54 protein-coding genes (2 of these 54 only partly in view) are annotated in these 55,163 nt (G+C 64.7%); 27 read left to right on the top strand and 27 right to left on the bottom strand.

The window, feature by feature from the left end:
• On the bottom strand, positions 1-319 hold the 5' portion of the coding sequence (locus tag ACO2Q9_RS14365; protein ID WP_423312464.1) for a hypothetical protein. Its footprint begins 35 nt before the window's first position; only the first 319 of its 354 coding nucleotides appear in the window; the start codon lies at positions 317-319; its stop codon lies beyond the left edge, outside the window.
• A 139-nt stretch (positions 320-458) separates the two neighbouring features.
• On the opposite strand from ACO2Q9_RS14365, the gene ACO2Q9_RS14360 reads away from it, so the two are divergent.
• A complete protein-coding gene (locus ACO2Q9_RS14360; protein ID WP_423312463.1) occupies positions 459-1,433 on the top strand; it encodes a Bug family tripartite tricarboxylate transporter substrate binding protein in 975 nt (324 codons plus the stop codon).
• A 5-nt stretch (positions 1,434-1,438) separates the two neighbouring features.
• Here the strand turns inward: ACO2Q9_RS14360 and ACO2Q9_RS14355 are convergent, their stop codons facing one another.
• From ACO2Q9_RS14355 to ACO2Q9_RS14335, 5 genes are all read right to left on the bottom strand, one after another.
• The gene (locus ACO2Q9_RS14355) at positions 1,439-2,155 is read right to left on the bottom strand and encodes an ABC transporter ATP-binding protein (RefSeq protein ID WP_423312462.1); all 717 of its coding nucleotides are present in this window, start codon (positions 2,153-2,155) and stop codon (positions 1,439-1,441) included.
• A 2-nt stretch (positions 2,156-2,157) separates the two neighbouring features.
• Positions 2,158-2,928, bottom strand: coding sequence for an ABC transporter ATP-binding protein (locus ACO2Q9_RS14350; protein ID WP_423312461.1), 771 nt, complete (start codon positions 2,926-2,928; stop codon positions 2,158-2,160).
• Between the two features lie 10 nt (positions 2,929-2,938).
• The gene (locus tag ACO2Q9_RS14345; RefSeq protein WP_423312460.1) at positions 2,939-4,048 is read right to left on the bottom strand and encodes an ABC transporter permease subunit; all 1,110 of its coding nucleotides are present in this window, start codon (positions 4,046-4,048) and stop codon (positions 2,939-2,941) included.
• Between the two features lie 15 nt (positions 4,049-4,063).
• Positions 4,064-4,993 carry a branched-chain amino acid ABC transporter permease gene (locus ACO2Q9_RS14340; protein WP_423312459.1) on the bottom strand — a complete coding sequence of 310 codons (930 nt, stop codon included), beginning with the start codon at positions 4,991-4,993 and terminating at the stop codon, positions 4,064-4,066.
• Positions 4,994-5,200: 207 nt separating this feature from the next.
• On the bottom strand, positions 5,201-6,517 hold the full coding sequence (locus tag ACO2Q9_RS14335) for a replication-associated recombination protein A (RefSeq protein ID WP_423312458.1): 1,317 nt from the start codon (positions 6,515-6,517) through the stop codon (positions 5,201-5,203).
• A gap of 177 nt (positions 6,518-6,694) precedes the next feature.
• On the opposite strand from ACO2Q9_RS14335, the gene ACO2Q9_RS14330 reads away from it, so the two are divergent.
• Entirely contained in the window at positions 6,695-7,321 is a 627-nt protein-coding gene (locus ACO2Q9_RS14330; protein WP_423312457.1) for an N-methyl-D-aspartate receptor NMDAR2C subunit, read from the top strand.
• Between the two features lie 8 nt (positions 7,322-7,329).
• Here the strand turns inward: ACO2Q9_RS14330 and lolA are convergent, their stop codons facing one another.
• The 3 genes from lolA to ACO2Q9_RS14315 all read right to left on the bottom strand — a co-directional run bounded on the left by lolA (position 7,330) and on the right by ACO2Q9_RS14315 (position 11,125).
• Positions 7,330-7,983, bottom strand: coding sequence for an outer membrane lipoprotein chaperone LolA (gene lolA / locus ACO2Q9_RS14325; protein ID WP_423312456.1), 654 nt, complete (start codon positions 7,981-7,983; stop codon positions 7,330-7,332).
• 72 nt (positions 7,984-8,055) lie between these two features.
• Positions 8,056-10,401 carry a DNA translocase FtsK gene (locus ACO2Q9_RS14320; protein WP_423312455.1) on the bottom strand — a complete coding sequence of 782 codons (2,346 nt, stop codon included), beginning with the start codon at positions 10,399-10,401 and terminating at the stop codon, positions 8,056-8,058.
• Between the two features lie 49 nt (positions 10,402-10,450).
• Positions 10,451-11,125, bottom strand: a complete 675-nt coding sequence (locus ACO2Q9_RS14315; RefSeq protein WP_423312454.1) for a Crp/Fnr family transcriptional regulator — start codon at positions 11,123-11,125, stop codon at positions 10,451-10,453.
• A 151-nt stretch (positions 11,126-11,276) separates the two neighbouring features.
• Here ACO2Q9_RS14315 and trxB point away from each other — a divergent pair, with 151 nt between their 5' ends.
• The 3 genes from trxB (at position 11,277) to rpmG (ending at position 12,826) form a co-directional block, all read left to right on the top strand.
• Entirely contained in the window at positions 11,277-12,227 is a 951-nt protein-coding gene (gene trxB / locus ACO2Q9_RS14310; protein ID WP_423312453.1) for a thioredoxin-disulfide reductase, read from the top strand.
• A 183-nt stretch (positions 12,228-12,410) separates the two neighbouring features.
• A complete protein-coding gene (rpmB, locus tag ACO2Q9_RS14305) occupies positions 12,411-12,644 on the top strand; it encodes a 50S ribosomal protein L28 (RefSeq protein ID WP_093381525.1) in 234 nt (77 codons plus the stop codon).
• Between the two features lie 11 nt (positions 12,645-12,655).
• Complete coding sequence (gene rpmG, locus ACO2Q9_RS14300) at positions 12,656-12,826, top strand: 50S ribosomal protein L33 (protein WP_019425810.1); 171 nt, start codon at positions 12,656-12,658, stop codon at positions 12,824-12,826.
• Between the two features lie 91 nt (positions 12,827-12,917).
• Here rpmG and ACO2Q9_RS14295 read toward each other — a convergent pair whose 3' ends face one another.
• Positions 12,918-14,132 (bottom strand): DesA family fatty acid desaturase, encoded by a 1,215-nt coding sequence (locus tag ACO2Q9_RS14295; RefSeq protein WP_423312452.1) that lies wholly within the window; start codon positions 14,130-14,132, stop codon positions 12,918-12,920.
• Between the two features lie 162 nt (positions 14,133-14,294).
• Entirely contained in the window at positions 14,295-15,569 is a 1,275-nt protein-coding gene (locus ACO2Q9_RS14290; RefSeq protein WP_423312451.1) for an RsmB/NOP family class I SAM-dependent RNA methyltransferase, read from the bottom strand.
• A gap of 26 nt (positions 15,570-15,595) precedes the next feature.
• Between ACO2Q9_RS14290 and ACO2Q9_RS14285 the strand changes: the two genes are divergently transcribed.
• Entirely contained in the window at positions 15,596-15,874 is a 279-nt protein-coding gene (locus ACO2Q9_RS14285; protein WP_423312450.1) for a DUF1653 domain-containing protein, read from the top strand.
• Here ACO2Q9_RS14285 and purN read toward each other — a convergent pair.
• A complete protein-coding gene (gene purN, locus ACO2Q9_RS14280; RefSeq protein WP_423312449.1) occupies positions 15,835-16,419 on the bottom strand; it encodes a phosphoribosylglycinamide formyltransferase in 585 nt (194 codons plus the stop codon). The genes ACO2Q9_RS14285 and purN overlap by 40 nt on opposite strands.
• Before the next feature lie 104 nt (positions 16,420-16,523).
• Here purN and ACO2Q9_RS14275 point away from each other — a divergent pair, with 104 nt between their 5' ends.
• A complete protein-coding gene (locus ACO2Q9_RS14275; protein WP_423312448.1) occupies positions 16,524-17,714 on the top strand; it encodes an acyl-CoA dehydrogenase family protein in 1,191 nt (396 codons plus the stop codon).
• A gap of 17 nt (positions 17,715-17,731) precedes the next feature.
• Positions 17,732-18,847, top strand: coding sequence for an acyl-CoA dehydrogenase family protein (locus tag ACO2Q9_RS14270; RefSeq protein WP_423312447.1), 1,116 nt, complete (start codon positions 17,732-17,734; stop codon positions 18,845-18,847).
• A gap of 90 nt (positions 18,848-18,937) precedes the next feature.
• Here ACO2Q9_RS14270 and purU read toward each other — a convergent pair whose 3' ends face one another.
• Positions 18,938-19,822, bottom strand: a complete 885-nt coding sequence (purU, locus tag ACO2Q9_RS14265) for a formyltetrahydrofolate deformylase (protein WP_423312446.1) — start codon at positions 19,820-19,822, stop codon at positions 18,938-18,940.
• Between the two features lie 56 nt (positions 19,823-19,878).
• On the opposite strand from purU, the gene metC reads away from it, so the two are divergent.
• Genes metC through ACO2Q9_RS14235 form a run of 6 tightly spaced genes read left to right on the top strand, consistent with a single transcriptional unit; the run spans position 19,879 to position 26,924 of the window.
• Positions 19,879-21,078 carry a cystathionine beta-lyase gene (gene metC / locus ACO2Q9_RS14260; protein ID WP_423312445.1) on the top strand — a complete coding sequence of 400 codons (1,200 nt, stop codon included), beginning with the start codon at positions 19,879-19,881 and terminating at the stop codon, positions 21,076-21,078.
• The gene (locus ACO2Q9_RS14255; protein ID WP_423312444.1) at positions 21,075-22,346 is read left to right on the top strand and encodes a sarcosine oxidase subunit beta family protein; all 1,272 of its coding nucleotides are present in this window, start codon (positions 21,075-21,077) and stop codon (positions 22,344-22,346) included. Before metC ends, ACO2Q9_RS14255 begins: the two co-directional genes overlap by 4 nt.
• A 13-nt stretch (positions 22,347-22,359) precedes the next feature.
• Entirely contained in the window at positions 22,360-22,635 is a 276-nt protein-coding gene (locus ACO2Q9_RS14250) for a sarcosine oxidase subunit delta (RefSeq protein WP_423312443.1), read from the top strand.
• Positions 22,632-25,634, top strand: coding sequence for a sarcosine oxidase subunit alpha family protein (locus ACO2Q9_RS14245; RefSeq protein ID WP_423312442.1), 3,003 nt, complete (start codon positions 22,632-22,634; stop codon positions 25,632-25,634). The genes ACO2Q9_RS14250 and ACO2Q9_RS14245 overlap by 4 nt, the downstream gene beginning before the upstream one ends.
• A complete protein-coding gene (locus ACO2Q9_RS14240; RefSeq protein WP_423312441.1) occupies positions 25,627-26,139 on the top strand; it encodes a hypothetical protein in 513 nt (170 codons plus the stop codon). Before ACO2Q9_RS14245 ends, ACO2Q9_RS14240 begins: the two co-directional genes overlap by 8 nt.
• Positions 26,136-26,924: a polysaccharide deacetylase family protein gene (locus ACO2Q9_RS14235; RefSeq protein ID WP_423312440.1), complete on the top strand. Its 789-nt coding sequence runs from the start codon at positions 26,136-26,138 to the stop codon at positions 26,922-26,924. Before ACO2Q9_RS14240 ends, ACO2Q9_RS14235 begins: the two co-directional genes overlap by 4 nt.
• A 6-nt stretch (positions 26,925-26,930) precedes the next feature.
• Here the strand turns inward: ACO2Q9_RS14235 and ACO2Q9_RS14230 are convergent, their stop codons facing one another.
• Positions 26,931-27,758 carry an IclR family transcriptional regulator domain-containing protein gene (locus ACO2Q9_RS14230; RefSeq protein ID WP_423312439.1) on the bottom strand — a complete coding sequence of 276 codons (828 nt, stop codon included), beginning with the start codon at positions 27,756-27,758 and terminating at the stop codon, positions 26,931-26,933.
• A gap of 299 nt (positions 27,759-28,057) precedes the next feature.
• On the opposite strand from ACO2Q9_RS14230, the gene ACO2Q9_RS14225 reads away from it, so the two are divergent.
• The 4 genes from ACO2Q9_RS14225 to ACO2Q9_RS14210 all read left to right on the top strand — a co-directional run bounded on the left by ACO2Q9_RS14225 (position 28,058) and on the right by ACO2Q9_RS14210 (position 31,891).
• Positions 28,058-28,987 (top strand): dipeptidase, encoded by a 930-nt coding sequence (locus ACO2Q9_RS14225; protein WP_423312438.1) that lies wholly within the window; start codon positions 28,058-28,060, stop codon positions 28,985-28,987.
• A gap of 45 nt (positions 28,988-29,032) precedes the next feature.
• Positions 29,033-30,007, top strand: coding sequence for a Bug family tripartite tricarboxylate transporter substrate binding protein (locus ACO2Q9_RS14220; protein ID WP_423312437.1), 975 nt, complete (start codon positions 29,033-29,035; stop codon positions 30,005-30,007).
• Positions 30,008-30,121: 114 nt separating this feature from the next.
• Positions 30,122-31,090, top strand: a complete 969-nt coding sequence (locus tag ACO2Q9_RS14215; RefSeq protein WP_423312436.1) for a Bug family tripartite tricarboxylate transporter substrate binding protein — start codon at positions 30,122-30,124, stop codon at positions 31,088-31,090.
• A gap of 24 nt (positions 31,091-31,114) precedes the next feature.
• Positions 31,115-31,891 (top strand): class II aldolase/adducin family protein, encoded by a 777-nt coding sequence (locus tag ACO2Q9_RS14210; protein ID WP_423312435.1) that lies wholly within the window; start codon positions 31,115-31,117, stop codon positions 31,889-31,891.
• Here ACO2Q9_RS14210 and ACO2Q9_RS14205 read toward each other — a convergent pair whose 3' ends face one another.
• Complete coding sequence (locus ACO2Q9_RS14205; RefSeq protein ID WP_423312434.1) at positions 31,892-32,449, bottom strand: HNH endonuclease; 558 nt, start codon at positions 32,447-32,449, stop codon at positions 31,892-31,894.
• Positions 32,450-32,609: 160 nt separating this feature from the next.
• On the opposite strand from ACO2Q9_RS14205, the gene ACO2Q9_RS14200 reads away from it, so the two are divergent.
• The 4 genes from ACO2Q9_RS14200 (at position 32,610) to ACO2Q9_RS14185 (ending at position 38,764) form a co-directional block, all read left to right on the top strand.
• Entirely contained in the window at positions 32,610-33,620 is a 1,011-nt protein-coding gene (locus ACO2Q9_RS14200; protein WP_423312433.1) for a bifunctional riboflavin kinase/FAD synthetase, read from the top strand.
• Positions 33,621-33,720: 100 nt separating this feature from the next.
• Positions 33,721-36,555, top strand: coding sequence for an isoleucine--tRNA ligase (gene ileS, locus ACO2Q9_RS14195; protein ID WP_423312432.1), 2,835 nt, complete (start codon positions 33,721-33,723; stop codon positions 36,553-36,555).
• The gene (lspA, locus tag ACO2Q9_RS14190) at positions 36,555-37,052 is read left to right on the top strand and encodes a signal peptidase II (protein ID WP_423312431.1); all 498 of its coding nucleotides are present in this window, start codon (positions 36,555-36,557) and stop codon (positions 37,050-37,052) included. The genes ileS and lspA overlap by 1 nt, the downstream gene beginning before the upstream one ends.
• Positions 37,053-37,093: 41 nt before the next feature.
• Entirely contained in the window at positions 37,094-38,764 is a 1,671-nt protein-coding gene (locus tag ACO2Q9_RS14185) for a Na/Pi cotransporter family protein (RefSeq protein WP_423312430.1), read from the top strand.
• A 19-nt stretch (positions 38,765-38,783) separates the two neighbouring features.
• Here the strand turns inward: ACO2Q9_RS14185 and ACO2Q9_RS14180 are convergent, their stop codons facing one another.
• Together ACO2Q9_RS14180 and ACO2Q9_RS14175 are read right to left on the bottom strand one after the other, a co-directional pair.
• Positions 38,784-39,617, bottom strand: a complete 834-nt coding sequence (locus ACO2Q9_RS14180) for an NUDIX hydrolase (RefSeq protein WP_423312429.1) — start codon at positions 39,615-39,617, stop codon at positions 38,784-38,786.
• Positions 39,614-40,609: a quinone oxidoreductase family protein gene (locus ACO2Q9_RS14175; RefSeq protein WP_423312428.1), complete on the bottom strand. Its 996-nt coding sequence runs from the start codon at positions 40,607-40,609 to the stop codon at positions 39,614-39,616. The genes ACO2Q9_RS14180 and ACO2Q9_RS14175 overlap by 4 nt, the downstream gene beginning before the upstream one ends.
• Before the next feature lie 135 nt (positions 40,610-40,744).
• On the opposite strand from ACO2Q9_RS14175, the gene ACO2Q9_RS14170 reads away from it, so the two are divergent.
• Positions 40,745-41,650: a DMT family transporter gene (locus ACO2Q9_RS14170; protein WP_423312427.1), complete on the top strand. Its 906-nt coding sequence runs from the start codon at positions 40,745-40,747 to the stop codon at positions 41,648-41,650.
• A gap of 26 nt (positions 41,651-41,676) precedes the next feature.
• Here the strand turns inward: ACO2Q9_RS14170 and ACO2Q9_RS14165 are convergent, their stop codons facing one another.
• On the bottom strand, positions 41,677-42,750 hold the full coding sequence (locus ACO2Q9_RS14165; RefSeq protein ID WP_423312426.1) for a M48 family metalloprotease: 1,074 nt from the start codon (positions 42,748-42,750) through the stop codon (positions 41,677-41,679).
• Entirely contained in the window at positions 42,747-43,349 is a 603-nt protein-coding gene (locus ACO2Q9_RS14160; protein ID WP_423312425.1) for an SH3 domain-containing protein, read from the bottom strand. The genes ACO2Q9_RS14165 and ACO2Q9_RS14160 overlap by 4 nt, the downstream gene beginning before the upstream one ends.
• A gap of 52 nt (positions 43,350-43,401) precedes the next feature.
• On the opposite strand from ACO2Q9_RS14160, the gene ACO2Q9_RS14155 reads away from it, so the two are divergent.
• Positions 43,402-44,193 carry an SDR family oxidoreductase gene (locus ACO2Q9_RS14155; RefSeq protein ID WP_423312424.1) on the top strand — a complete coding sequence of 264 codons (792 nt, stop codon included), beginning with the start codon at positions 43,402-43,404 and terminating at the stop codon, positions 44,191-44,193.
• Here the strand turns inward: ACO2Q9_RS14155 and ACO2Q9_RS14150 are convergent.
• The 8 genes from ACO2Q9_RS14150 to ACO2Q9_RS14115 form a co-directional block, all read right to left on the bottom strand.
• The gene (locus ACO2Q9_RS14150; protein ID WP_423312423.1) at positions 44,187-45,134 is read right to left on the bottom strand and encodes a DMT family transporter; all 948 of its coding nucleotides are present in this window, start codon (positions 45,132-45,134) and stop codon (positions 44,187-44,189) included. The two genes, ACO2Q9_RS14155 and ACO2Q9_RS14150, sit on opposite strands and share 7 nt — an antisense overlap.
• On the bottom strand, positions 45,134-46,756 hold the full coding sequence (locus ACO2Q9_RS14145; protein WP_423312422.1) for a gamma-glutamyltransferase family protein: 1,623 nt from the start codon (positions 46,754-46,756) through the stop codon (positions 45,134-45,136). The genes ACO2Q9_RS14150 and ACO2Q9_RS14145 overlap by 1 nt, the downstream gene beginning before the upstream one ends.
• A 65-nt stretch (positions 46,757-46,821) precedes the next feature.
• On the bottom strand, positions 46,822-48,336 hold the full coding sequence (locus ACO2Q9_RS14140; protein ID WP_423312421.1) for a tripartite tricarboxylate transporter permease: 1,515 nt from the start codon (positions 48,334-48,336) through the stop codon (positions 46,822-46,824).
• Positions 48,337-48,349: 13 nt separating this feature from the next.
• Positions 48,350-48,838, bottom strand: coding sequence for a tripartite tricarboxylate transporter TctB family protein (locus ACO2Q9_RS14135; RefSeq protein ID WP_423312420.1), 489 nt, complete (start codon positions 48,836-48,838; stop codon positions 48,350-48,352).
• A 140-nt stretch (positions 48,839-48,978) separates the two neighbouring features.
• On the bottom strand, positions 48,979-50,769 hold the full coding sequence (locus ACO2Q9_RS14130; protein ID WP_423312419.1) for a GspE/PulE family protein: 1,791 nt from the start codon (positions 50,767-50,769) through the stop codon (positions 48,979-48,981).
• Complete coding sequence (locus tag ACO2Q9_RS14125; RefSeq protein WP_423312418.1) at positions 50,766-51,524, bottom strand: spermidine synthase; 759 nt, start codon at positions 51,522-51,524, stop codon at positions 50,766-50,768. The genes ACO2Q9_RS14130 and ACO2Q9_RS14125 overlap by 4 nt, the downstream gene beginning before the upstream one ends.
• A gap of 7 nt (positions 51,525-51,531) precedes the next feature.
• Complete coding sequence (locus tag ACO2Q9_RS14120) at positions 51,532-52,047, bottom strand: DNA-deoxyinosine glycosylase (RefSeq protein ID WP_423312417.1); 516 nt, start codon at positions 52,045-52,047, stop codon at positions 51,532-51,534.
• A complete protein-coding gene (locus tag ACO2Q9_RS14115; protein WP_423312416.1) occupies positions 52,044-52,889 on the bottom strand; it encodes a TatD family hydrolase in 846 nt (281 codons plus the stop codon). The genes ACO2Q9_RS14120 and ACO2Q9_RS14115 overlap by 4 nt, the downstream gene beginning before the upstream one ends.
• A gap of 103 nt (positions 52,890-52,992) precedes the next feature.
• Here ACO2Q9_RS14115 and ACO2Q9_RS14110 point away from each other — a divergent pair, with 103 nt between their 5' ends.
• The 3 genes in view from ACO2Q9_RS14110 to ACO2Q9_RS14100 are tightly spaced (at most 38 nt apart) and all read left to right on the top strand, a layout consistent with a single transcriptional unit that may run on beyond the window.
• A complete protein-coding gene (locus ACO2Q9_RS14110) occupies positions 52,993-54,045 on the top strand; it encodes a S1C family serine protease (RefSeq protein WP_423312415.1) in 1,053 nt (350 codons plus the stop codon).
• 38 nt (positions 54,046-54,083) lie between these two features.
• Positions 54,084-55,088, top strand: coding sequence for an AAA family ATPase (locus ACO2Q9_RS14105; protein ID WP_423312414.1), 1,005 nt, complete (start codon positions 54,084-54,086; stop codon positions 55,086-55,088).
• Positions 55,069-55,163: the beginning of a DUF58 domain-containing protein gene (locus ACO2Q9_RS14100; RefSeq protein ID WP_423312413.1), read on the top strand. 874 nt of this gene lie beyond the right edge of the window; only the first 95 of its 969 coding nucleotides appear in the window; its start codon is at positions 55,069-55,071; the stop codon falls past the right edge of the window. Before ACO2Q9_RS14105 ends, ACO2Q9_RS14100 begins: the two co-directional genes overlap by 20 nt.

The raw sequence follows: 55,163 nt of genomic DNA, 5'->3' as shown, positions 1-55,163 counted from the left end.
TCTGGATCTTGATGCGGCGGTTGGCCTGGTTCTGCTCGCGCGTGATGCGCGCGCGCTCCAGACGGGAAACCTGTCCGTCGGCCTTGGCGCGCGACTCCATGTTGTCGATGTGCGTCTGCTGGTGCTCCAGGCGGTTGGTTTCGCGGGCATTCAGCTGGCCGGAGGCCGTGCCGTTCTCGATGCGCGTGTCCTGGCGTTGCTCGCGCTGGTCGATGCGCGGGGTCGCCGGCTCGGCGGTTTGTGCAAATGCGGCGCCGGTGCTGGCGAGCACACAGGCGGCGGCGAGCATGCGGAGGGCGGAGGTGTGATGGAGGTTCATGGCATTTCCTTGGGTTTTCCCGGTAGTGGAGCCTGTTGAACGGTGGCTTGCCCGGGAATCCGTCGCTTTGCCGGACAGTTCGCAGTAAGGGAATGTCACAGCGCGGCCGACGGCCCTCTCGCGGCACAATCGACAGGCTATGACCCATCGCAGACAAATCCTCCAGGCTGGCGCCGCCGGTGCCGCCCTCGCAGCCGCCCCCTGGGCCTTCGCGCAACAGCGTGTCGTCCGACTCATCGTTCCGTATGCCCCGGGTGGCCCCATCGACGTGACGGCCCGCGTGCTGGCCGAACGCGTGAAGGACTCACTCGGCACGGTGATCATCGAAAACAAGCCAGGCGCCGGCGGCAATATCGGTGCGGACGCGGTGGCCAAAGCCGCTCCGGATGGGCTGACCATCGGCATCTCCGCCACGGCCACGCATGCGGTGAATCCGTGGCTGTACAGCAAGATGCCCTATAACGCGGCAACCGACTTCGCGCCGATCACACAGATGCTGCGCGTGCCCAACGTGCTGGTGATGAACGCCGACACGGCGCAGCGCCTGAACATCCACTCCGTGGCCGATCTGATCGCCTACGCCAAGGCCAATCCCGCCAAACTCAACTACGGCAGTGGCGGCAACGGCAGCGCGGGCCACCTCGCAGGCGAGATGTTCAAGGCACAGGCCGGCATCTTCGCGGTGCACATTCCGTACAACGGCGGGAATCCGGCGCAACTGGCGCTGCTGGCCGGTCAGGTCGATTTCAACTTCGACAACCTGGCTACCGCTGCGCCCAACATCCGCTCGGGCAAACTGAAGGCCATTGCGGTGACCACGCTCAACAGGTCCCCAGCGCTGCCGGATGCGCCGCCCGTGGCCGACACGCTCAAGGGCTTCTCGATCGATACATGGTGGGGTCTGGTCGCACCGGCCGCGACACCGCGCGACGTGATCGCCCGCCTGAACCAGGCCTTCGTCGCGGCGCTCAACACGCCCGAAACGAAAACGCGCTTTGCCGGTCTGATGGCCGAGCCCGTGCCCACGACGCCCGAGGAATTCGGCGCGTTCATGAAAGGCGAACTCGCCAAGTACGAGAAGGTCGTGAAAGCGTCCGGCGCGAAGGTCGACTGAGTGATTTATTCGCCGAGGTAGGCTGCGCGGACCTTCGGGTCCTTCAGCATGTCCTGCGCATCGCCGGTCATGGAGATCAACCCCGACTCCATCACATAACCCCGGTTGGCGATGGACAGCGCGCGGCTGGCGTTCTGCTCGACCAGCAGGATGGTCACGCCCTGCGACGACACGTCTTTCACCACCTCGAAGATCTTGTCGACCATGATCGGCGACAGGCCCATCGACGGTTCGTCGAGCAGCAGCAGCTTCGGGCGGCTCATCAGCGCACGGCCCATGGCCAGCATCTGCTGCTCGCCGCCGGACATCGTGCCCGCAAGTTGCGCGGCGCGTTCCTTCAGGCGCGGGAAGGTGGTGAACACGCGGTCGATGTCGGCCGCGATCTCCGCCTTGTCGCTGCGGATGTAGGCGCCCATCTGCAGGTTTTCGACGATGGTCATGCGCGTGAAGACGCCGCGGCCTTCGGGCACCATGGCGAGACCGCCACGCACCAGGTCCCACGCGCCCTTGCCCTTGATGGTCTGCCCGAGGTATTCGATGGTGCCCTCGGTGAACGGCAGCGTGCCGGTGATGGCCTTCATGGTGGTGGTCTTGCCGGCCCCGTTGGAGCCGATGAGCGAGACGAGTTCACCTTCGCGCACTTCGAAATCCACGCCCTTGACGGCCTGGATGCCGCCGTAGGCCACCTTCAGGCCGCTGACTTTCAGCAAAGTTTGAGACATGGTCAGTGACCTCCCGTGCCGAGGTAAGCCTCGATCACTTTTTCGTTTTTCTGCACGTCGGCGGGCGAGCCTGCCGCGATCTGCTTGCCATAGTCGAGCACCGTGACACGGTCGCACAGCCCCATCACCAGTTTCACGTCGTGCTCGATCAGCAGGATGGTGCGGTTGTCCTTGCGGATGCGGTCGATGAGTTCGCGCAGTTGCACTTTCTCGGTGGCGTTCATGCCGGCGGCCGGTTCGTCGAGCGCGATGAGTTGCGGGTCGGTGGCGAGCGCACGCGCGATCTCCAGGCGGCGCTGGTCGCCGTAGCTCAGCGTACGCGCCTTGTAGTCGGCGTACTTGCCGATGCCCACGTACTCGAGCAGTTCCTGCGCGCGCTTGGCGATCTCCGCTTCTTCCGCCTTGAACTTGGGGCTGCGGAGGATGGCACCGAACACGCCTGACTTCGTGCGGATGTGACGGCCGACCATCACGTTCTCCAGCGCCGTCATGTCGGCGAAGAGGCGGATGTTCTGGAAGGTACGCGCAATGCCGGCCTTGGCCACTTCGTGCACCGCGGTCGGCTTGTAGGGCTTGCCCGCCAGTTCGAAGGTGCCGCTGTCGGGCGTGTACAGCCCGGTGATGACGTTGAAGAACGTCGTCTTGCCGGCGCCGTTGGGACCGATCAGGCCATAGACCTGACCGCGTTCGATAGTGAGGCCCACGTCGCTCAGGGCCTGAAGACCACCGAAGCGCTTGGAGATGCCCGCGACGTTGAGGATGATGTCTGCCATGGCTGGGTCCTCAGGTCTTGGTGGTCAGGGACTTGCCATGGTCCGGCGCGGGCCAGAGACCGCGGGGCCGCAACAGCATGATGACGATCATGGCCAGGGCGATGAGCAGTTGGCGCAGGATGGACGCATCGAGACGGCCGTCCGTCATCTGCTGCAGCGGACCGGCGACATAGCGCAGCACCTCGGGCAACGCGGCAAGCAGCACGGCCCCGAGGATCACGCCCGGCAGGTGGCCCAGGCCACCCAGCACCACCATGGCGACGATCATCACCGACTCCATCAGGCTGAAGGACTCGGGTGACACGAAACCCTGGAAGGCTGCGAACATCGTGCCCGACACGCCGCCGAACGTCGCGCCCATGCCGAAGGCCAGCAGCTTCATGTTGCGGGTGTTGATGCCCATTGCCTTGGCGGCGATCTCGTCTTCGCGGATGGCCATCCAGGCGCGGCCGATGCGCGACACCTGCAGGCGGTAGCTGATCAGGATGGAGACCAGCACGATCGAGAGGAAGAGGTAGTAATACAGCGTGACCGACGACATGCGGAAACCCAGCACCTCGAGCGGCCGCCCGAGGTTGATGCCGGCAATGCCCAGCGACGGGAAGCTGAAGATGGTGATCGCATCGATCTGCCCCAGTCCCTTGGGGCCGTTGGTGATGTTGATCGGCGCGTCCAGGTTGTTCAGGAACACGCGGATGATTTCGCCGAAGCCCAGCGTCACGATGGCGAGGTAATCGCCACGCAGCTTGAGCGTCGGCGCGCCGAGCATCACGCCCAGCACTCCGGCGAACAGTGCGGCCATGGGGATCACGAACCACAGCGAGACGTGCACGCCATTCGGGAACGCGGCCTTGAATGCGGCAAACGTGTCCGAGAGGTGCGGCGATGCCATCAGGCCGAACAGATAGGCGCCCATGGCATAGAACGCCACGTAGCCCAGGTCCAGCAGGCCGGCGTAGCCGACCACGATGTTCAGGCCGATGGCGAGCAGCACATAGAGCAGCGCCAGGTCGACGATGCGCACCCACGCGTTGCCGAAGCCCTGCAGGATGATCGGCAGCACCAGCAGCGCAATACCACCGATGACCCAGCCGATGGTTTTCTTCATGTTGTCGGTCATGTCGTCGCTCCTCGGTCAGGCCCGGTCCGCCACGCGCTCACCCAGCAGCCCCGAAGGACGCAGCGTGAGCATGATGATCAGCACGACGAAGGCGAAGATGTCCGAATAGTGGCTGCCCAGGATGTCGCCCGTGAGCACGCCCAGATAACCGGAGCCGATGGCCTCGATCAGGCCCAGCAGCACACCGCCGACCACCGCACCCGCGAGGTTGCCGATGCCGCCGAACACGGCTGCCGTGAACGCCTTGAGCCCGGGCAGGAAGCCCATGGTGTGCTGGGCCGTGCCGTAGTTGGACGCGTACATCACACCGGCAATGGCGGCGAGCACTGCGCCGATGATGAAGGTGGCCGAGATGACCATGTCGGGCTTCACGCCCATGAGTGAAGCCACGCGCGGGTTCTCGGCGGTGGCGCGCATCGCGCGGCCGAGCTTGGTGTAGTTGACCAGCCACATCAGGATGGTGAGGGAGATCGCCGTCACGCTCAGGATCATGATCTGCGTGGGGGAGATGACCGCGCCGCCGATGTTGTAGGTTTCGCTGGACAGCAGCGTGGGGTAGGACTTGTAGTTCGGCTTCCAGATGATCATGGCCAGCGTCTGCAGCAGGATCGACATGCCGATGGCGGTGATCAACGGGGCCAGTTTGGGACTGTTCCGCAAGGGCCTGTAAGCCACCTTCTCGATCGTGAAGTTCAGCACCGCCGCCACCACGCAGGCGATCAGCGTGGCCAGGATCAGGATGATCCAGCCGGGCGTGCCGGGCATCGCGTCGCGCATGAGGCCGATGATCGACCAGCTGGTGAGCGCGCCCACCATGAGCACCTCGCCGTGCGCGAAATTGATGAGGTTGATGATGCCGTACACCATGGTGTAGCCCAACGCTACCAGGGCATACATGCTGCCGAGGACCAGGCCGTTGATGACCTGTTGCAGCAATATTTCCATAAAGACTCTCCGTTCTTGTGGGTCGGCCCAGCCAGGCATTGCCCGGCCTTTTGGGCCCCAGCCATGCAACTAGCAAAAAACCCGCCAACTGATGTCCGGGGCGGGTTTCGTGGACGCGATTGTAGCCAAGCCCGCCACTGCGTCTGCAGCGGGTTTCGACGGGGTTTTCCCTCTAGGAAAGGGGCTGCGAGCGGCTTTTGCGCAGCATTAGCCGTTCTGATCGTTCAATTTCCGCAGTTCGCGCAACTTATCCGCGATGCGGATTTCCAGACCCCGTTCCACGGGCTGGTAGAAACCGGGGGGATTCATGCCTTCGGGCAGGTAGTTCTCACCCGCTGCAAAACCGCCCTCTTCATCGTGGGCGTACCGGTAGTTCTTGCCGTAGTCGAGCTCTTTCATGAGCTTGGTCGGCGCATTGCGCAGGTGCATGGGCACGGGGCGTGTGCCGTCCTGCTTCACAAAGGTCTTGGCCTGGTTGAACGCCTTGTAGACGGCGTTCGATTTCGGCGCCACGGCCAGATAGACGATGCACTGGGCCAAGGCCAGCTCGCCCTCGGGCGTTCCCAGCCGCTCGTAGGTTTCGGCAGCATCCAGCGCAAGCCGCAGGGCACGCGGGTCGGCCAGGCCGATGTCCTCCGAGGCCATCCGGATCATTCGCCGCGCCATGTAACGCGGATCGGCGCCTCCGTCGAGCATGCGCACGAACCAGTACAAGGCAGCGTCGGGATCGCTGCCGCGCACGGATTTGTGCAGCGCAGAGATGGTGTCGTAGAACTGCTCGCCGCCCTTGTCGTAGCGGCGCATGCGCTCGCCCAGCACCTTGAGCAGCCATTCGTCGGTGATCTGCCCGAGCTTTTCGCGCGTCGCCGCGACAGCCAGCGTCTCGAGCGTGTTGAGCAGGCGGCGCGCATCACCGTCGGCATAGGCGATGAGGCGGTCGAGTGCAGCCTTCTCGATACCGGGAACCGCGCCGATGCCTTGCGCCTTGGAAACAAGCACGCGCAGGTCGTCATCGCCCAGTGGCTTCAATACGTAGACAGCGGCGCGCGACAGCAACGCGGAGTTGACCTCGAACGACGGGTTCTCCGTCGTCGCGCCGATGAAGGTGAACAGACCCGACTCGACGTGCGGCAGGAACGCGTCCTGCTGGGATTTGTTGAAGCGGTGCACTTCATCGACGAACACGATGGTGCGCTGCGCCTGCAGGCCGTCGCGCGCCTGCGTGGCCAGCTCCACGGCTTCGCGGATTTCCTTCACGCCGCCCAGCACCGCGGAAATGCTGATGAACTGGGCGTCGAACGAATCGGCCATGAGCCGCGCGATGGTGGTCTTGCCAGTACCGGGCGGCCCCCAGAGGATGCAACTGTGCGGCTGCCCCGATTCGAACGCGATACGCAGCGCCATGCCCTCGCCCAGCAGTTGCTGCTGGCCCACGACCTCGCCCAGCGTGCGCGGCCGCAGGCGCTCGGCGAGCGGCTGGTGCCGGGACGCAGGAGCTTGCGCGGGGGAACGGGGTGGCGTCATGAACTGGGGATGCTCGGGTTCGTATGGCTTCGTGTGGCCAATTGACGGCCCTCGCCAGCGAAGGTTAGCATGGCTGCATCCCTTCCGACGGGCTCCTGCCACAAGCGCGGGCCCGGAAACCAACGGCCTTTTCTCACCGACATGCACGAGAGCCATTCAGGTTTTGCTGCGACCGGCATGCCTACCGCCCACGAGCAGATGCACCTGTTCGACCGTTCATGGCAGCGCGCCTGGCGCACGCTGGGCTCGCGCCCTGCATCCGGACTTTTCGAGAAGCTACTCAGTGCCTACGACCAGCCCCATCGCAAGTACCACACGTTGCAGCATCTGGGCGAATGCATCGAGATACTGGAGCCCGTGCTGAACCTCTGCGAGCATGGGGGCGAAGTGGAGGCGGCGCTATGGTTCCATGACGCGGTGTACGAGCCACGACACGCCGGCAACGAACTGGAGAGCGCCGACTGGGCGGTGCGCGAGCTGAAATCCGCCGGTCTCTCGGGCAAGCCGCTGCAGCGTGTGCACGAACTCGTCATGGCCACGCAGCACGCGTCGATGCCGAAGACGCAGGATCAGCAGATCCTGGTGGACGTGGACCTGTCGATCCTGGCAGCTTCGCCCATGCGTTTCTCGGAGTACGAATCGCAGGTTCGCGAGGAGTACGGATGGGTGCCGGGCTGGCTGTTCAGGCACAAGCGGCGCGCGCTCTTGAAAGACTTCCTCTCACGGGACTACATCTACAGCACGGCCCACTTCCGTGAAATGAACGAATCCACGGCGCGGCGCAACCTGGCGCTTGCCATGTAGCACTGCACTCACTGGCGCAGCACGTCGGCACCCGTCGGCGTCTTGAAGTCGAAGGCACCCGCCGGAAGTTGCGGATTCAGTTCAACCTTGCTGAACGTGAGACGCGAACGCTGGCCGAAGCTGTCCAGGATGTCGAGCGCGGCGAGTTCCTTTCCGCGGAATCCGACCTTCACGCTTTGGACCTGTCCGTCCTTCGCCTTGGGCGTGGCCGTTGCCCACTGCAGGCCTTCCGCATCGGGCGCGGCAGTGAGCGTGAAGTCGGCCTGCAGGGCCTGGATGCTCGATGCAGAGGCCAGGATGGCAGCCGGCGTGGCGCCGAGCGCCTGGGCCTGCTGGCGCACGGTCACCTGGTTGAGGTCCACATCGTGCAGCCACAGCGTCTTGCCGTCAGCCACGATGACCTGTGCGAACGGCTTGCTGTATGCGAAACGGAAGCGCCCTGGCCGCTGGAATTCGAACGTGCCAGAGGAGGTTTTCGTACGGGCAGTCTGTCCGTCCTTCACCGGTGCCGTGACGACCTGCGTGAACTCCGCACGCCCCGTCTTCGCGCTGCGCAGGAATTCCTCGAGTACGTCCAGACCGTTTGCCCGCGCCGGCGATGAAGCCACGCCCAATGCCAGCGCAACGGTGAAAAAGGAAAGATAACCGGCTGCTGTCTTCATCTTGCTTGATGTGTTCGCTGTTTTTGAACGTCGATCGTGGCCCGAGTTCGGCCACAGCCCGTTTCAAATTGTTTACTCTGCCCGGGCAGGCACGAGGATTTCGCGCTGGCCGCTGCCGCTCATCGCGCTCACAAGCCCGGCCTTTTCCATGTCCTCGACGAGTCGCGCCGCACGGTTGTAGCCGATCTTCAGGTGGCGCTGCACCAGCGAAATGCTGGCCTTCCGGTTCTTGAGGACGACCTCCACGGCCTGGTCGTACATGGGGTCCTTCTCGCCACCGCTGCCACCGCCTTCGCCCAGCAGGTCGCCATCTTCTCCATCGACAGTGCCACCTTCGAGGACGCCTTCGATGTAGTTCGGCTCCCCCCCTTGTTCCTTCAGGTACGCGACGACACGATGGACCTCGTCGTCGCTGACGAAAGCACCGTGCACGCGGACCGGAAGGCCCGTGCCGCTGGCCATGTAGAGCATGTCGCCCATGCCGAGCAGCGCCTCGGCTCCCATCTGGTCGAGGATGGTGCGGCTGTCGATCTTGCTGCTCACCTGGAACGCGATGCGCGTCGGTATGTTGGCCTTGATGAGGCCGGTGATCACGTCCACGCTCGGGCGTTGCGTCGCCAGGATGAGATGGATGCCGGCCGCGCGCGCCTTCTGTGCGAGCCGGGCGATGAGCTCTTCGATCTTCTTGCCCACCACCATCATCAGGTCGGCCAGTTCATCGATGACGACGACGATGTGCGGCAGGCGCTCCAGCGGCTCGGGTGAGTCCGGCGTCAGGCTGAACGGGTTGTAGATGAACTCGCCCCTGGCTTTGGCGTCGTCGATCTTGTTGTTGTAGCCGCCGAGGTTGCGCACGCCCAGCTTGCTCATGAGCTTGTAGCGGCGCTCCATCTCGGCCACGCACCAGTTCAGGCCGTGCGCGGCCTGGCGCATGTCGGTGACCACAGGCGCCAGCAGGTGCGGGATGCCTTCATAGACCGACATTTCCAGCATCTTCGGATCGATCATCAACAGGCGCACGTCGCGGGCTTCAGCCTTGTAGAGCAGCGACAGGATCATCGCGTTGATACCCACCGACTTGCCCGAACCCGTGGTACCGGCCACCAGCACGTGCGGCATCTTGGCGAGATCGGCCACCACCGGGTTGCCCACGATGTCCTTGCCCAGGCCCATGGTCAACATCGATCTGGCTTCGTTGTAGACCTGTGAGCCCAGGATCTCGCTGAGCTTGATGGACTGGCGCTTGGCGTTCGGCAACTCGAGGGCCATGTAGTTCTTGCCGGGAATCGTCTCGATCACGCGGATGGACACCAGCGAGAGGGAACGCGCCAGGTCTTTCGCGAGGTTCACGATCTGCGAGCCCTTCACGCCAGTGGCCGGTTCGATCTCGTAGCGCGTGATCACCGGCCCGGGTGCCGCCGCCACCACGCGCACTTCGACACCGAAGTCCTTGAGCTTCTTCTCGATGAGGCGGCTGGTCATCTCCAGCGTCTCGGGCGACACCGTTTCCTGCCGCGCCTGCGCACCGTCGAGCAGATCGACCTGTGGCAGCTTGCTGTCGGGCAGCTCGGTGAACAGCGGCTTCTGGCGCTCCTTGGCCACGCGTTCGCTCTTGGGCACTTCGACGAGAACAGGCTCGATCAGCACCGGTGTGGGGTGATGCTCCTCGATCTCCACGCGTTCCACCAGCACGACCTCCTCGCGCTCGCGCGCAGCCTGCTTGCCGATGGCGATGTCCTCGGCCATCTCACGTCGGTCCCGGCGCGTCTCGATCAGCGAGTAAACCCAGCTACCCAGATGCTCCGCCACATGGCTCCAGGAAAAGCGGAACACGAGCGCCGCGCCGATCACGCCCAGCGCAATGCTCACGAGGCCCGCGCCGGTGAAGCCCAGCCACTTCACGGCGAACGGCCCCACCAGATAACCGAGTACCCCGCCGGCATGGCCGGGCAGACGCGGTTCCAGCCGGTAAAGGCGGGCCCACTCGAGTGCGCAACTGGCGGCAAGCAGCAGCGCCAGGCCCAGCCAGAAGCCCCAGCGGCTGGGTCTCTGCGGTGACGCCTGCGTGCGACCGTCGACTTGCACGACCGTGTCGCCACGCATCCAGTTGGCCAGGGCCGACAGCCACGCACGAAGCCCCGCTGCCAGACACCACCACGTCGAAAAGCCGAGAAGGTAGTAACTCGCGTCCGCCAGCCAGGCGCCGATGCGGCCACCCCAATTGCGCAATGCACTGCCACCACCGGAAGTGGAAAACGCAGCATCCGCCGCGGAATGGCTGACCATGGCCAGGAACCAGAAAACGAGAGCGACGAATCCCAGGATGAGACCGATTTCGCTGGCGAAGCGGACGGCGCCGGCACGCTGCGGCGCGGAAGAGGACGATGAGGAAGACAGGGTGTTCAGCGAATAAGTCATACAGAAACAGGTGCCCGCAGAACGACCCGGAGCAACCGGGCGATCACGATCAGCCCAAGGCGGACAGGCGCTCCTTCACCAGCAGCGCGCCATCGTCCCGATTCTCGATGAAACCGCGCTCCTCCAGGTCCTTCATGACGCGGCTTACCATTTCGCGAGAGGCCCCCACCATCTTGGCGATGTCCTGGCGGGAAATCTTGTCGCGGATGACGAGTTCGCCCTCGGCATCGGGCACGGCGAACTCGAGCAGCGCACGGGCGACGCGGCCGTACACGTCCATCAGCGCGAGCGATTCGATCTTGCGGTCGGCATGGCGCAGGCGCTGCACAAGTCCGCGCATCACGGCGTAGGCCATCGAGGTGTTTTCGGGGAGGCAGCGCGCGAATTCGGTGCGACCCAACGTCAACACATCGGTTTGCACTTCGGCACGGACGGTGGCGGAATGCGGCTCGTTGTCGATGAGGCTCATTTCGCCCACATGGTCACCGGGGTGCAGGGTCGCGAGGATCACTTCGCGACCGCGTGAATCGGACGTCATCACGCGGGCACGGCCCGTGAGGAGGATGAACAGCGCGTTGGACTTCTTGCCCTGTTCGACGATGAATTCGCCGCGCTTGAAGCGCCGCTTGACGATGGCACCTGCCACCGATTCGGCCTGCGCCGCCGTCAGCATCGAGAACAGCGGCACCCGTCGAATCAACTCCAGGTTGGACAACATCGACATCTCTTATCCCCCAGCGTGTATGTGTGGTGCGATGGCTTCTTACAATCGCACTGATTGATAAAGCAAACCTCCAGGCCCGGCCGCAAGGTTGATACTCCAGCTTCCATCCCAAAATGTACACGGAGCCAGCACTCGCCCTGGCATTTTTACCATGTCTGACAACAAACACGCCAAAGTCCTGATCCTCGGTTCCGGCCCCGCTGGCTACACGGCTGCCGTGTACGCGGCCCGTGCCAACCTCAACCCGGTGCTGATCACCGGCATTGCACAAGGTGGCCAGCTCATGACGACCACGGAAGTGGACAACTGGCCCGCAGACGTCCACGGCGTGCAGGGCCCTGAACTCATGCAGCGTTTTCTCGAGCATGCAGAGCGCTTCAAGACCGAGATCGTGTTCGACCACATCAACGAAGTCGACTTCAGCAAGCGTCCGTTCACGCTCAAGGGCGACAGCGGCACTTACACCTGCGACACGCTGATCCTGGCGACCGGTGCGTCTGCACAGTACCTGGGCCTGCCGTCCGAAACCGCGTTCATGGGCAAGGGCATCTCTGCCTGCGCCACCTGCGACGGGTTCTTCTACCGCGACCAGATCTGCAGCGTGGTCGGTGGCGGCAACACGGCCGTGGAAGAAGCGCTGTACCTCTCCAACATCGCCAGCAAGGTGTATCTGGTCCATCGCCGCGACAAGTTCAAGGCCGAGGCCATCCTGATCGACAAGGTCATGGACAAGGTCCGCGAAGGCAAGATCGCCCTGAAACTGGACGCCACGCTGGACGAGGTGCTGGGCGATCAGACCGGTGTGACGGGTATCCGCCTCAAGAGCACCAAGACCGGCGCCACTGAAGTGGTGGACGTGAAGGGTTGCTTCATCGCCATCGGCCATCGCCCCAACACCGAGATTTTCCAGGGCCAGCTGGACATGAAGGACGGTTACATCGTCACCCGCTCGGGTCTGCAGGGTTTCGCCACGATGACCAGCGTGCCGGGTGTTTTCGCCGCCGGCGACGTCCAGGATCACGTGTACCGCCAGGCCATCACCAGCGCCGGAACCGGCTGCATGGCGGCCCTCGATGCGCAGCGCTTCCTGGAAAACAACTGACTGGCTGACCTTTCCCGAGGCGACCATGGTCGCTTTTGCTGTGGTCTGGCTTTCGCGCTATAATCGACGGCTTTGCTGGGATTGCGCCAGCCGGTCACCGCCCCCGAAGTGGCGAGGTGAGGCCAGTCACTCGAGCGACCTGCAGTCGCGCCGGGAGACAGGCCGGTTTGAAGGAGTGCTGAAATGGCACGCGTCTGCGAAGTAACGGGCAAAGGCCCGATGGTCGGAAACAACGTTTCCCACGCCAACAACAAAACCAAGCGCCGGTTCATGCCGAACCTGCAATATCGCCGCTTCTGGGTCGAGACCGAAAACCGCTGGGTTCGCCTGCGTGTTTCGAGCGCTGCACTGCGCCTGATCGACAAGAATGGCATCGACGCCGTGCTCGCAGACCTGCGCGCACGCGGCCAAGCTTAAGGAGCACGAACATGGCAAGCAAAGGCGGACGCGAAAAGATCAAGCTGGAATCCACGGCCGGCACCGGTCACTTCTACACGACCAGCAAGAACAAGAAGACCATGCCCGAGAAGATGTCGATCATGAAGTTCGACCCCAAGGCTCGCAAGCATGTCGAATACAAGGAAATCAAGCTGAAGTAATTCGGCGGTTCCTTGAACAGAAAAGCCCCGCACTGCGGGGCTTTTTCATTGCCGGCCCTCAAGAAGAGGGGGCGGCCCAGTTCAGGCTTGATCAGGCATGCGCAGAACGCAGGCGCATGGAGAACTCCCGAAGCGCGGCAATGCCGCTTTCTTCGGCGCGATGACACCAGGCCTGCAGATCCGCAGCCAGTTGCTCGCGCGAGTGCGAGGTGTTCAGCCACATCTGGCGCAGTTCTTCGCGCATGGTCATCATCTTGTCCAGCACCGGATGGTCCGCACGGGCCTGTGCGAGGTGCGGACGGGCAGCTGCCGGCACCTTGTCGTCGTCACGGTGCATCCAGCGCCTGGCGGCCTTCAGCACCGACAAATCGGCGCCGCGCGCTTTCACCACGGCAATTTCGTCCTTGCAGGCACGGCGCATTTCGCGCGCATAGCCCGCCATGACCTCATAGCGGTTGGCGATCACTGCCTCGAGCGTCTTCTCGTCCGCCACGGGCTTGATATCCCCCAGTTGGAGCTTCGGGGGCGTCTTCTTGACCTTGGCCCAGCCCAGTTTCTGGAACAGACTGATGTAAGCCCAGCCGATGTCGAACTCGTACGGCTTGACCGAGAATTTGGCCGACGTCGGGTAGGTGTGGTGGTTGTTGTGCAGTTCTTCGCCGCCGATGATGAAACCGACGGGAGAAATGTTGGTGCTGGCGTCCGCCGCTTCGAAATTGCGATAGCCCCAGTAGTGGCCGATGCCGTTGATGATGCCGGCCGCGGTGATGGGAATCCAGAGCATCTGCACGGCCCACACCGCAGCGCCGACGGCGCCGAACAGTGCGAGATCAAGAATGAGCATCAGGCCGACACCCTGCCAGCCAAAGCGCGTATAGACGTTGCGCTCCATCCAGTCGTCAGGCGTCCCATGGCCGAACTTGACCATGGTTTCCTTGTTCTTGGCTTCCGCGCGATAAAGTTCCGCACCGCGCCACAGCACAGTGTCGATGCCCCGCGTCTGCGGGCTGTGCGGATCGTCCTCGGTCTCGCACTTGGCGTGGTGCTTGCGGTGGATGGCGACCCACTCCTTGGTCACCATGCCCGTGCCGACCCACAGCCAGAAGCGGAAGAAGTGTGACGGGATCGGGCCGAGGTCCATGGCGCGGTGTGCCTGGGTGCGGTGAAGGAAGATCGTGACCGCCGCGATGGTGACGTGCGTCGTCGCCAGCGTGTAGAGGACGATCTGCCACCACCGCAGGTCCCACAGACCATTGGCGAGCCAGTCGATTGCCGCGTTCAGCACGGCCCAGTCAGGTAGCAGCATAGGGTTCAGGTTTCCTCAACGACAGACAGGGTGATCTGGTGCTGTGTTCATGGTTTGCAAGCATTTTAGGTCTTTAGCCCCTGTAACAGGAGTATTTCCCCTCTAATTCGGGCCATTTCAGTGACCCGCCGCCTGCTGCCGCATCTTTCAACGGCCGCAGGACTACTTTCGTTGCCAGACTGCGGCAAAAAAACCGTCCGTCCCGTGCATATGGGGCCACAGGCGCAGATATTCGCCACCGCTCGACGGGCCCTTGCACAGGCCGGCCGCACCGTCCACCTTGAGATCGGACAACAGCGTGGCGGCGTCCATGGGTTCGAAATCGCGGTTCGCCTGCGTAAAAGCCTGGGCAATGGCTTCGTTTTCCTCCGGCAGGACGCTGCATGTGGCATAGACAAGCCGACCGCCCGGTTTCAGCAGGCGCGCCGCACTTTGCAGAATCGCCGTCTGCTTGGCAGTCATTTCCTGTATGGCCTGCGGTGACTGGCGCCACTTGAGGTCCGGGTTGCGGCGCAGCGTGCCGAGGCCGGAACAGGGCGCATCCACCAGCACACGGTCGATCTTGCCTGCCAGCCGCTTGATGCGGTCGTCCCGCTCATGCGCGATGGCGGCCGGATGAACGTTCGACAACTTGCTGCGTGCCAGGCGCGGCTTCAAGGCGTCCAGCCGGTGTGCGGACACGTCGAATGCATAGAGCCGCCCCGTGCTGCGCATGGATGCGCCAATCGCCAGCGTCTTGCCACCGGCACCGGCGCAGAAATCCACCACCATCTCGCCACGTCCGGCGTCCAGCAGAAGCGCCAGCAATTGCGAGCCTTCGTCCTGCACTTCGATGGCGCCACGGGCGAACGCATCGAGTTTCGTCAGCGCCGGTTTGCCATCGATACGCAGGCCCCAGGGCGAATGAGGCGTGAGGCTGGCCGGAATGCCCGCCAGCTTGAGTTCCTTCTGGACATCGGCGCGTTTGTCGGTGAGGGCATTGACGCGCAAGTCCAGCGCCGCGGGTTGCTCCAGGCTGGCCACCAGCGCCCAGAAGCCCTCGTCGCCCAGTTGCGCCTTCAGCGGACCCACCAGCCACTCGGGCAGGTTGTGCTGATGGCGCTCGAGCAGGTCTTTCACATTCACGGCATCGCACTGATCCAGCCAGTTCCGTTCCTGCTCTGTGAGCGCACTTTTCAGGTAATCGCGCGGGCCATGAAAACCCAGGATCGCCATGCGCCGTTGTTTCGGGCCGGTTCCGGAAGGGGAGAGATGATCGAAGAGCAACTTCTTGCGCAGGACTGTGTAGGCGGTCTCCGCCAGCGTGGCCCGCTCGCGCGGCCCCAGTTCGCGGTGGTCGCGGAAGAAGCGCGACACCACGGCGTCGGCAGGATGATCGAATTTCAGGACGAGGCCGACGAGATCGGAACACGCCTCCAGCAAGGCTTTAGGATGCATGGTCCCGATTGTCCCACCCCCTGACCATGAGCGAACCGCTGCCCGCCCTCATCGAAGTGCCGAAAGGTCTTTACCGCCACTACAAGGGCGGCATGTACGAAGTCATCGACACGGTACGGCACAGCGAATCGCTGGAGCCGATGACCTTGTATCGCGCGCTCTACGGGGACCGTGGCCTGTGGGTGCGGCCGGCGGGCATGTTCCTGGAAACCATCGTGCACGAAGGCGTGGAGCAGCCGCGCTTCTTGCGCATCGTCTCCGGAAATCAGGCACCTGCCAGCAGCCGCTCCACGGCGCGCGGATAGATGATGTGCTCCTGCGTGAGCACGCGTGCGGCCAATGTTCCGCCGGTGTCGCCGGCCAACACAGGCACGACGGCCTGCTCCAGGATCGGACCGTGGTCCAGATCGGCGGTGACACGGTGCACCGTCGCCCCGGCAAAACGACACCCGGCCTCGATGGCGCGCTCGTGCGTCTTCAGTCCGGGGAATGCCGGCAGCAGCGACGGATGGATGTTGACCAGCCGCCCCTCGTAGTGCGCAACGAAAGCAGGTGTGAGGATGCGCATGAAGCCAGCCAGCACCACGAGCGCGGGCGTGTGCCTGTCGATGGCTGCGATCAGCGCGGCATCGAATGCATCGCGCCCCTCATACGCCTTGTGATCGACGACCTCCGTCGCGATGCCCTCCCCGCGCGCACCCGCCAGCCCCGCGGCATCGGGGCGGTTGCTGATGACCGCGCAAACCTTCGCGCCGAAGCGCTCGGCCCAGCGGCCCCGCCGTGCGGCGCGCACGATGGCTTCCATGTTGGAGCCCGCGCCAGAGATGAGGATGACGATGTTCTTCTGCATGACTGGCGCGGATTATCCGTGCCAACCCGCGCGTCATGTCGCCCTTCGGACACACCGCAAACGCACGACCGTGCTAAAACCGCACTCCTCAGGAGACAAACCTCATGGACTTGGCTTTCACCCCCGAGGAACAGAAGTTCCGCGAAGACATCCGCGCATGGGTGCACGACAACCTGCCCAAGGACATCGCGCACAAAGTCCACAATGCCCTGCGCCTCTCGCGCGACGATCTCCAGCGCTGGGCCAAGATCCTCGGCAAGAAAGGCTGGCTCGGCTATGGCTGGCCGAAGCAGTTCGGCGGCCCGGGCTGGACCGCCGTGCAGAAGCACCTGTTCGAGGAAGAAACAGCGCTCGCCGGGGCGCCGCGCATCGTGCCTTTCGGGCCCGTCATGGTGGCGCCAGTCATCATGGCGTTCGGCTCGCCTGAACAACACCAACGCTTCCTGCCGGGCATCGCCAGCGGTGAGGTCTGGTGGAGCCAGGGCTACAGCGAACCGGGTTCGGGCTCCGATCTTGCATCGTTGAAGACGCGTGCCGAGCGAGTCAGTGACGGCAAGGGCGACAGGTTCATCGTCAATGGCCAGAAAACGTGGACCACGCTGGGCCAGTACGGTGACTGGATCTTCTGCCTCGTGCGCACCAGCACCGAAGGCAAGCCGCAGACAGGCATCAGCTTCCTGCTGATCGACATGAAGTCACCCGGCGTCACCGTGCGTCCGATCATCATGCTCGACGGCGAACATGAAGTGAACGAGGTGTTCTTCGACAACGTCGAAGTGCCTGCAGAAAACCTCATCGGCGAAGAGAACAAGGGCTGGACCTATGCCAAGCACCTGCTCAGCCACGAGCGCACCAACATTGCCGACGTGAACAGGGCCAAGCGCGAACTGGAGCACCTCAAGCGCATCGCGAAGTCCGAAGGTGTGCATGACGACCTCCGCTTCCGCGACGAGATCGCCAAGCTCGAGGTCGACGTCGTCGCGCTGGAAATGCTGGTGCTGCGTGTTCTCTCGGCCGAGAAGTCGGGCAAGAATTCGCTGGACATCGCCGGCTTGCTGAAGATCCGCGGCAGCGAAATCCAGCAACGCTACACCGAACTCATGATGCTGGCCTGCGGCCCCTACAGCCTGCCCTTCATCCAGGAAGCGATGGAAGCAGGCTGGCAAGGAGACCACGTGGGTGCCGCGTATTGCGCACCACTGGCCTCCACCTACTTCAACTATCGCAAGACCACGATTTACGGCGGCAGCAACGAAGTGCAGCGCAACATCGTCGCGCAAACGGTTCTGGGCTGACACGAGAGGAAGACACCATGGATTTCGATTTCTCCGACGACCAGGAACAGCTGCGCGACGCCGTGCGCAAGTGGGTGGACAAGGCGTACGACTTCGAGCGCCGGCGCGCAGCCGTGAAGGCAGGCGGCTTCGACAGGCGTACATGGGAAGAGATCGCGGGCCTCGGCCTTGCCGGTCTCTACATTGCCGAGGCCGACGGCGGCATGGGCATGGGTCCTGTCGAGGCCATGGTGGCCATGGAAGAACTGGGGCGCGGCATCGTGCTGGAGCCGCTGCCGCAGGCGCTCATATCGGGCGCCGTGATCTCTTCCTACGCCCCGCAGGACGTGAAGGATGCATGGCTCGGCCGTATCGCCAGCGGTGAGGCTATGGTGGTGCTGGCGCACCAGGAGCGACGCGCGCGCCATCGCCTCGACGTCTGCGACACGCGGGCTACGCAGAAGGATGGCGCATGGACCATCTCGGGCGCCAAGAGCATCGTGCCCGCCGGCGATCAGGCGGATGCATTCATCGTACCCGCCGTTGCAGGCGGCAAGCTCGCGCTGTTCCTCGTGGAACGCAGCGCTGTCGGTGTGACCACACGCGGCTACGTCACGCAGGACGGCAGCCGCGCGGCGGAAGTGTCCTTCAGCCAGACACCGGCGGTGCGCATCACCGAATCAGGACAGGCAGTGCTGGAACATGCGGTGGACATCGGTATCGCCGCGCTCTGCGCCGAAGCCGTGGGTACCATGGACAGGACGCTCGCGCTCACCGTTGAATACATGAACACGCGCAAGCAGTTCGGCGTGGTCATCGCGAGCTTCCAGGCGCTGCGCCACCGCGTGGCGGACATGAAGATGCAGCTCGAACTCGCGCGCTCCATGAGCTACTACGCGACGCTCAAACTCAACGCGCCGGCCGACGAACGCCGTCGCGCCATGGCGCGCGCCAAATACCAGCTCGGCGTTTCCATGCGTTTCGTGGGCCAGCAATCGGTGCAGCTGCATGGGGGCATCGGCGTGACGGACGAATACGTGGGCAGCCACTACTTCAAGCGCCTCACGCAGATGGAAATGACCTTCGGCGACACGCTGCATCATCTGGGCGAAGTGTCTGCCCGCATGCAGGACACGGCCGGCGTGTTCGCCTGACGCTGCGTGGACCGGACATCCAATCCTTTTTTGTTTCGCTCCGGCTGAAAAGCGAGGTCAGGCATCGATTGGGGATGACCTGCTTCAGCCTCAGCGGAACACCACTGTTCTGGTGTCGTTGCGGAGGATTCGGTGTTCCGCATGCCATCGGACGGCGCGCGCCAGCACGGCGCATTCGACATCGCGCCCCTGCGCGGTCAGCGCGTCCGCGTTCATGGTGTGGTCCACGCGCACGATGCCCTGTTCGATGATCGGGCCCTCGTCGAGATCGGCCGTCACATAGTGCGCGGTGGCGCCCACCAGCTTCACGCCGCGTTCATAGGCCTGCCGGTAGGGGCTTGCTCCTTTGAAGCTCGGAAGAAACGAATGGTGGATGTTGATCACACGCCCCTGCAACTGCGTGCACAGGTCCGCTGACAGGATCTGCATGTAGCGCGCCAGCACCATCAGCTCGATTCCTTCCTGCTTCACCACGTTCATCAGTTGTGTTTCCGCCAGCGCCTTGGTGCCTGGCGTGACCGCAATCAGGTGGAACGGAATGCCATACGACGCAGCCAGGCTCGCGTGGTCGTCATGGTTGGAGACGATGCCGCGGATATCTACCGGCAGCAAGCCACTCTTCCAGCGGAAGACCAGATCGTTGAGGCAGTGACCCAGCTTTGACACGAGGATCAGCGTGCGCATGCGATGCGCCGTGTCCGCCAGTTCCCAGGCCATGTCGAACTGCAGGGCCATGGTGGCCACAGCCAGGCGCAGTGCATTGGCATTGCCGGTGGTCCCGTCAGTCGCGTCGAACGCCACGCGCATGAAAAACCGACCAGACGTGCGGTCCGATGCTTGCGAGGCTTCGGTGATGTTGTACCCGTGCTGTACGAGCAGGGCAGAAACGGCGTGGACGATTCCGGGGCGGTCAGGGCAGGCAAGGGTGAGGATGAAGGCCATATCGAGCTTGTCACGGGATTGGGAACGTGACATACTATACCGAACAAATGTTCGTTAATCGAACAACTTGATTTTTTCAGACCCAAGCCATGCTCGAGAAATCCGGGGAATCAATGCATGCGGACACGCTCGCCGTGCACGCGGGCCGCAACCCGACCGCCCACGGCGGCACGGTGAACGTGCCGGTCTGGCGGGCCTCGACCATTTGCTTTCCGGACATGGCTTCGCTGCAGCATGCGCGGCAAAACCCCGATACGGAAATCAGCTATGGCATTTACGGCACGCCTACGGTGCGCGCGCTGCAGGATGCCGTGGCGCAAATGGAAGGCGGCCATCGCGCATTGGTGGCATCGTCAGGCCTTGCCGCCATCTCGGCCGCCATCCTCGCGTTCGCGTCGCCGGGCGACCACATCCTCATGGTCGACAGCGTGTATGGCCCGACCCGGCGCCTGTGCGACCAGGGGCTTTCGCGCCTGGGCATTTCGGTGACGTATTACGACCCCCTGGAGAGTGAGCCCGGTGGGTTGATCCGACCCGAGACGAAACTCATCTATGCCGAGTCGCCCGGATCACAAACCTTCGAAGTGCAGGACATCCCGGCGCTCGCCGCGGTGGCCCGGTCAGCCGGCATCCCGCTGCTGCTCGACAACTCATGGGGAACGCCCTATCACTTCGCATCTTTCCGGCACGGTGTGGACATCTCCATCCATGCGGCGACCAAATACATCGCGGGGCATTCGGATGTGATGCTCGGACTCGTGGTGGCCAACGAGCGCTGGTATCCGCAACTGCGCGAGCACATGGTGCTGCACGGCATGTGTGCTTCGCCTGACGACTGTTATCTGGCACTGCGTGGCCTGCGCACCATCGGTGCGCGACTCAAGCAACAGTCTGCCGCCGCGCTGCACATTGCACAGTGGCTGCAGCAGCAGCCGCAGGTGGCGTCCGTGCTGCATCCGGCCTTGCCGGGTTTTGCGGGGCACGCCCTGTGGAAGCGTGACTTCACAGGTGCTGCCAGCCTGTTCGCCGTCGAGCTGCGCACGCAGTCTGAAGCTGCGGTGCGCGCGATGGTAGAGGGCATGTCTCTGTTTGCCATCGGTGCGAGCTGGGGCGGGTTCGAGAGTCTCGTCTTTCCGGCTTATCCGGGCCCGGAGCGCGCGCTGCGACCGTGGACCGGCGGACAACTGGTTCGGCTGCACATCGGACTCGAAGAGCCGGGTGATCTCGTTGCCGACCTGGCTGCGGGCCTGGTCCGGGCGCAGGCCCATCCCGATTGGGCGACTGTATGACGGACCACAAGACCGACCGCTATTCACTGCTTAATCTCGCCCGCAAGGCGTTGCGCGGCCATGAAGACTGGAAGCCCGTGTGGCGCAACCCGGCGCCCAAGCCTCGGTACGACGTCGTCATCATCGGCGGTGGCGGGCACGGACTGGCCACGGCCTACTACCTCGCCAAAGTGCACGGCATCACCAACGTGGCAGTGCTCGAAAAGGGTTGGCTTGGCGGTGGCAACACCGGCCGCAACACCACCATCGTCCGATCCAACTACCTGCTACCGGCCAACACGCGCCTCTACGACTTCTCGCTCAAGCTATGGGAAGGCCTGAGCGAAGAGCTGAACTACAACGTCATGTTCAGCCAGCGCGGTGTGCTGACACTCACGCACGGCGTATCGGAGCTCACCGCGCAGATGCGACTGGGCAATGCGATGCGGCTGGCCGGCGTCGACGCGCGTGTGATGAACCTGGACGAGATCGCCCGCGAAGTGCCGCTGCTTGACTGCTCCGATCAGGTACGTTATCCCATCGTGGGCGGCATGCTGCAGGAACGCGGTGGCACGGCCCGCCACGATGCCGTGGCCTGGGGCTACGCACGCGCAGCGGATGCACGCGGCGTGGACATCATCCAGAACTGCGAGGTCACCGGCATACGTCGTGAAGACGGCAAAGTCACCGGTGTGGAGACCTCGCGCGGCTTCATCGCCGCGCCGAAGATCGGCATCTGCGTCGCCGGCAATTCCGGCGTGCTGGCCGAGATGGCCGGCCTGCGCCTGCCGATGGAAAGTCATGTTCTGCAGGCCATGGTGACCGAGCCGGTGAAGCCGGTGCTCGACAAGGTGATCATCTCGCGCGCCTGGCACTTCTACATCAGCCAGTCCGACAAGGGAGAGTTGGTGATGGGGGCCGATCTCGACGGCTACAACTCTTATGCACAGCGCGGCGGCCCCAACGTCATCGACCACGTGGTGCGAGGCTGCCTCGAACTGTTTCCGGCGTTCGGGCGACTGAAGATGATGCGCACCTGGGGCGGCATCATGGACATGACCATGGACGGCAGCCCGATCATCGGCAAGATGCCATTGGGCGGCCTCTACCTCAACGGCGGCTGGTGCTATGGAGGCTTCAAGGCGACACCGGGTGCGGCCTGGACGTTCGCCCACACCATTGCCAACGACGCACCGCACGAGATCAATGCGCCGTTCTCGCTGGACCGTTTTGCATCCGGCCGAACGCTGGATGAGCGAGGCTCCGGCCCGTTCCCGTGGCTTCACTGAAAGTACCTGCGCCGTGTTGATTCCCTGTCCCTGTTGCGGTGCCCGTGACGTCTCCGAATTCAGCTATGGTGGCGACGCACGCCAGCGCCAGTTGCCCGATGTCCGGACGCAGGAAGCGTGGACGGACCATGTTTACCTGCGGGCCAACCCGCGTGGGGTGCATGCCGAACTGTGGTTCCATGCGATGGGCTGCCAGCAATGGCTGCGGCTCGAGCGCAACACCACCGACAACACGTTGATGGCAGTGCGGCTGTGTGGCCTGGATGGCAGTGAAGGAGTGGCGCCATGACTTCGGCCCGCCTCGCCACCGGTGGACGCATCGACCGTTCACGCGTCATTCACTTCACATTCAACGGGCGGCGCTATCCGGGCCACCCTGGGGACACACTGGCCAGTGCGCTTATGGCCAACGGCGTGCTGCTGATGGCCCGCAGCTTCAAGTACCACCGACCGCGTGGCATGGCAGCCAACGGCGTGGACGAACCGAATGCTTTGGTGCAGGTCGGCACGGGCGCCGAGACCGAACCGAATGTCCGGGCCACTTCGCTGGCGCTCCACGATGGTCTCGTGGCGAATAGCCAGAACTGTTGGCCTTCGGTGCGCCTGGATGCGGCCAGCGTGCTCGGCTTGGCCTCGTCGATGATCCCGGCGGGCTTCTACTACAAGACGTTCATGTGGCCGCGTAGTGCGTGGCATTTCTACGAAAGCGTGATCCGGCGGGCAGCGGGTCTCGGCCGCGCGGCCAGGCAGCCCGACACGGGCGCGTACGAGCATGCGCATGCAACGGCCGATCTGCTTGTCGCCGGCGCCGGCGTGGCCGGCATTGCCGCGGCACGCGCAGCGGCGTCTGCCGGTTTGCGCGTGATCCTTGCCGACGATGGCCTGTCACCGGGTGGCCAGGCCTTGAATGAACCTGGCTCGGTGGATGGGCTGCCTGTCGACGTCTGGGTTCGGGAACAAGTCGAAGCAATCGCGCAGATGCCGGGCGTGCGCGTGTTGCGACAGACCACGGTCTATGCCCGCTATGACCACGGCTCTTTCGCGTTGCTCGAAAACCTCGAGCAGGGTGTGACGCCAACGCCGGCCGCGCCCCGATCGCGGCGCTGGCTTGTGCAGGCGCGCGATGCGGTGCTGGCCACCGGCGCCAGCGAACGACTGCTGGTCTTCGGCAACAACGACCGGCCCGGTGTGATGCTCGCGTCGGCCGCGCAGACGCTGCTACAACAGTTCGGCGTGCTGCCCGGTCGCCGCGTGGTGCTGTTCACCAACAATGACAGCGCGTATCAGGTCGCGCGCGATCTTGCGGGTGCCGGTGCCTCCATCGTCGCGGTGGTGGATTCGCGCAGTGGCCTGCCTTCGCACCTCGGCGACGGCCTTCAGGCAGGTACATGGCTGCAGGGGCACGGCGTGGTCGAGGCCACCGGGCGACTTGCGGTGACGGGTTGTCATGTGGGCCCGCTGGCCGATGGTGAGAGCATCACAACGGCCACCCGCCGGCTCGAATGCGACTTGCTCCTGTTGTCCGGTGGCTGGAACCCTCGTGTGCAACTCGCCAGCCACACGGGCGGTCGCCGTGTGTTCGACGGATCCATTGGCGCCTTCCGGCCAGCGTCTGATGCCGCAGCCTCGGGTTTGCGCCCGGCAGGCGCGTGCGACGGCCAGTTCGATCTTCCAGCGTGCCTCTCAGCCGGTCATGCAGCGGGCGTCGCCGCTGCAGCGGCGGCCGGCAAGGCCGTGCAGCTTGCGCCGCCCGTGGGATCAGGTGCGGCTGACGCGCCCCGAGCGCCCGGCGCAGTGCTGCATGTGCCACGCAAGTCCGGCAGTCGCGCAATGCGTTTCGTTGATCTGCAGACCGATGTGACGCTCGGCGATCTCGAACTCGCTTGCCGCGAAGGCTTTCATTCGGTGGAGCACGTCAAGCGCTACACCACGCTCGGCATGGGCACCGATCAGGGCCGCACCGGTGGAATTGTCGGCGCGGCGCAGGTGGCCAGACTGACCGGCAAGACACTGGCGCAGGGGGGTACCACCACTTTCCGGCCGCCATACGTGCCTGTCACGCTCGGTGCGCTGGCTGCTGGTCATGCAGGCCGGCTTGCGGCACCGGAGCGGGTCACGCCATTGCATGAATGGCATGTGGCGGCCGGTGCGATGTTCATGCTGGCCGGGCCATGGAAGCGCGCGCAACTCTACCGTCGCGTGGGCGAAACCGACCAGCAGGCCGTCAACCGCGAAGCACTCAACGTGCGGCAGGCCGTGGGCCTTACCGACGTTTCCACACTGGGCAAATTCGAGCTGACGGGCCGCGATGTAGCCACGCTGCTCGACCGTGTCTATGTCAACGGCTGGCAGACACTGGAGCGGGGCAAGTGCCGCTACGGTGTGATGCTGCGTATCGACGGCGCGGTGCTCGACGATGGCACCACCAGCCGACTCGATACCGACCGCTACTTCATGACCACGACCACTGGCAATGCCGAGCGCATCCATGCGCAGCTGCTGCGCTGCCTGCAGATCGACTGGCCGGAACTCGACGTGCGGATCACTCCCGTCACGGAACAATGGGCAGCCTTTGCGGTTGCAGGCCCCCGGGCGCGCCAGTTGCTGGAGCGCCTGAAGCCGGACTTCGATACGGGCGATGCGGCGTTCCCGTACATGTCGCTGCGCCAGGGAACACTGCTGGGGCATGTCGCGCGCGTGATGCGCATCAGCTTCGCAGGGGAGTTGGGGTATGAAATCTATGTGCCCTCGCGGTTCGCGTCCTTCATGTGGGAGGCCGCACTGCACGCGGGTGAAGACCTGGGCGCCATGCCCTACGGCACTGAAGCCATGATGACATTGCGCATCGAGAAGGGCTTCTTCGTACCCGGCTTCGAGGCCGACGGGCGCACCACCGCAGACGACCTGGGTCTGGGCCGCATGCTCAGCACCAAGAAGGAATTCATCGGCAAGGCCGCACTGCAGCGAGCGGCCCTGGCCGACCCGGACCGCCTGCAGCTTGTGGGCGTGGTGGCCACGCATCCCGGACAGGAACTGCCTCGTGGTGCGCAGTTGCTGGACCCTGCCCAGCCGTACTCCGGTTCGGTGCAGCCCAGCGTGGGCCACTTCACCTCGATGGCCTTCAGTCCGTTGCTCGGCCGCTGGATCGCGCTCGCGCTGGTCAAGGGCGGTCGCGCGCGCATCGGTCACGGCCTGCGGGCCGTCGCGCCGGTGTCGGGACAATCTTGCGAAGTCACGCTGGTGTCGCCGGTGTTCGTCGATCCAGAAGGAGAACGCGTCCGTGCCTGACGTCCAGATCAACGATGGCGTATCACTTCCCCTGCTGTCCGTGGCCTTGCCGCGCGCGCATGACCTTGCCCGCGTGCAGGCCGTGCTGGACAGACTCACAGGCACGCAACCCGTGCTGCCCATTGCCCCGCGTTTCGGGCGCGCCGGTGTCTGCACGCTCATGCAAGATGCGCCGGACCATTGGTTCGTGCGTTACGACGCAGGCGTGCCGCCGCCGGATGCCAGCGCAGCCGGCGACGTCGTGGTGACCGACATCACCGACGGCTGGATCACATTCCGCGTTCGAGGCGACGACGCACGCGAATTGCTTGCACAGGGTGCGCGTGTCGACCTGCACGGCGATGCGGCCACGCGATGCTTCTTCCGCACGCTGCTGGCAGAAGCGCCGGTGCTCCTTTTGCTGCACGAGCGGGACTGCGAGGTGATGGTGCCGCGCAGCTACAGTGCCTGGGTGCATGCCTGGCTGCGTCATGCGGCGGGGTTTCATGAAAGGGCGCAACCATGAGCAAGGACTTTCCCGTCGTCTTCGGCATCTGCCTCGATGCCGAAGCCATCTGGCTGGGCATCAATCCGGAGAATGCGCGGCGGCCAGCGCATCTGTCACATGGCAGCTTCGAGATCCACGAAGGCCTGGCGCCCATGCTCGACCTGCTCGATGCGCACGGCATCCGCAGCACATTTTTCATTCCCGGCATCACGGCCGAGCGCTACCCTGACGCCGTGCGCGAGATCCATCGTCGCGGCCATGAACTGGGCAGCCACGGCTGGAGCCATCGTTCGCCGGTCGGCATGCCTGCGGAGGAGGAACTCGAAGAACTGGTGCGCGGCATCGACATCCTCGAACGCATCTCGGGAACACGGCCGCTGACCTGGCGCTCACCCTCGTGGGACTGGTCGGAACGCACGCTCGACTTCCTGCTCGAGCAGGGCGTTGAAATCTCCACCAACTTCCACGATCGTCTCGGACCCTACCGGCACCAGCGCGGCGGCCAGCCGCTGCCGCTGGTGGAGTTGCCTGTGCAATGGCATCTGGCCGATGCGCCGTACTTCATCCACGGCGGCCGCATGGAACGCGTGATCCGCACGGCGCTGGAGGTGGAGCAGTTGTGGACGGAAGAATTCGATGGTCTCTATGAATGGCCGAACGCTTTCTTCCATCTCACGCTGCACGTGCAATTGATCTGCCACCCCGGCCGGCTGAAGATGCTGGACCGGCTGATAAGGCATATGAAGTCGCGGCCGCGCACGCGCTTCATGCGCAGCGACGAGCTCGCAGCCACGGTGGCCTGACGGCGCTTACAGCAACTGGTGTTCGAGCGTGCGCGCAGCAGCCTGCAACTGCGGCAGGAATCGCTGGCGCATCTTGGCCGGTGTGGCCGATTCAATGCGCACACCGATATTGATCGCCGCGACAGTCACGCCGCGGATGTTGCGCACAGGCACGGCCAGCGAACGGAAGCCCTCTTCTGCTTCGCGGTCCACCAGCGAATAGCCGTTGCTGCGCACCGACTGGATTTCCTTCAGGAGGGCGACCGGTTCGGTGATGGTGTGTGCCGTGAGAGGCGTGATCTTCATGCGGGCCATGGCAGCCGAGAGTTCCTTGTCCGGCAGGCCGCTCAGCAGTGAACGGCCCAGTGCCGAACTCCAGGCAGGCAGGCGGAAGCCGATGCCGGGCACCATCGAGACGAAGCGCGGCGGCGATGCGTGTGCCACGCGCACGGCTTCGAGACCATCGAGCACGGCGGCCGAGCAGTCTTCATCGAACTCCCGGGACAGGGCCTCGCACACGGGTTGCAGGAACGCTGTCACCTGGTTCGACGCCGCATACGCTGCAGCCAGCTGCAGCACCTTGGGGGTGAGGCGGAACAGCCGGCCGTCGCTCGCGATGTAGCCCATCTGCTCCAGCGTGTTCACCGCGCGTCGCGCCGTGGCGCGGGGCAGGTCGACTGCTCGGGCGATGTCAGCCAGTGTCATCTGGCGCTGGTTGGCATTGAAAGCGGTCAGTACTTGCAAGCCGCGTTCGAGCCCTCCGAGAACCTCCTTGCCGAACGGGGAGACCGGGGCATCGTCTTCCGTCTCGGGGGTGGTGTTTTCTGCGGGCGGGCTGGACTTCTGGCGCGGCATGTCTTGTTGTGGGCGGTGGCGAAAGTGGTGTCTCGATGTGCGATCTTAAGGCAAGCCATGGTCAGCAAAACGCGCACACGAGTGGCGCAGAACCCGGCTTGAACTGGCACGGATCCCGCTCGAAACGGTGCAGTCCGCCCCAATGCAGCGCATGGCCTGCCGCTGCACGTAAATCTCCTTGACAGTAACGGTTCGAAGGCAATAATTGCGAACATATGGTCGATATGCGAACAACTGCAGATCAAACAGATGAACGGCCCGACCTTCACGGAAAGGCGTTGGTCATTGACGGACTGATCGTGTCCAAGTGGGGACGAGAGCTGTTCGAGGAAATGCATCGCGGTGGTCTGACTGCGGCCAACTGCACGTGCAGTGTCTGGGAAGGGTTCGAGGATTCGATGCAGGCCATGGCGCAATGGAAGCGCTGGTTCCGTGAGCACGGCGACATCCTGCTGCAGGTCTACGGCGTGGACGACATCCGTCGCGCCAAGGCCGAGGGGAAGGTCGGCATCATCCTGGGCTGGCAGAACTCCAGCGGCTTCGGCGATTCACTCGACACCGTCGCGCTCTACGCGGAATTGGGCCTGCGCGTGGTTCAGTTCACCTACAGCACCGCCAATCTGGCGGGCTTCGGCTGCATGGAAAGCCATGACGGCGGCATCAGCGACTTTGGCCGTGAGCTGGTGCAGAGGCTCAATGCACACCGCCTCGTCATCGACCTGAGCCATGTGGGCAGCAGGACATCGGCCGATGTGGTCGCGCTGTCGGAGCAACCAGTGGCGTATACGCACTGCGCACCGCAGGGCCTCAAGGCCCATAGCCGCAACAAGACCGACGCCGAACTGCGCGCAGTCGTGGACAAGGGCGGGATGATCGGCGTGACCATGTTCCCGCCGTTCATGCCGCGTGGCAACGAATCCACGCTGGACGACTATGTCTCGGTCATCGAATACGTGATCAACCTGTGCGGCGAGTCGCAGGTCGGTATCGGGACAGACTTTGCGCAGGGCATGTCGCGCGAGGACATGATGCGCTTCCTGCGCGACAAGGGCACCGGTCGCCAGTTGCTCGTGCCCACCGGCGCCGTGTTTCCGCCGGACTTCAACCAGATCAGCCAGTACCCGAACCTCACGCAGGCGCTCGAGCGGCGCGGCTGGGGCGCGGCACGCATCGAGGCATTCCTCGGCGCCAACTGGATGCGCTATTTCGCCGACGTCTGGGGCCACTGACGTCAGGTCGCCGATTTCCCACTCAACTCACCCCAAGGACTCATCATGGATCGTCGAAGCTTCTCCCTGGCCGCCGCGCTGATGCCGGTGTCGGCCGCCATGCCACAGCTGGCGCGCGCGCAATCGCAGTCCCCGATGAAGATCCTCGTGGGCTTCCCGCCGAGCCCCGCCGGCTTCGACTTCGTGGCACGCCAGGTGGCCGGGCAATTGCCCGACCTGTTGCGCCGCCCGGTGGTGGTGGACAACCGCGTGGGTGCTTCCGGCCGCATTGCGCTGGAGGCGGTCAAGCAGGCGAAGCCCGATGGAGAGACCATCATCCTGTCGTCGCAAAGCCCCATGACGATCTTCCCGCACATCTATACCAACCTGCGCTTCGATCCCGCAAAGGACTTCACGCCGATCACGCGCGCGGTGACCTTCGACTACACCGTCACCGTCGGGCCGGCAGCGCCCGTGAAGACGATTGCCGAGTTCATCGACTGGTACAGGAAGAACCCCACCAAGGCCGCCTTCGGCTCACCCGGTGCGGGTACCACGCCGCACTTCATCGGCGAAGCCATCAACCAGCGGCTGGGTGTATCGGCGCTTCACGTGGCATACAAAGGGGGCGCGCCGGCCTTGCTCGATCTGATGGCCGGCCAGGTACCGGTCCAGTTCGACACCGTGTCGGCTGCCATCGAGCAGCACCGCACGGGCAAGGTCCGCATCCTGGCAACGCTGGGCGGCCAGCGCAGCCCCTCGCTGCCGGATGTGCCGACGCTCAAGGAGTCCGGCATCGATCTGGAGATCTACGGCTGGTGCGGCTTCTACGGCCCTGCGGGCATGGATGCGTCGATGACGGCCGAGTACGCGCGCGCGATCGGCGCCGCTTTGCAGAAGGACAGCGTGAAGGATGCGCTGCAACGCATCGGCATGTACCCCGCGCCCACCACCCCCGACGCGCTGGCTGCATTCCAGAAGCGCGAGTTCGAAATGTGGGGTCCTGTGATCAAGTCCTCCGGCTTCAAGCCCGAGAACTGATCGACGAAAGCACCAGGCATGGGTCGATTCCCAATGCGCCCGGGCAGACAGTCGCACTTTTGACCGAAGCCCTCTGACGAGCAGAGGCGCCATTTTTTGCAGCCAGGAGTTTTTATGCAACGCAGAAGCATGATGGCCGGAATGGCCGCCACCCTTGTCCTCGGTAGCGCAGCCACGCGCGCCATTGCGCAACCCCAGCCCGTGCGCATCGTCGTCGGATTTCCGCCGGGAGGTGGGTTCGACACCGTCGCCCGCCAGCTCGCGACACCGTTCCAGACGCTGATCGACCGTCCCGTCGTCGTCGAAAACCGCACGGGCGCAGCCGGGCGCATCGCGCTCGACTATCTCAAGCACGCACCGAAGAATGGGGAGGTCATTGCGGTGGCCCATCAAGGCGTGCTGACACTCTCGCCCTACGTCTACAAGAATGTGCCTTTCGATCCGGTGAAGGATTTCACGCCCATCACGCGGCTGGTCACCTTCGACTACTGCCTTGCGGTCGGCACGGCCGTGCCGGCGACCAATCTGACGGACTATCTCAAGTGGCTGCGCGACAACCCAACCAAGGCTGCCCACGGTTCGTCAGGCAACGGGACGACACCGCATCTGCTCGGCGTATGGTTTCACCAGAAGATCGGCGTGCCCGCCATCCACGTTCCGTATCGCGGCACGCCGCCCATCGTCATCGATCTCGTCGGCGGCCGTCTGCCGAGTTCGGTGAATACGGTGGGCGACCTGCTTGAGCAGCACCGGGCAGGCAAGGTCCGCATTCTGGCGACCATGGGTGCCACGCGGAACGCGCAGACACCCGACATCCCTACACTCAAGGAATCGGGCATCGACATCGTGGTGCCGGGATGGGTGGGCCTGTATGGGCCCGGCGCCATGGATCCCCGAGTCGTTCAGAGCTATAACGAGATGGCCGTCAAGGCGCTCGCCACGCCTGCATTGCGCGACAGCATGGCGGGCCTCGGGTGGTCCGTCTCGCCGACGACATCTGCCGATATGGGCAAGATCCAGCGGGACGAACTGGCGGCATGGGCGCCCATCGTCAAGGCGTCCGGCATCCAGCCTGAAGAGTGAACGGAAATTCCGGAGGACAGAACCATGAACCGTGCAGACATCCGCCAGATCGTTTCGGAGCAGGAGTGGAAGCTGCGCTGCGACCTTGCAGCGCTGTACCGGCTTCTCGCCTTCCATCGAATGACCGACCTCATCTTCACGCACATCAGCATGAAGTTGCCAGGCGAGGATGACTCGTTCCTGATCAACCCCTACGGCATGGCGTTTGGTGAAATCAAGGCCAGCGATCTGATGAAGGTGGACAAGGATGGAAACCTCATCGACGATGGTGTGGAGAGCCCGTATGGCATCAACAAGGCGGGCTTCGTGATTCATTCAGCGATCCACTGCCACCGTCCGGACGTGCTTTGCGTCGTGCACACGCACACTGCGGCTGGCGTCGCCGTGTCGGCACAGAAGCGCGGCTTGTTGCCCCTCAGCCAGCACGCACTCAAGTTCCAGGGCCACCTGGCCTACCATTCTTACGAGGGCATTGCGCTCGATGAGGCGGAACAGGCGAGTCTCATTGCCGATCTGGGACCGCACCGCGCCATGATCTTGCGCAACCATGGCTTGCTTGTCTGCGGCCGCACGGCTGCAGAAGCTTTCGACCACATCTATTTTCTGGAGCGTGCCTGCGAGATCCAGGTCAAGGCCGGCGCGCTGGGCTACGACGAGATCGACTTGCCGTCAGTGCAGGCACAACAGAAGGCCGCCCGCCAGTGGCGCATGCATGAGCCGGAAGTCAGGGACTTTTGCGAACTTGCATGGCAGGCTGCGCTGCGTGAAGCGGGAATCGCAGCGTCTTCTGCTTACTCTTAGCTAGGCGTGCAGCCGCGACGTCCGCGGCAAGTGCGCCATCAGGAACTCCATCTGGTCCGCCAGGATGCGGCGGTTGCGCAGGATGAAGTCTTCCCACAGGCTGGGCACATACGGTGCGTAGAGCAGCGGCATGTGCGCCTGCTCGGGGGTGCGGTTGGCCTTGCGGTGATTGCAGGCACGGCACGCGGTGACCACATTCATCCAGTGATCCTGCCCGTTCTGCGCGAACGGGATGATGTGCTCACGCGTGAGGTCTTCTTCGTGGAAATGATTGCCGCAGTAAGCGCAGAAGTTGCGGTCGCGCGCAAACAGCTTGCTGTTCGTGAGGCCCGGGCGAAGCTCGAACGGGTTGATGCCGGGCACGCCCTTGGTGCCGATGATGCTGTTGACCGTGATGATCGACTGTTCACCTGTCACCGCGTTGTGGCCACCGCGAAAGACCGCCACTTCCGTGCCCGTCTCCCACCGCACTTCGTCGGCGGCGTAGTGGATCACGGCTTGCTCCAGGGAGATCCACGACTGGGGCAGGCCCTGGGCAGACAGCTTCAAGACTTTCAAAACACGGCTCCTGAAAACAACGGGGTCATCGGACGGAACGCGAAGTCTGGCGCCAGCTTGAGAAGCCGGCGTCGGTCACAATATACCTTCTTTTCGTGACATTTGAGCTTCAGCGGCCTTTGTGCATGGGCAACTGCTGCTATCAAAACCATATCAACGGATGAAGGTCTTCAGAGGTTTCAAACACCCGGGCGTCGCGCCGGCTTGCGCACTCACCATCGGGAACTTCGACGGCGTGCACCGCGGCCACCAGGCGATGCTCGCACTGCTGAAAAGCGAAGCGCAGCATCGCGGCGTGCCCAGCTGCGTCATGACCTTCGAGCCGCATCCGCGCGACTACTTCGCCGGCGCCACCGGCAAGGCAGATCTCGCACCCGCGCGCATCGCCACGCTGCGTGACAAGCTCACCGAACTCGAACGTTGCGGTGTGGAACAGTGCATCGTGCTGCCGTTCAACGCGGCCTTCGCATCGCAATCTCCACAGGCCTTCATCCAGGACGTGCTGGTTGACGGGCTGGGCGTGCGCTACGTGCTGGTGGGCGACGATTTCCGCTTTGGCGCGAGGCGCGCGGGCGACTACGCCATGCTCGACGAAGCCGGTGCCCGGCACGGGTTCGACGTCGCCCGGATGAACAGCTACGAAGTGCATGGCCTGCGCGTCTCCAGTTCTGCCGTGCGCGACGCGTTGGACGAAGGCCGGATGGATGGCGCCGCACGCCTGCTGGGCCGCCCGTACAGCATCAGTGGGCATGTGGTGCACGGCCGAAAACTCGGTCGCGACCTGGGTTTCCGCACGCTGAACCTGCGCTTTGCCCACTGGAAGCCGGCTGCCTCGGGCATCTTTGCGGTGCGGGTCCTGGGCCTGGGCGATCGCGCGCTGCCCGGCGTGGCCAACCTCGGCGTGCGCCCCTCGCTGGACCCGGCTGACGTCAACGGCGGGCGGGTGCTGCTCGAGACCTTCTGCCTCGAATGGCCCGACAGCCTGGGGCCGGACGGTGGCTACGGTAAAATCATCTGCGTGGAGCTGCTGCACAAACTGCACGACGAACTCAAGTACGACAGTCTCGATGCCCTGAAGGCGGGCATCGCAAAGGACTGCGATGACGCACGCGCGTTCTTCGCACGCCTGCACGGGCAAACCCACCGCCAGACCTCGCGCGACCGAATTTGACGGCCCCCACCAGCGGCAACTGCCGCCCTGCCCGTCCCTGCCTTCTCCCTTTTAGCTTCTCCGGGCCGCGCCCGGACACCATGGATTCACGAGCATCGCCATGACCGACAAGACCGACTATCGCGCCACGCTGAACCTGCCCGACACGCCCTTCCCCATGCGCGGCGACCTGCCCAAACGCGAACCTGCGTGGGCCGACGACTGGAATACGCAGGGCACGTACAAGAAGCTGCGCGACGCGCGCTGCAACGCACCGAAATTCATCCTGCACGACGGGCCCCCCTATGCCAACGGCCAGATCCACATGGGCCATGCCGTCAACAAGATTCTCAAGGACATGATCGTCAAGGCGCGGCAGCTCGCCGGCTTCGATGCGCAATACATCCCGGGCTGGGACTGCCACGGCCTGCCGATCGAGAACGCCATCGAGAAGAAGTTCGGTCGCAACCTGCCGCGCGACGAAATGCAGGCCAAGAGCCGCGCATTCGCCACCGAGCAGATCGCGCAGCAGATGGCCGACTTCAAGCGGCTTGGCGTGCTGGGTGACTGGGACCATCCGTACAAGACGATGGAGTTCATCACCGAGGCCAACGAAATCCGCGCGTTCAAGCGCGTGATCGAGCGCGGCTTTGTCTACCGCGGCCTCAAGCCCGTGTACTGGTGCTTCGACTGCGCCTCGTCGCTGGCCGAATTCGAGATCGAATACGCCGACAAGAAGTCGCAGACGGTGGACGTCGCATTCAAGGCCGACGACAAGGCCGCACTGGCCGCTGCATTCGGCTTGCCGGTCCTGCCGGATGCGGACAAGGATGCGTTCGTCGTCATCTGGACCACGACCGCCTGGACGATCCCGGCCAACCAGGCGCTGAACCTCAACCCCGAGATCGTCTACGCGCTCGTGGACACACCCAAGGGCTTCCTCGTGCTGGCCGAAAGCCTGGTCGAGAAGTGCCTGGCACGCTACAAGCTCGAAGGCAGCGTGGTCGCCACGGTGCCTGGCGAGAAGCTCGGCGGCCTGAAGTTCCAGCATCCGCTGTACGACGTGGACGCCGGCTACAAGCGCCTGTCGCCGGTGTTCCTGGCCGACTACGCCACGGCCGACGACGGCACTGGCATCGTGCACTCGTCGCCTGCCTACGGCGTGGACGACTTCAACTCCTGCGTGTCCAACGGCATGTCCTACGACGACATCCTGAACCCGGTGCAGGCCCAGGGCTCGTACGGCGACAGCCTGCCGCTCTTCGGCGGCATGAACATCTGGAAGGCCGCGCCACGCATCATCGAGGTGCTGGGCGAAGCCGGCCGCCTGATGGCGACCGAGACCATCACCCACAGCTACCCGCATTGCTGGCGCCACAAGACGCCGGTGATCTACCGCGCCGCTGCGCAGTGGTTCATCCGCATGGACGAAGGCGAAGGCGTGTTCACGAAAGACAAGGCACCGAAGACGCTGCGCCAGCTCGCGCTGGACGCCATCGATGAAACCAGCTTCTACCCCGAGAACGGCAAGACGCGCCTGCACGACATGATCGCTGGCCGGCCGGACTGGTGCATCAGCCGCCAGCGCAGCTGGGGTGTGCCGATCCCGTTCTTCCTGCACAAGGAGACAGGCGAGCTGCATCCGCGCACCATGGAAATCCTCGACATCGCGGCCGACATGGTCGAGAAGGGCGGCATCGAGGCCTGGAGCAAGGCGACGACCGAGTCCATCCTCGGTGCGGATGCGCCTTTCTACGACAAGAGCACCGACATCCTGGAGGTTTGGTTCGACTCCGGCACCACGCACACGACGGTGCTCAGGGGCTCGCACGCCGGCAGCGGCCACGAGCAAGGCCCGGAAGCCGACCTGTACCTCGAAGGCCATGACCAGCATCGCGGCTGGTTCCATTCGTCGCTGCTCACCGCCTGCGCGATGTACGGCCGCGCGCCGTACCGTGGCCTGCTGACGCACGGCTTCACCGTGGACAGCCAAGGCCGCAAGATGAGCAAGTCGCTGGGCAATGGCGTCGATCCGCAGGAGACCAGCAAGAAGCTGGGCGCGGAGATCATCCGCCTGTGGGTGGCTGCGAGCGACTACTCCGGCGACATCGCGGGCGACGACAAGATCCTCGCGCGTGTGGTCGACTCGTACCGCCGCATCCGCAACACGTTGCGCTTCCTGATGGCGAACACCAGCGACTTCGACCCCGCCAGGGACGCCGTGCCGCCGGACGAACTGCTGGAAATCGACCGCTATGCGCTGGCCCGCGCGGCCGAACTGCAAAAGGAAATCCTCGCGCATTACGAGGTGTACGAGTTCCACCCCGTCGTGGCCAAGCTGCAGGTGTACTGCTCGGAAGACCTGGGCGCGTTCTACCTGGACGTGCTGAAGGACCGGCTCTACACCACCGCGCCCGGCTCCAAGGCCCGCCGCAGCGCGCAGACCGTCCTGTGGCACATCACCCAGGCCATGCTGCGCTGGATGGCACCGTTCCTCAGCTTCACGGCCGAGGAGGCTTGGAAGATTGTCGGCACGAACGAGTCGATCTTCTTCGAAACATATTCGAAGCTGCCGGAGCCCGACGCGGCGCTGCTGGCCAAGTGGAACCGCCTTCGCGAGATCCGCGATGTGGCCAACAAGGACATCGAAGCCCTGCGCGCCGACGGCAAGGTGGGCTCATCGCTGCAGGCGAACATCGCGCTGACGGCTGGCGGCGATGACCTCGCAATTCTGCAGAGCCTGGGCGACGACCTGCGCTTCGTGTTCATCACGTCCGCCGTCGCCCTGGCCGCCGGTGAAGAGCTGGCCGTAACGACCACGCCGAGTACCGCCACCAAGTGCGAGCGCTGCTGGCACTACCGCGACGACGTGGGCGTGGACAGCGCCCACCCGACGCTGTGCGGCCGCTGCACGAGCAACCTGTACGGCGCGGGCGAAACCCGCACCTTCGCCTGATGGCCCGCGGCGCATCCTCCGCCAGCAGCGGGCTCATCACCTGGCTGGGCCTGGCGCTGATCATCCTGATCGCCGACCAGTTCACCAAGACGCTGATCCTGGGCTACTACCGGCTGGGCGACACGACCTACGTCACCAGCTTCTTCAACATCGTGCGGGCACACAACACCGGCGCGGCCTTCTCGTTCCTCGCGGGCGCATCGGGCTGGCAACGCTGGTTCTTCACCATCATCGGCTTGGCGGCGGCCGTGTTCATCATCTGGATGCTGCGCACCCATTCGGGCCAGAAGCTGTTCAGCTTCGCCATGGCCTGCATCCTCGGTGGCGCCGTCGGCAACGTGGTGGATCGGCTGCTGCACGGCTATGTCGTGGACTTCCTGGACTTCCACTGGGCCAATTGGCATTTTCCGGCGTTCAACCTGGCGGACAGCGCCATCACGCTCGGAGCAGTTTGTCTAATCCTGGATGAGCTTTTGCGCGTGCGACGCGGGAAATGAGGGCGATACGCCTTGCGGGCGTATAGTGCATTGCTAGGGCCATGAAGCATTTGTTGAATCTTTTGGCAGCCATCGCGCTGCTTGTCTGGGGAACGCATCTCGTACGCACCGGCATCCTGCGGGTGTTCGGGGCCAATCTGCGTGACATCATTTCCCGCAGCATCAACAGCCGGTTCACCGCCGCACTGTCCGGTCTCGGCGTCACGGCCCTGGTCCAGTCCAGCACGGCCACCGCGCTCATCGTTTCCTCCTTCGTCGGCCAGGGACTGATCACGCTGCCACTGGCGCTGGCCGTCATGCTGGGTGCAGACATCGGCACCAGCCTGATGGCGGTGGTCTTCTCGCTCGACCTGTCCTGGCTGTCGCCGTTGCTGATCTTCGTCGGCGTGGTGATGTTCGTCGCGCGCCAGGCCGGAACGCTCGGTCGCGTGGGGCGCGTCTTCATCGGTCTGGGCCTCATGTTGCTCGCCCTGCGCCTGGTCACCGAATCGACGCAGGTGCTGACGCAAGCACCTGCCGTGAAGGCCCTGCTGTCGTCGCTGGGCAGCGACCTGCTCCTCGAAATCACGGCGGGCGCGTTCCTCGCCGTTGTCTCCTATTCCAGCCTGGCCATCGTGTTGCTGACGGCCACGCTCGCCGCTTCGGGCGGCGTGCCGCCAGACGTGGCGCTCGGTCTCGTCCTGGGCGCAAACCTGGGCAGCGGCCTGCTCGCCGTGCTGACCACCGCCCGCTCGTCCATCGAGGTGCGGCAGGTGCCGCTGGGCAACCTCGTGTTCAAGATGATCGGCGTGATCCTGCTCGCGCCGCTCGCGGGTCTGTGGCTGCGTCACGCGGGGCCGATCCTCGGCAATCCGGCGACGACGGTGGTGATGTTCCACCTTGCGTTCAACGTCGTGGTCGCCTTCCTGCTCATCGGTTTCACGCAGGTGATTGCGGGCTGGGTGCAGAAGCTCCTGCCCAAGCCCGACCCGGCCACTGCCAGCGCCACAGGCCGCCCACAGCACCTGGACCCCTCCGCCCTTTCGACGCCATCGCTTGCCATTTCGTGCGCCGCACGCGAAGCCCTCCACCAGGCCGACATCGTGGAAACCATGCTTCTGGGCATCATCAAGGTCATCCGCACCAACGACCTGAAGCTCGCCGAAGACCTGCGCAAGCTCGACGACACGGTCGACCAGCTCTACTCGTCGATCAAGTACTACATGACCAAGATCTCGCGCGAAGCGCTCGGCGAGGAAGAAAGCCGGCGCTGGACCGACATCATCAGCTTCACCATCAACATGGAGCAGGTGGGCGACATCATCGAGCGCGTGCTGATCGACATCGAGGACAAGAAGATCAAGAAGGGCCGCAACTTCTCCGAAGCCGGCATGGCCGAGATCTGCGAACTGCACGCGCGGCTGGTGGACAACCTCCGGCTGGGCATGAGCGTGTTCCTCAACGGCAACGTTCGCGACGCGCAGAAGCTGCTAGAAGAAAAGGCCCGATTCCGCGACCTGGAACGCGAATACGCCACCACCCACCTCGCGAGACTGTCGGGCAACACGGTGCAGAGCATCGAGACCAGTTCGCTGCACATCGACCTCATCAGCGACCTGAAGCGCATCAACTCGCACATCTGCTCGATCGCCTACCCGATCCTCGATTCGGCGGGCGCGCTGGCGCCGAGCCGGCTCAAGCAGGCCGCACTGCTCGACGACCCGCAGCGCTGAACCCGCCCCTCGGGCAGCGTCAGCCTGAAACCTTGTCCACGCCCAGCGCCGCCGCGATGATGAGCGCGGCTTCCAGCGTGTATTCGCCGCGCTCCACATCGGCCAGAACCCCGGCCGGCTGCACCAGCCGGAACTGCGCGACTTCGCCGTCCTGGTTTTCCGGCTCCATGCCATCCGGCACGATGCACCGGAACCAGTCGATGTCCTCGACGGTATAGCCCGGCCCTGCGCCGTCGGCATCGCTCGGCCGGCGCAGCGTGATGCGGCCGCAGCGTTGCACATCCTGCATTGCCGCGATGCGAAGGCCTGCTTCCTCCCATGTTTCACGCTCGAGCGCCTGCGCCAGGCTGTCCGACGCGGGCACCATGCCGCCCATGAGGGTGTCCCACATGCCGGGGTCATTGGGCTTGTCCAGCGCGCGCTGCTGCACCCACATGCGGCCATCGGCGCTGAAGCCGACCAGATGCACCGCGTGCGTCGAAATGCCCAACGGCCGCACCGCCGCACGCTCCACGGTTCCCAGCACCTGTCCGTGCGGGTCGCGCACGGACAGCTGTTCGTTGCGCCACGCGGAACACATGTCTTTCTGCCGCATCTCGTGGGCCAGAAGGTTCAGCGTCGCGGTGAGTTCACCCTGCACCTGCCATGGTGAATCACTGCCGCCGGCGACGCGCGTGACTGCGGGGGTGCCGTCCACGAGCCGCACACCGGCCAGTGGATCGAGGAACGCCGGCTCGACGGAGCCGATGACGACCTGCCGCGCCAGCAGCGGCACGCGCCTGCGGGCAGGCGGCTGGCTGGCGCGCGCATGCAGTGACACCAGCCACGCGGGCATGGTCCCGACCGTCGTCACAGCGTAAGAATGGTGCAGCCGGTGGTCTTGCGCGCTTCCAGGTCGATGTGCGCCTGCTTGACGTTCTCCAGCGGATACCGCTGGTCAATGCGGATGTTGACCTTGCCGCTGGTCACGACGTCGAACAGTTCGTCTGCCATCAGTTGGTTGACTTCGCGCGTGGCGATGTGCGTGAACAGCGTCTGGCGCGTCACGTAGATCGAGCCCTTGGACGCCAGCAAGCCGGGCGGGAAAGGTGGCACCGGGCCCGATGCAGCGCCGAAACTGGCCATCAGGCCAAAAGGCCGCAGGCAGTCGAGCGACTTTTCCCACGTGTCCTTGCCTACCGAGTCGTAAACCACTTTCAGGCCCTTGCCACCGGTGATCTCCTTGACGCGCGCGGCGAAGTCTTCGGTGGAGTAGTTGATGACGTGCGCTGCGCCGTTCTCCTTGGCCAGCGCGCACTTCGCGTCCGATCCTGCCGTACCGATGAGTTGCAGGCCCAGTGCCCTGGCCCACTGGCAGGCAATCAGGCCGACGCCGCCGGCCGCCGCGTGGAAAAGCACGAAATCGCCCGGCTCCAGGCCCTCGACCGGCTTGACGCGGCGCAGCAGGTACTGTGCGGTCAACCCCTTGAGCATCATGGCAGCGCCGGTCTCGAAACTGATGGCGTCGGGCAGCTTGCAGACGTTCCTTGCGGGCATCACGCGAAGCTCGCTGTAGCTACCGGGCGGGTTGCTGGCATAGGCAGCACGATCGCCGGCCTTCAGGTGCGTCACGCCCTCGCCCACTGCTTCCACGATGCCCGAGCCTTCCATGCCCAGATGCAACGGCATGGGGAACTGGTAAAGACCGGTGCGCTGGTACACGTCGATGAAGTTCAGGCCCACCGCCTTGTGGCGGATGCGGATCTCACCGGGACCGGGCTCGCCGACGGTGGTCTGCACGATCTTGAGTTCGTCCACACCGCCATGCTGGTCGATGCGGACGGCTTTGCCTGTGTACTGGGCCATGGGTTTTCTCCGGGGTTCGTTCTACTGGAAGTTGCAGATCGCGCGGCCGTTGCGGCAGCGCAGGCGGCCAATCGTGCCACGAATCGCCCGGGCCTGCTCTGCAGGGCCGGGGCCATGCGGGTACAGTGCTGGCCCATGAATCAACGTTTCACGCCGGCAACGCTGATGTTGCTGGTCGCCCCGCCGCTGATCTGGGCGGGCAATGCCATGGTGGGCCGCCTTGCCGTACCCATCGTCCCGCCTTTCACGCTGAACCTGCTGCGCTGGTCGCTGGCATTCATCATCCTGTTGCCCATGGCAGCCTGGGTGCTCAAACCCGGCAGCGGACTCTGGTCCTCATGGCGGCGCTTCGCGGTGCTCGGCCTGTTCGGCGCAGGGCTCTACAACACGCTGCAGTACCTTGCGCTGAAAACGTCCACGCCGATCAACGTGACGCTCGTCGCTTCGAGCATCCCGATCTGGATGCTGGGCATCGGCGCGCTGTTCTACGGCCAGACCATTTCACGCAGGCAGATCGCCGGCGCGGTGCTGTCGATCCTCGGCGTGGTGGTGGTGCTCTGCCAGGGCGACTGGCATCGGCTCGCGCAGGTGCATCTGGTGCCGGGCGACATTTTCATGTTGCTCGCATCGCTGGCGTGGGCCATCTACAGCTGGCTGCTCACGAAGCCGGCCGAGCCGCAGAACATCCGCAGCGACTGGGCCGCGTTCCTCATGGCGCAGACGGTGTTCGGCATCGGCTGGTCCAGTCTGTTCTCCGCCGGCGAATGGGCAGTGGCCGACGTGCACATCGAGTGGGGCTGGGCGCTGCTGGCGGCCCTGCTCTACGTGTCGGCCGTGGCTTCCGTGCTGGCCTATCGCTGCTGGGGCCTGAGCGTGGCACGGGTCGGGCCCAACATCGCCAGCTTCTTCACCAACCTCACGCCGCTGTTCGCGGCGCTTCTGTCCACGGTCATGCTGGGCGAAGCGCCACGCCTGTTCCACGGCGTCGCGTTCGCGCTCATCGTGGGCGGCATCGTGGCATCGTCAGGCCGCAAGGCCTGAACGAGACACTGTCCCGGACCGCTTCCTTACTGCCTCTTCTTCGGCGGCGGCGCTTTGGCCGGTGGTGCGGCCTTTGCAGCCGGTGCGGACGCAGGCACTGCCGCAGGCCGGCTTGCTGCCGCCATCTGCTGCATGCGCTGCGGCACCGTGACCGACGCTGCACCGGTGTAGGCGTCGAGCCGGTTGCCCATGGCCTGTTCCAGCTGATCCAGACGCGTCTGCGCCGGCGGGTGCGTGCTCAGGGTCAGCGTGAAGGCCGGGTTGTCGGGCGTTGCGGTGCGCAGCTGCAGCAGCGCGCTCACGAGACCGTAGGGGTCGAAGCCCGCGCTGGCGGCCAATGCCACGCCGGAGCGGTCGGCATCGAATTCGTCATCCTGGTCCAGGCCCTTGGAATACAGGTCCTTGCCCAGGCTGAGCAGTTGCGCAGAAATCGCTCCGCCCAGGTTGTTGTTGAGTTGTGAGCCCACCACCTGCGTCAGCAGGCCGGCACGCGCGGTCTTGCGCATGGCCTTGAGATGGTGCTTGCCGGTCACATGGGTGATCTCGTGCGCGAGGATGCCGGCGAGCTCCGCTTCGTCGCGCACCTGGTCGATCAATCCCTTGGTCACGAACACATACCCGCCGGGCGCGGCGAAGGCGTTGTAGCCCGTGTCGTCGAGCACCGCGAAGGTCCACGGCAGGTTGGGGCGCGCGGACTGCAGGCTGATCCAGCGGCCGAGCTGGTTCACATAGCGCTGCAACTGCATGTCGCCGTGCAGCGGCTTGCTGCCCAGCAACACGGCGGCCAGTTGCCGGCCGATCTCGATTTCCTTGGGCTCGTCGATCTCTTCGACCGATTGCGACAGCAGGCGCACCAGATCGACCGCGTTCCCCTGTTGCGGTGCCACGGGCGAGCCGCCACCGATGAGGTTGCCGATCATCGCCGCCGGCGCATTCTGCGGCTGCTGTTGCTGCTGTTGCGGGCGGATGGCCTGGAACAGGCCGCCGAGTGCGCGTGCGGCATCCTGCGCCTGCACGGCCACGGGCAGCGCCACCGTTGCGCCGAGCAGCACGGCCATGCACGCGGCACGTGCGAAGGGAATTGTGTTCAATGGGTTCACGGCATCATCCCCGGGTTGCCGGGCTGGCCGCCCGCAGGATTGGCGTTGGCCGGCGCACGCGGCTTCGGCGGCTCGGGCAGTACGACCAGCGGCTTGACGGACAGCATCGCCGTGCCCGCGAACTGCTGCGCGCCGTTGGCATCCTGCCGCAGGCCCTCGGCCTGGCCCACCGCATTCAGGTTGGGCTGGGCATTGGCAATGTCTTCCGCGCCCAGGCCGCGGATGCCGACCGTGGATGTCGAGGTCGTGGCGCTGGCGCCTGCGGAACGGTTGAAGAACCCGGTCAGGCCACGCAGCGCGCCGGTGGCGGAGCTGCCGCCTTGCGTCGGCGCATTGGGCGACGTCAGATCGAAGATATGGAGCCATCCGGCGCCGCCCTGCGCCGTTGTGACGCGCACCCAGGCACCGCTGCGTTCTGGAAGACGTGTCACGGGCGTCTGCGGCGCGAGCGCGCCGAGCGAACGGGAAGATTCGCCGGGCTGCTCGCGCAAGTCCGCCGCGCGTTTGACGATGGCCGCCTCGCCGACGGGTTGCTGGGCCTGCACGATGCCCGGGGCTGCTGCCGCCAGAAGCAAAGTGCAATAAGCTATCCATTTCATCCGGTGACCCCCTTTTTTGTCATCGGCGAGTGTATCCAATTGAAAGTTCAGCATGGATTTGGGCATACAGGGTAAGTGGGCGCTGGTCGGCGGCGCGAGCAAGGGTCTGGGCCTCGGTTGCGCGCAGGCGCTGGTGGCCGAGGGCGTGAACGTGGTCATCATGGCGCGCGGTGCCGACGCACTGGCGCAGGCGGCGCAGGCGCTCGCGGCGGAAGCGAAGCATGGCGCGCAGGTGCTGCAGGTCGCCGCCGACATCACCACGCCGCAGGGCCGCGAGCAGGCTTTTGCCGCACAGGCCGACTACGACATCGTCGTGACGAATGCCGGCGGCCCGCCGCCCGGTGACTTCCGCGACTGGGACCGCGATGCCTGGATCAAGGCCGTCGACGCCAACATGCTCACGCCCATCGAGCTCATCAAGGCGACGGTGGACGGCATGGCTGCGCGCGGCTATGGCCGCATCGTCAACATCACGTCCAGCGCGGTGAAGGCGCCCATCGACATCCTGGGCCTGTCCAACGGTGCGCGCAGCGGGCTGACCGGCTTCGTGGCGGGTGTCGCGCGCACGACGAAGCTCGCATCCAACAACGTGACGATCAACAACCTGCTGCCCGGCGCGTTCGACACCGACCGCCTGCGCGGCACGCTGGTCGGCGCGTCGAAGAAAACAGGGCAGTCCGTCGAAGCCGTGGCCGACAGCCGCCGCAAGAACATTCCGGCGCAGCGCTTCGGCAACGCACAGGAGTTCGGTGCGATCTGCGCCTTCCTGTGCAGCATGCACGCGGGCTACATCACCGGGCAGAACATCCTGGCCGATGGCGGTGCCTACCCCGGCACCTACTGATCACGGATCGGTTTGACCCCGACCGCGGCGGCCGGCCTGCCGCCGCGCGTGAAGACGTAGATCCCTGCGATCACGAGCACCGTTCCGACGGCGATCCAGCCGGTGAAGGGTTCGCCCAGGATCACCACGCCCATGATGATGGTGGACATGGGGCCGACCATGCCCATCTGCGATGCCATGCTGGAGCCCACGCGCTCGATGGCCATCATCACCATCAGCACCGGCGCGGCGGTGCACAGCGTCGCGTTCAGCACGGACAGCCAGATCACCTGCGGCGCAACGGACAAGGCCACATCGATGGGTCGCAGCAGCAGGAACTGCACGATGCAGCAGATGCATGCCACGCTGGTCGCCAGGCCCACGAGCCGCAGCGACCCGAGCCGCTGCACCACCTGGCCGCTGTAGACGAGATAGACCGCATAGCTGATCGCGCTGGCAAAGACGAGCGCCGCGCCCCATGCCGTCTGCACGCCCGCGACGATCTGCAGTTCATGCCCGAACACCAGCAGCACGCCGGCATAGCTGATCGCCATGCCCACCATCTGGATGCGCGTGGCCTTGCGGCGGTACATGAGCCAGCCCATCAGCAGCACGAGCGTGGGGTTCAGGTACAGGATGAGCCGCTCGAGGCTCGCGGTGATGTAGGCCAGCCCCGCGAAGTCGAGAAAACTCGCAAGGTAGTAGCCGGTGAAGCCGAGCCACACCACGGCGATCCAGTCCTCGCGCGTGAGCGGCGGCTTGCCACGGCTCGCCCACCACGCCATCACGGCGAAGATGGGCAAGGCGAACAACATGCGATACATGATGAGCGTGACCGCATCCACGCCATGGCGGTACGCGAGCTTGACGATGATCGCCTTGCCGCTGAAGGCAATCGCACCCAAGCCGGCCAGTGCAAGGCCGGGCAGCAGGTTCGTCGGTGCCGTATTCGACGAAGACATCAGAACCCGGCAGCCAGCCCGTCGCGGCGCGGATCGCTCGCCACGACGTAGCCTTCCTTCGCCGGGTCACCCATGCGCCAGATGAACTGGCCGGCGCCGTAGTCCTGGTAGTTGTCGCTGATGACGGCCATCTTGTGGCCGCGCGCGGACAGGCCTTGCACGGTGGCAGGGTCCATCGAGGTTTCCACGTTGATCTCGAAGCCGGCGTTGTAGCGCCAGCGCGGTGCATCGCATGCGGCCTGCGGGTTCTGGCCGTAGTCGAGCATGCGCACCAGCGTCTGCACGTGGCCTTGCGGCTGCATGTTGGCGCCCATCACGCCGAAGCTCATCACAGGCGCGCCGTCCTTCGTGAGGAAGCCGGGGATGATGGTGTGGAACGGCCGCTTGCCCGGTGCCACGATGTTGGCGGGGTTCAGGCCCTTGTCGTCGACGCTGAAGGCATGCCCGCGGTTCTGCAGGCTGATGCCGAACTGCGGCTCCACGCAACCCGAGCCGAAGCCCATGTAGTTGCTCTGGATGAAGCTCACCATCATGCCGTTCTCGTCGGCCGCGGTGAGGTAGATCGTGCCACCCTTGACCGGATTGCCCGCACCGAAATCCTGCGCCTTCTTCATGTCGATCAGTTTGGCACGCGACGCGAGGTACGCGTCGTCCAGCATTTGCGCGGCGGTCACCTCCATCGACGATGGCTCGGCCACGTAGCGGTACACATCGGCGAAAGCGAGCTTGATCGCCTCGATCTGCAAGTGCTGCGAGTCGACGCCGTCCACCTTCAGGCCCGCCACGTCGAACTGGTTGAGGATGCCCAGTGCCATCAGCGCGGTGATGCCTTGCCCGTTCGGCGGAATCTCATGCAGCGTGTGGCCGCGATAGTCCTTGCTGATCGGCGTGACCCACTCCGGCTTGTAGCCCGCGAAGTCGGACGCCTTGATGCTGCCGCCATTGGCCGCCGCGAATTTCTCGATGGCCTGGGCGATCTCGCCACCGTAGAAGGCCGCGCCCTTGCTTTGCGCAATGGCACGCAGGCCGCGCGCGGCGGTTCTGAACTGGAACAGTTCGCCGACGTTGGGCGCACGGCCCCAGGGCAGGAAGGCGTCGGCAAAGCCGGGCTGGTTGCGCAGCTCGTCGGTCGCTGCCGACCACTTCTGCTGCACCACGGGCGACACGAGATAGCCTCGCTCGGCGATCTCGATGGCGGGCTGGAGCAGGTCCGCGAACGGCAGCTTGCCGAAGCGTTCCGACAGCGCGACCCAGCTACCCACGGCACCTGGCACGGTGACCGTGTCGACGCCGCGCTTGGGCGGGGCCTTGCTGTCCGCCCCGTATTTTTTCCTGAAGTATTCCGGCGTCCACGTTGCGGGGGCGCGACCTGACGCATTCAGGCCGTGCAGTTCCTTGCCGTCCCACAGGATGCAGAACGCGTCGCTGCCCAGGCCATTGCTCACTGGCTCGACGATCGTGATGGCGGCTGCGGCAGCGATCGCCGCGTCCACGGCATTGCCGCCCTGGTGCAGGATGCGCAGCCCCGCCTGCGCGGCCAACGGGTGCGAAGTGGACACCACGTTGCGCGCGAATACCGGCGTGCGCGTGGACAGGTAGGGATTGTGGAAATTGAAGGACATGGAATGGATTATCGGCAAAGAAAAACGGCGCCACAGGGGCGCCGCTTTCCGGTCAGGCAACTTGCTCAGTCTTCGACGAACGCTTCTTCACGCTGCTTCTTCACGGCCGGGAGCAGCACGATGATAAGCAGCAGCACGGCAGCCGCCAGCAGACCGGCCGACAGCGGACGCGTGACGAACACACTCCAGTCGCCGCGCGAGAGCAGCAGTGCACGGCGCAGGTTCTCTTCCATCATCGGCCCCAGGATGAAGCCCAGCAGCAGCGGTGCGGGTTCCATGCCCAGCTTGATGAACACGTAGCCGATCACACCGAAGATCGCGACCATCCAGATGTCCCAGGTGTTGTTGTTGGTCGAGTACACGCCGATCGCGCAGAACAGCACGATGGAGGGGAACAGCCAGCGGTAGGGCACGGTCAGCAGCTTGATCCAGATGCCGATCAGCGGCAGGTTCAGGATGATCAGCATGGCGTTGCCGATCCACATCGAGGCGATCAGGCCCCAGAACAGCTCGGGGTTGCTGGTCATGACCTGCGGGCCGGGCTGGATGTTGTGGATGGTCATGGCGCCGACCATCAGCGCCATCACGGCGTTGGGCGGAATGCCCAGGGTGAGCAGCGGGATGAACGAAGTCTGCGAACCGGCGTTGTTGGCGGATTCGGGTGCCGCGACACCACGGATGTTGCCCTTGCCGAACGGCACTTCCCCGGGCTTGAGCTTGGTCTTCTTCTCGATCGTGTAGGCCGCAAAAGCCGACAGCAGCGCACCGCCGCCGGGCAGGATGCCCAGTGAAGCGCCCAACGCCGTGCCGCGCAGCACAGCCGGCACCATGCGCTTGAAATCCTCCGCAGACGGGTACAAGTGCGTGACCTTGCCCGTGAACACTTCGCGCTCATCTTCGGGCTGCGACAGGTTGTGGATGATTTCCCCGTAGCCGAACACGCCCATTGCGATGACGATGAAGCCGATGCCGTCGGTCAATTCCGGAATGTCGAACGAATAGCGTGCAACGCCCGAATTCACGTCCGTCCCGATCAGCCCGAGCAGCAGGCCCAGCACGATCATGCCGACGGCCTTGACAAGCGAGCCCGAAGCCAGCACCACGGCGCCGATCAGGCCCAGGATCATCAGCGAGAAGTATTCGGCCGGGCCGAACTTGAAGGCCACCTCGGTCAGCGGTGCTGCAAAGCCTGCAAGCACGAGTGTGCCCACGCAGCCCGCAAAGAACGAGCCGATGCCCGCCGCAGCGAGCGCCGGGCCCGCGCGCCCCTTGCGGGCCATCTGGTACCCGTCGATCACGGTCACCACCGAGGAAGATTCGCCCGGCAGGTTCACCAGGATCGCGGTGGTGGAGCCGCCGTACTGCGCACCGTAGTAGATGCCGGCCAGCATGATCAGCGCGGCCACCGGAGGCAGCGCGTAGGTGGCGGGCAGCAGCATGGCGATGGTGGCCACGGGACCTACGCCGGGCAGCACGCCGATCAGCGTGCCCAGCAGACAGCCGACGAACGCGTAAAGCAGGTTCTGCAGCGTGAAGGCCACGCTGAAGCCGAGGGAAAGGTTGTTGATCAGATCTGTCATGTCGCTCGCCTAATCAGCCCGTGATGAAAGTGGGCCACACCGGAAACTGCAGCTTGAGCGCCACAACGAAAGCCAGGTAGCTGCCCAGGGCCAGCACCGTGGCAAGGATCAACACTTCGCCGATCTTGAACTTGGTGCCCGCGAGGCTGGCGACGATGGTCAGGCCGTAGATACCGGCGATCAGGCCCATGGCCGGGATGCCGAATCTCGGGAGACCACCGAGCAGCACGCCGAACAGCAGGTTGGCGCCGATGATGTAGGCCAGCGGCTTCCACGCCCACTTGCCGATCTTGTCACCATCTTCGGTCTCGACGACCAATGCCTTGAACATCACGACGCCGCCGATGAAGGCCAGCAGGATGCCAAGCATGAGAGGGAAGTAGCCGGGGCCCATGCGCGCACCCGAGCCGATGTTGTAGTTCGTGGCGCCCCACGCAAAAGCCACGCCGACCGCCGTATAAAGCAGGCCGGAGAAAAAGTCCTTCTGACTTTTGATGTTCACAGCACACTCCTCTTGATTTTCAAGTGCAGGCGCATTCTGACCTCCAAGTCAGGTTGAACGGATGTGGATATCACCTATCGAGGGTTTCACCTAGGTGTGTGGTGCATGCACCGCGAGGGTGCATGTTTAGACCGAAAGAATCAGTCCAGCGGCGGCGTGGCGGCCAGGACTTCCTCGATCGTCGTGAGCCCTTCCGCCACGCGCAGCGCACCGGCCAGGCGAAGCGGACGCATGCCGTCCGTCACGGCCTGCTTGCGCAGACCGTCGATGCTGGGTTCGCGGTCCACACGGGTGCGGAACTCCGGCGAGATCGTCAGCAATTCGTAAAGGCCCATCCGGCCCAGGAAGCCCGTCATGCGGCAGTCGACGCAGCCCACCGCCTTGTAGGGCCGATAGCCGCCGTTGATCTTCCAGGGCTTCACGTATTCGCTGAGCTGCTCGCGCGTCATCGACTCGTCGGGCTCCTTGCACTGCTTGCACAGCGTGCGCACCAGCCGCTGGGCCAGCACGCCCAGCATCGTCGCGTTGATCAGGTAAGGCGGCACGCCGAGATCCATCAGGCGGGTGATGGCCGACGGCGCATCGTTGGTGTGGAGCGTGGAAAACACAAGGTGGCCCGTCAGCGCGGCCTGCACCGCAGCCTCGGCCGTCGCGAGGTCGCGGATTTCGCCCACCATGATGATGTCCGGGTCCTGGCGCATCAGGGCACGCAGCCCTTCGAGGAAGCCGAAATCGAGCTGGTGCTGCACCTGCGTCTGGTTGAACGCAGGCTCGATCATTTCGATCGGGTCTTCCACCGTACTGACGTTCACCTCTTCCGTCGCCACACGCTTGAGCGTGGAGTACAGCGTGGTGGTCTTGCCGGCGCCGGTCGGGCCGGTCACCAGGATGATGCCGTTGGGCCGTTTGACCATGGTCTCCCAACGCTGCGCGTCATGGCTGGAGAAGCCGAGCGCGTCGAGGTCCTTCACGGCGGTGTCGGGATCGAAGATACGCATCACGGTCTTCTCGCCGAAGGCCGTGGGCAGCGTCGACAGGCGCATTTCGACCTCGTCACCGCGGATGTTGCGCACTTTCACGCGGCCGTCCTGCGGACGGCGCTTTTCCATGATGTCCATGCGGCCCAGCAGCTTGATGCGCGCGGTGATCGCGTTCATCACACCCATGGGCAACTGGTAGACGGGCTGCAGCACGCCGTCGATACGGAAGCGGATCACGCCCTGTTCACGGCGCGGCTCCAGATGGATATCGCTCGCGCGCTGGTCGAACGCGTATTGCCAGAGCCAGTCCACCACCTGCACGACGCCCTGGTCGTTGGCGTCGAGCTGCTTGTTGCTGCGGCCGAGTTCGACCAGTTGCTCGAACGTGGCCGCGCCCTGGTTGCCGCCGGCCTTCTGCGCCGCACGCACCGACTTGGCGAGTGCAAAGAACTCCGCCGTGAAGCGCTGGATTTCCTGCGGGTTCGAGATGACACGCTTGACCTTGCGCTTGGACTGGCGCTCGACCTCGGAGACCCAGTCGTTGATGAAAGGCTCGGCCGTGGCGACCACCAGTTCAGTCGGGCTCACCTGCACCGGGAGAATCCTGTGCCGCTCGGCATAGGCCGCGCTCATGGCGTCGGCCACCTTGCCCACATCCACCTTCAGCGGATCGATGCGCAGGTATTCCAGGCCCGCGTAGCCCGCCAGCCACTGGCACAGCTTCTCGATGTCCAGCGGCTTGCCATCGCTGGCACGCGCCATGGCCACGCTGGCCAGCCGCACGAGCGGGTTCTGCGAACTCTCGGCCTGCGCGATGCGCGCGATGGTGCGTTGCGCCTCTTCCTGGCTGATCACGCCATCCTCGCTCAACCATTCGACGATGCGACGCCAGTCCAGCGGGCCGATGTACTTGGTCTTGGCGGTGATGGTGGGCTGAAGGACTGCGCTCATGCTTGGATGGGTTTGAACACCCGCAGCCACTTGGCCGCCGGCAGATTCCATTGAGTTTGGATGTTTTCCGCGCGTTCGGCAAGCATGGCCCGACCGGGCCTTGCAGCCTCCCGCTGCGCCAGCACGATGGTGTTGCCCTCGCGCGTCGGCTTGAAGGCCCAGACCGAATCGACGCCGAAAGCTGCGGTGATCTTCTTCAGGCTGCGTGCGTAACTCGACGCGCGGCCGAACAGGTTCACCGTCATGCAGCCGTCATCGGTGAGCAGCTTGCGGCAGTCCGCATAGAACGCTTCACTGTCGAGTACAGGCGCGGCAGCGTCATGGTCGTACAGGTCCACCTGCAGCGCATCGACCTGGCCCAGCCATGCCGGCTTGCGGATTTCGGTCTCGGCGTCGGCCAGCACCACGTGCAGTCGCTCGTTGTCGTCGGGCAGCTTGAACCAGCCGCGGCAGGCGGCCAGCACCTGCGGATTGAGCTCGACGGCGGTCGTCCGCATCCGCAACTTCTTGTAACAATATTTCGTCAATGCGGCAGAGCCGAGGCCGAGCTGCATCGCATGACGCTTCGGCACGCTGGCCGGCTCGACGAACAGCAGCCACGCCATCATCCGCTGCACGTACTCCAGTTCGATATCGAACGGCGCGTCGATCAACATGGACCCCTGGATCCATTCGGAACCCAGGTGCAGGTAGCGCACGTCGCCGTCATCGGAGATGTTCACCTCCGGCAGTTCGATGGTTTTCTTCTTGCTCATTCGTATTTCAGGACACCAGCGCGTGCCGGGTGAAGACCTCCCGCCAGGCCGTGAGTTTGCGCTCGAAACTCCACGATGCGTTGGCAGGGCTCGTGGACGGCAGGCGATAAACCGGCACGCCCAGTTGTGAAGTGTGCCGGGCATGGCGAAAACTTTCGCCGCCGTTGTGGCCGATGGCCTGCAGTTGCGGGCAACGGCGGGCCAGCGACGCGAAGTCGTTGACTTCGGCGTTGCGGATGCTCGTATCCAGGCTGCCCTCGCGCTCGCAAGCAGCGTAGACGTCCCACACGCCAAGGCCGCGCGCCAGGATGGCGTTGCAGCGGTCCTCATAAGGCATGGCCACGAAGTCCGTGTTCCACAACGCCGAGAGGATCTTCCAGAAATGGTTCTGCGGGTGCGCGTAGTACTGCTGCATGGCCAGCGAACGCCCACCCGGGAAACTGCCGAGCACCAGCAGCCGGGTTTCGGGGGAAGCGAGCGGTGGGAGGCCGACCAGACGTTGGGGCACTACAGCGCTCTTCACGCCACCACCCCCGGCACCGACGACAGTCGCGGCACGGCGGCCAGTGTGTTATGCCAGACCGCGTCGGCTATTTCTCCCACGGTGATGCCGCGCAGGTCGGCCAGCACCTGCGCAATGCGCGGCAACTGAGCCGGCTCATTGCGGCCCTGAGGCTGGCCGGCCTCGCGCTCGGCGGCCGTGCGGTAGAGCCATGCAGGCGGAATGTCGGGTGCGTCCGTCTCCAGCACGATGGCCGTCAGCGGCAGTCCGGTCGCCAGCCGCCGCAACTGCAGTGCCCTTTCGTGTGTGAACGCACCGCCGAAGCCCAGTTTGAAGCCCATGTCCAGGAAGGCCTGCGCCTGCTGGTCGCTGCCGTTGAACGCATGCGCGATGCCATGCCACGCGTGCGAGCCCGAACCGATGTCGCGCAAGCCCTTGAGCAGGCGGTCGGCCGAGCGACGCACATGCAGGATGACAGGCAGGTCGCGGTCGCGCGCCAGCTTGAGCTGTTCGCGGTAGAACCATTCCTGCCGGTCGCGGTCCAGTCCTTCGACGAAATGGTCGAGGCCGATCTCGCCGATGGCGACAAGCCGCGGGTCGTCCAGGTGGCGGTCGAGTTCCGCGGCCAGCGTGTCGATGTCGGCCTCCTGCGCGCGCGGCGTGAAGAGCGGATGGATGCCCAGCGCATAGGCGTCACCAAACTGGTGCGCCTGTTCGCGCACCGTCGCAAAATTGGACACCTGCACCGCCGGAAGAATGCAGCAGACCACGCCGGCTTCGGCGGCGCGCTGGCGCATCGCGGCGCGGTCGGTGTCGAATTCGGGGGCGTCCAGATGACAGTGGCTATCGATCCATCGAGACATAACCCCAATGATGCCCGAACCATGTACAGGGTCGGGCAAACCGTGATACCGTGAAACCACGGTACACACCGTGCCGGAAAACCAACTCCAGCAGAGGTCACGGATGCGCAGCAGGCCAGCCTTCTACAGCTCTTCCCGTCGCGGCGCGCCTGCGGGCGAGTCCGCCAGCGCGGCTGCCTCCGCGGACGCCTCGCCCGAAGCGCCCCCCCCCGAACTATCCGCGGCAAAGCGCCGGGCGCTGCCCGCTCCCGGGCCACGTACGCTGTGGACCGTCATCGGCCTGCTGGCGTTGTCGCTGGCCATCACCCTGTCGTTGGCGATCGCCAAGCCCGGCCAGCGCCGCCTCACACAGGAAGACATCGACGCTGCCGTGATGCGCACCGTCGAAACCCACGTGCTGCCCTCTCAGGCCACGCGTGCCATCGACAACGTCGCGCCGTCCGTGGTGCGCGTGATGAGTTTCGTGAAGAACACACCTGAAATCGCCAAGGCCCGCGCCGCGCGCGAAGCAGCGCGTGAGGCCGCAAGAGGTGGCGAGCGCGGTGCGAAGCCGGGCCCCAAGGTGCCCAACCTCGGCGCCGACAAGGAAGCGAAGAAAGCCGACGAGCCGGAAGACATCGAGCATGGCGTCGGCTCCGGCGTGGTCATCGTGGACAAGGGCATCATCCTGACCAACCTGCACGTGGTCAGCGGCGCGGACCGCATCCGCGTCACCTTCGCCGACGGCACCGAGTCCAACGCGTCCATCATCAGCGTGCAGCCCGAGAACGACCTCGCCGTACTGCAGGCCCACAAGATTCCCGATGACCTCGTGGCTGCGACGATGCGCTCCACCGCCGACCTTGCGCCTGGCGACGAGGTGGTGGCCGTGGGCTTCCCGTTCGGCATCGGGCCGTCCGCGTCAGCGGGCATTGTCTCGGGGCTCAAGCGCTCGTTCCGCTCTCCCGAGGGCAAGCAGGAAATGAGCAACCTGATCCAGTTCGACGCGGCTGCAAACCCCGGCAACTCCGGCGGCCCGCTCGTCACCATGGATGGCGAGGTGGTGGGCATCGTCACCGCCATCCTGAACCCAACATCCGCGCGCACCTTCATTGGCATCGGTTTTGCTGTGCCGATCGAGAACGCGGCTGCAGCAGCGGGCATGCCACCCTTCTGATTTCGTTTTCCTGAAACCAACACGACAAGGCTTCATCCATGGACCCGCAGAACTCCAGCTCCGACACCGCCGCCCTGATGGAACAGATCCTCTATGAGGTCAAGCGCGTCGTCGTCGGCCAGGACAAATTCCTCGAGCGCGTGATGGTCGCGATGCTCGCGCAGGGCCACCTGCTGGTGGAGGGCGTTCCCGGCCTTGCCAAGACGCTCACGGTGAAGACGCTGGCGAACGTGGTGCACGGCAACTTCAAACGCATCCAGTTCACGCCCGACCTGGTGCCGGCCGATCTGGTGGGCACGCGCCTGTACAACCAGAAGACAGGTGACTTCAGCACTTCGCTCGGCCCGGTGTTCGCCAACCTGCTGCTGGCCGACGAAATCAACCGCGCGCCGGCCAAGGTGCAGAGCGCGCTGCTGGAAGTGATGCAGGAGCGCCAGGTCACCATCGCGGGCGAGACGCACAAGGTCCCGAGCCCGTTCCTTGTCATGGCCACGCAGAACCCGATCGAGACCGAAGGCACATACCCGTTGCCCGAGGCGCAGGTGGACCGTTTCATGATGAAGGTGCTGGTGGACTACCCGACCGACGAAGAGGAATACGTCATCGTCGAGCGCGTCACCGGCCCGGCCGTGCATGTGAATGCCGTGGCGACCACCGAACAGCTCGCCGCGTTGCAGGCCGAGTGCCGCCGTGTGTATGTGGACCCTTCGATCGCGCAGTACGCCGTGCGCCTCGTGTCCGCCACGCGCACGCCGGAGAAGCATGGCCTGAAGGACCTGGGCCGCTTCATCACCTTCGGCGCCAGCCCGCGCGCCACCATCAACCTGGTCGAAGGTGCGCGCGCACTCGCACTGTTGCGCGGCCGCAGCTACGTGCTGCCCGAGGACATGGTGGACCTGGTGCCCGACGTGCTGCGCCACCGCCTGTCGCTGTCTTACGAGGCCATGTCCGAAGGCATCACGGCCGATGGCATCGTCGCGAAGATCATGGCGAAGGTGTCGCCGCCGGCCAAGCCGCTCGAACATGAAAAGCTCGCCGCCTGATTTCAAGCCCGCCGAAGAGTCTGCGTCGCTGAACGCGGAGCAGTTGCTGCGCCGTCTCGAATGGACGGTGCTGCG

Origin of the sequence: Variovorax sp. VNK109 (assembly GCF_049445855.1) — a bacterium.
Classification (GTDB): Bacteria; Pseudomonadota; Gammaproteobacteria; order Burkholderiales; family Burkholderiaceae_C; genus JAGOCV01.
Note: the sequence above shows the minus strand (reverse complement) of the source record. Positions and strands in the feature narration are given on the sequence as shown.

Excerpts from the sequence above, each read along its gene's own strand:
- purU (WP_423312446.1), bottom strand. The coding sequence starts at position 19,822 with ATGTCACGTTCCCAATCCCGTGACAAGCTCGATATGGCCTTCATCCTC.
- ACO2Q9_RS14130 (WP_423312419.1), bottom strand. The coding sequence starts at position 50,769 with ATGAGCGCAGTCCTTCAGCCCACCATCACCGCCAAGACCAAGTACATC.
- ACO2Q9_RS14170 (WP_423312427.1), top strand. The coding sequence starts at position 40,745 with ATGAATCAACGTTTCACGCCGGCAACGCTGATGTTGCTGGTCGCCCCG.
- ACO2Q9_RS14110 (WP_423312415.1), top strand. The coding sequence starts at position 52,993 with ATGCGCAGCAGGCCAGCCTTCTACAGCTCTTCCCGTCGCGGCGCGCCT.
- ACO2Q9_RS14290 (WP_423312451.1), bottom strand. The coding sequence starts at position 15,569 with ATGCATCCTAAAGCCTTGCTGGAGGCGTGTTCCGATCTCGTCGGCCTC.
- ACO2Q9_RS14360 (WP_423312463.1), top strand. The coding sequence starts at position 459 with ATGACCCATCGCAGACAAATCCTCCAGGCTGGCGCCGCCGGTGCCGCC.
- ACO2Q9_RS14340 (WP_423312459.1), bottom strand. The coding sequence starts at position 4,993 with ATGGAAATATTGCTGCAACAGGTCATCAACGGCCTGGTCCTCGGCAGC.
- ACO2Q9_RS14235 (WP_423312440.1), top strand. The coding sequence starts at position 26,136 with ATGAGCAAGGACTTTCCCGTCGTCTTCGGCATCTGCCTCGATGCCGAA.
- ACO2Q9_RS14145 (WP_423312422.1), bottom strand. The coding sequence starts at position 46,756 with ATGTCCTTCAATTTCCACAATCCCTACCTGTCCACGCGCACGCCGGTA.
- ileS (WP_423312432.1), top strand. The coding sequence starts at position 33,721 with ATGACCGACAAGACCGACTATCGCGCCACGCTGAACCTGCCCGACACG.
- lolA (WP_423312456.1), bottom strand. The coding sequence starts at position 7,983 with ATGAAGACAGCAGCCGGTTATCTTTCCTTTTTCACCGTTGCGCTGGCA.
- ACO2Q9_RS14140 (WP_423312421.1), bottom strand. The coding sequence starts at position 48,336 with ATGACAGATCTGATCAACAACCTTTCCCTCGGCTTCAGCGTGGCCTTC.
- ACO2Q9_RS14115 (WP_423312416.1), bottom strand. The coding sequence starts at position 52,889 with ATGTCTCGATGGATCGATAGCCACTGTCATCTGGACGCCCCCGAATTC.
- ACO2Q9_RS14350 (WP_423312461.1), bottom strand. The coding sequence starts at position 2,928 with ATGGCAGACATCATCCTCAACGTCGCGGGCATCTCCAAGCGCTTCGGT.
- ACO2Q9_RS14175 (WP_423312428.1), bottom strand. The coding sequence starts at position 40,609 with ATGGCCCAGTACACAGGCAAAGCCGTCCGCATCGACCAGCATGGCGGT.
- ACO2Q9_RS14245 (WP_423312442.1), top strand. The coding sequence starts at position 22,632 with ATGACTTCGGCCCGCCTCGCCACCGGTGGACGCATCGACCGTTCACGC.
- ACO2Q9_RS14155 (WP_423312424.1), top strand. The coding sequence starts at position 43,402 with ATGGATTTGGGCATACAGGGTAAGTGGGCGCTGGTCGGCGGCGCGAGC.
- ACO2Q9_RS14125 (WP_423312418.1), bottom strand. The coding sequence starts at position 51,524 with ATGAGCAAGAAGAAAACCATCGAACTGCCGGAGGTGAACATCTCCGAT.
- ACO2Q9_RS14275 (WP_423312448.1), top strand. The coding sequence starts at position 16,524 with ATGGACTTGGCTTTCACCCCCGAGGAACAGAAGTTCCGCGAAGACATC.
- trxB (WP_423312453.1), top strand. The coding sequence starts at position 11,277 with ATGTCTGACAACAAACACGCCAAAGTCCTGATCCTCGGTTCCGGCCCC.
- ACO2Q9_RS14160 (WP_423312425.1), bottom strand. The coding sequence starts at position 43,349 with ATGAAATGGATAGCTTATTGCACTTTGCTTCTGGCGGCAGCAGCCCCG.
- metC (WP_423312445.1), top strand. The coding sequence starts at position 19,879 with ATGCTCGAGAAATCCGGGGAATCAATGCATGCGGACACGCTCGCCGTG.
- ACO2Q9_RS14320 (WP_423312455.1), bottom strand. The coding sequence starts at position 10,401 with ATGACTTATTCGCTGAACACCCTGTCTTCCTCATCGTCCTCTTCCGCG.
- ACO2Q9_RS14335 (WP_423312458.1), bottom strand. The coding sequence starts at position 6,517 with ATGACGCCACCCCGTTCCCCCGCGCAAGCTCCTGCGTCCCGGCACCAG.
- ACO2Q9_RS14330 (WP_423312457.1), top strand. The coding sequence starts at position 6,695 with ATGCCTACCGCCCACGAGCAGATGCACCTGTTCGACCGTTCATGGCAG.
- ACO2Q9_RS14210 (WP_423312435.1), top strand. The coding sequence starts at position 31,115 with ATGAACCGTGCAGACATCCGCCAGATCGTTTCGGAGCAGGAGTGGAAG.
- ACO2Q9_RS14315 (WP_423312454.1), bottom strand. The coding sequence starts at position 11,125 with ATGTCGATGTTGTCCAACCTGGAGTTGATTCGACGGGTGCCGCTGTTC.
- ACO2Q9_RS14355 (WP_423312462.1), bottom strand. The coding sequence starts at position 2,155 with ATGTCTCAAACTTTGCTGAAAGTCAGCGGCCTGAAGGTGGCCTACGGC.
- ACO2Q9_RS14295 (WP_423312452.1), bottom strand. The coding sequence starts at position 14,132 with ATGCTGCTACCTGACTGGGCCGTGCTGAACGCGGCAATCGACTGGCTC.
- rpmG (WP_019425810.1), top strand. The coding sequence starts at position 12,656 with ATGGCAAGCAAAGGCGGACGCGAAAAGATCAAGCTGGAATCCACGGCC.
- ACO2Q9_RS14270 (WP_423312447.1), top strand. The coding sequence starts at position 17,732 with ATGGATTTCGATTTCTCCGACGACCAGGAACAGCTGCGCGACGCCGTG.
- ACO2Q9_RS14150 (WP_423312423.1), bottom strand. The coding sequence starts at position 45,134 with ATGTCTTCGTCGAATACGGCACCGACGAACCTGCTGCCCGGCCTTGCA.
- ACO2Q9_RS14185 (WP_423312430.1), top strand. The coding sequence starts at position 37,094 with ATGAAGCATTTGTTGAATCTTTTGGCAGCCATCGCGCTGCTTGTCTGG.
- ACO2Q9_RS14215 (WP_423312436.1), top strand. The coding sequence starts at position 30,122 with ATGCAACGCAGAAGCATGATGGCCGGAATGGCCGCCACCCTTGTCCTC.
- ACO2Q9_RS14105 (WP_423312414.1), top strand. The coding sequence starts at position 54,084 with ATGGACCCGCAGAACTCCAGCTCCGACACCGCCGCCCTGATGGAACAG.
- ACO2Q9_RS14230 (WP_423312439.1), bottom strand. The coding sequence starts at position 27,758 with ATGCCGCGCCAGAAGTCCAGCCCGCCCGCAGAAAACACCACCCCCGAG.
- ACO2Q9_RS14345 (WP_423312460.1), bottom strand. The coding sequence starts at position 4,048 with ATGACCGACAACATGAAGAAAACCATCGGCTGGGTCATCGGTGGTATT.
- ACO2Q9_RS14220 (WP_423312437.1), top strand. The coding sequence starts at position 29,033 with ATGGATCGTCGAAGCTTCTCCCTGGCCGCCGCGCTGATGCCGGTGTCG.
- purN (WP_423312449.1), bottom strand. The coding sequence starts at position 16,419 with ATGCAGAAGAACATCGTCATCCTCATCTCTGGCGCGGGCTCCAACATG.
- ACO2Q9_RS14285 (WP_423312450.1), top strand. The coding sequence starts at position 15,596 with ATGAGCGAACCGCTGCCCGCCCTCATCGAAGTGCCGAAAGGTCTTTAC.
- rpmB (WP_093381525.1), top strand. The coding sequence starts at position 12,411 with ATGGCACGCGTCTGCGAAGTAACGGGCAAAGGCCCGATGGTCGGAAAC.
- ACO2Q9_RS14200 (WP_423312433.1), top strand. The coding sequence starts at position 32,610 with ATGAAGGTCTTCAGAGGTTTCAAACACCCGGGCGTCGCGCCGGCTTGC.
- ACO2Q9_RS14255 (WP_423312444.1), top strand. The coding sequence starts at position 21,075 with ATGACGGACCACAAGACCGACCGCTATTCACTGCTTAATCTCGCCCGC.
- lspA (WP_423312431.1), top strand. The coding sequence starts at position 36,555 with ATGGCCCGCGGCGCATCCTCCGCCAGCAGCGGGCTCATCACCTGGCTG.